The sequence below is a fragment of the Streptococcus sp. CCH5-D3 genome (genome assembly GCF_001556435.1).
Taxonomy (GTDB): domain Bacteria; phylum Bacillota; class Bacilli; order Lactobacillales; family Streptococcaceae; genus Streptococcus.
Genome location: NZ_LSIW01000113.1, coordinates 1 through 57,671 on the forward strand (window position 1 = coordinate 1; position 57,671 = coordinate 57,671).

58 protein-coding genes and 1 other annotated feature (1 of these 59 running past the window's edge) are annotated in these 57,671 nt (G+C 40.1%); of the genes, 49 read left to right on the forward strand and 9 right to left on the reverse strand.

Annotated features, from left to right (window positions below; translation table 11 throughout):
* Positions 1-140: 140 nt before the first annotated feature.
* Both AX662_RS07230 and AX662_RS07235 read left to right on the forward strand, forming a co-directional pair.
* Complete coding sequence (locus tag AX662_RS07230; RefSeq protein ID WP_060972046.1) at positions 141-1,073, forward strand: manganese-dependent inorganic pyrophosphatase; 933 nt, start codon at positions 141-143, stop codon at positions 1,071-1,073.
* 54 nt (positions 1,074-1,127) lie between these two features.
* The gene (locus AX662_RS07235) at positions 1,128-1,787 is read left to right on the forward strand and encodes a DUF1803 domain-containing protein (RefSeq protein WP_060972047.1); all 660 of its coding nucleotides are present in this window, start codon (positions 1,128-1,130) and stop codon (positions 1,785-1,787) included.
* Between the two features lie 29 nt (positions 1,788-1,816).
* Here AX662_RS07235 and ntdP read toward each other — a convergent pair whose 3' ends face one another.
* Positions 1,817-2,350 (reverse strand): nucleoside tri-diphosphate phosphatase, encoded by a 534-nt coding sequence (gene ntdP / locus AX662_RS07240; protein WP_002886644.1) that lies wholly within the window; start codon positions 2,348-2,350, stop codon positions 1,817-1,819.
* A 70-nt stretch (positions 2,351-2,420) separates the two neighbouring features.
* On the reverse strand, positions 2,421-3,197 hold the full coding sequence (recX, locus tag AX662_RS07245) for a recombination regulator RecX (protein ID WP_060972048.1): 777 nt from the start codon (positions 3,195-3,197) through the stop codon (positions 2,421-2,423).
* A 34-nt stretch (positions 3,198-3,231) separates the two neighbouring features.
* Between recX and rlmD the strand changes: the two genes are divergently transcribed.
* Positions 3,232-4,587, forward strand: coding sequence for a 23S rRNA (uracil(1939)-C(5))-methyltransferase RlmD (gene rlmD, locus AX662_RS07250; RefSeq protein ID WP_060972049.1), 1,356 nt, complete (start codon positions 3,232-3,234; stop codon positions 4,585-4,587).
* A 109-nt stretch (positions 4,588-4,696) separates the two neighbouring features.
* The gene (gene asnA / locus AX662_RS07255; protein ID WP_014633569.1) at positions 4,697-5,689 is read left to right on the forward strand and encodes an aspartate--ammonia ligase; all 993 of its coding nucleotides are present in this window, start codon (positions 4,697-4,699) and stop codon (positions 5,687-5,689) included.
* A 148-nt stretch (positions 5,690-5,837) separates the two neighbouring features.
* Here asnA and AX662_RS07260 read toward each other — a convergent pair whose 3' ends face one another.
* The gene (locus AX662_RS07260; RefSeq protein ID WP_002890033.1) at positions 5,838-7,196 is read right to left on the reverse strand and encodes an aspartate kinase; all 1,359 of its coding nucleotides are present in this window, start codon (positions 7,194-7,196) and stop codon (positions 5,838-5,840) included.
* Between the two features lie 129 nt (positions 7,197-7,325).
* Here AX662_RS07260 and AX662_RS07265 point away from each other — a divergent pair, with 129 nt between their 5' ends.
* From AX662_RS07265 to AX662_RS07330, 14 genes are all read left to right on the forward strand, one after another.
* Entirely contained in the window at positions 7,326-7,964 is a 639-nt protein-coding gene (locus AX662_RS07265; protein WP_002886650.1) for an HAD family hydrolase, read from the forward strand.
* Positions 7,965-8,179: 215 nt separating this feature from the next.
* A complete protein-coding gene (locus AX662_RS07270; protein ID WP_013990100.1) occupies positions 8,180-8,971 on the forward strand; it encodes an enoyl-CoA hydratase in 792 nt (263 codons plus the stop codon).
* 104 nt (positions 8,972-9,075) lie between these two features.
* Positions 9,076-9,510, forward strand: a complete 435-nt coding sequence (fabT, locus tag AX662_RS07275) for a fatty acid biosynthesis transcriptional regulator FabT (protein WP_002885562.1) — start codon at positions 9,076-9,078, stop codon at positions 9,508-9,510.
* Positions 9,510-10,472 (forward strand): beta-ketoacyl-ACP synthase III, encoded by a 963-nt coding sequence (locus AX662_RS07280; protein WP_060972050.1) that lies wholly within the window; start codon positions 9,510-9,512, stop codon positions 10,470-10,472. Before fabT ends, AX662_RS07280 begins: the two co-directional genes overlap by 1 nt.
* Before the next feature lie 63 nt (positions 10,473-10,535).
* Complete coding sequence (locus AX662_RS07285) at positions 10,536-10,760, forward strand: acyl carrier protein (protein ID WP_002885495.1); 225 nt, start codon at positions 10,536-10,538, stop codon at positions 10,758-10,760.
* A 105-nt stretch (positions 10,761-10,865) separates the two neighbouring features.
* The gene (gene fabK, locus AX662_RS07290) at positions 10,866-11,831 is read left to right on the forward strand and encodes an enoyl-[acyl-carrier-protein] reductase FabK (RefSeq protein WP_060972051.1); all 966 of its coding nucleotides are present in this window, start codon (positions 10,866-10,868) and stop codon (positions 11,829-11,831) included.
* Positions 11,832-11,853: 22 nt separating this feature from the next.
* On the forward strand, positions 11,854-12,774 hold the full coding sequence (gene fabD, locus AX662_RS07295; RefSeq protein ID WP_060972052.1) for an ACP S-malonyltransferase: 921 nt from the start codon (positions 11,854-11,856) through the stop codon (positions 12,772-12,774).
* Positions 12,775-12,786: 12 nt separating this feature from the next.
* Positions 12,787-13,521 carry a 3-oxoacyl-[acyl-carrier-protein] reductase gene (gene fabG, locus AX662_RS07300; RefSeq protein ID WP_002886656.1) on the forward strand — a complete coding sequence of 245 codons (735 nt, stop codon included), beginning with the start codon at positions 12,787-12,789 and terminating at the stop codon, positions 13,519-13,521.
* Positions 13,522-13,582: 61 nt separating this feature from the next.
* A complete protein-coding gene (fabF, locus tag AX662_RS07305) occupies positions 13,583-14,815 on the forward strand; it encodes a beta-ketoacyl-ACP synthase II (RefSeq protein WP_002885574.1) in 1,233 nt (410 codons plus the stop codon).
* Positions 14,816-14,818: 3 nt separating this feature from the next.
* Positions 14,819-15,307 carry an acetyl-CoA carboxylase biotin carboxyl carrier protein gene (gene accB / locus AX662_RS07310; protein WP_060972053.1) on the forward strand — a complete coding sequence of 163 codons (489 nt, stop codon included), beginning with the start codon at positions 14,819-14,821 and terminating at the stop codon, positions 15,305-15,307.
* Positions 15,304-15,729 carry a 3-hydroxyacyl-ACP dehydratase FabZ gene (gene fabZ, locus AX662_RS07315; RefSeq protein WP_002885470.1) on the forward strand — a complete coding sequence of 142 codons (426 nt, stop codon included), beginning with the start codon at positions 15,304-15,306 and terminating at the stop codon, positions 15,727-15,729. The genes accB and fabZ overlap by 4 nt, the downstream gene beginning before the upstream one ends.
* Before the next feature lie 118 nt (positions 15,730-15,847).
* On the forward strand, positions 15,848-17,218 hold the full coding sequence (locus tag AX662_RS07320; protein WP_060972093.1) for an acetyl-CoA carboxylase biotin carboxylase subunit: 1,371 nt from the start codon (positions 15,848-15,850) through the stop codon (positions 17,216-17,218).
* A 5-nt stretch (positions 17,219-17,223) separates the two neighbouring features.
* The gene (gene accD, locus AX662_RS07325) at positions 17,224-18,090 is read left to right on the forward strand and encodes an acetyl-CoA carboxylase, carboxyltransferase subunit beta (protein WP_060972054.1); all 867 of its coding nucleotides are present in this window, start codon (positions 17,224-17,226) and stop codon (positions 18,088-18,090) included.
* A complete protein-coding gene (locus AX662_RS07330) occupies positions 18,087-18,857 on the forward strand; it encodes an acetyl-CoA carboxylase carboxyl transferase subunit alpha (RefSeq protein WP_002886662.1) in 771 nt (256 codons plus the stop codon). The genes accD and AX662_RS07330 overlap by 4 nt, the downstream gene beginning before the upstream one ends.
* Before the next feature lie 28 nt (positions 18,858-18,885).
* Here the strand turns inward: AX662_RS07330 and AX662_RS07335 are convergent, their stop codons facing one another.
* Positions 18,886-19,368 carry an S-ribosylhomocysteine lyase gene (locus tag AX662_RS07335; protein ID WP_002885585.1) on the reverse strand — a complete coding sequence of 161 codons (483 nt, stop codon included), beginning with the start codon at positions 19,366-19,368 and terminating at the stop codon, positions 18,886-18,888.
* Between the two features lie 143 nt (positions 19,369-19,511).
* Between AX662_RS07335 and AX662_RS07340 the strand changes: the two genes are divergently transcribed.
* The 5 genes from AX662_RS07340 to gorA all read left to right on the forward strand — a co-directional run bounded on the left by AX662_RS07340 (position 19,512) and on the right by gorA (position 26,460).
* Complete coding sequence (locus tag AX662_RS07340) at positions 19,512-21,119, forward strand: ribonuclease Y (RefSeq protein WP_049553800.1); 1,608 nt, start codon at positions 19,512-19,514, stop codon at positions 21,117-21,119.
* A gap of 211 nt (positions 21,120-21,330) precedes the next feature.
* The gene (locus tag AX662_RS07345; RefSeq protein WP_060972055.1) at positions 21,331-22,077 is read left to right on the forward strand and encodes a DeoR/GlpR family DNA-binding transcription regulator; all 747 of its coding nucleotides are present in this window, start codon (positions 21,331-21,333) and stop codon (positions 22,075-22,077) included.
* Positions 22,074-22,985 (forward strand): 1-phosphofructokinase, encoded by a 912-nt coding sequence (gene pfkB, locus AX662_RS07350; protein WP_060972056.1) that lies wholly within the window; start codon positions 22,074-22,076, stop codon positions 22,983-22,985. The genes AX662_RS07345 and pfkB overlap by 4 nt, the downstream gene beginning before the upstream one ends.
* Positions 22,982-24,958 (forward strand): PTS fructose transporter subunit IIABC, encoded by a 1,977-nt coding sequence (locus tag AX662_RS07355; RefSeq protein ID WP_002886665.1) that lies wholly within the window; start codon positions 22,982-22,984, stop codon positions 24,956-24,958. The genes pfkB and AX662_RS07355 overlap by 4 nt, the downstream gene beginning before the upstream one ends.
* Before the next feature lie 149 nt (positions 24,959-25,107).
* Positions 25,108-26,460 (forward strand): glutathione-disulfide reductase, encoded by a 1,353-nt coding sequence (gene gorA, locus AX662_RS07360; protein ID WP_060972057.1) that lies wholly within the window; start codon positions 25,108-25,110, stop codon positions 26,458-26,460.
* Positions 26,461-26,563: 103 nt separating this feature from the next.
* On the opposite strand, the gene AX662_RS07365 is transcribed toward gorA, so the two are convergent.
* Both AX662_RS07365 and AX662_RS07370 read right to left on the reverse strand, forming a co-directional pair.
* Positions 26,564-27,820: a bifunctional folylpolyglutamate synthase/dihydrofolate synthase gene (locus tag AX662_RS07365; protein WP_060972058.1), complete on the reverse strand. Its 1,257-nt coding sequence runs from the start codon at positions 27,818-27,820 to the stop codon at positions 26,564-26,566.
* Between the two features lie 44 nt (positions 27,821-27,864).
* Complete coding sequence (locus tag AX662_RS07370) at positions 27,865-28,326, reverse strand: DUF6556 family protein (RefSeq protein WP_060972059.1); 462 nt, start codon at positions 28,324-28,326, stop codon at positions 27,865-27,867.
* 108 nt (positions 28,327-28,434) lie between these two features.
* Between AX662_RS07370 and AX662_RS07375 the strand changes: the two genes are divergently transcribed.
* The 13 genes from AX662_RS07375 to AX662_RS07435 all read left to right on the forward strand — a co-directional run bounded on the left by AX662_RS07375 (position 28,435) and on the right by AX662_RS07435 (position 41,351).
* Positions 28,435-29,580, forward strand: a complete 1,146-nt coding sequence (locus tag AX662_RS07375; protein ID WP_060972060.1) for a cysteine desulfurase family protein — start codon at positions 28,435-28,437, stop codon at positions 29,578-29,580.
* 48 nt (positions 29,581-29,628) lie between these two features.
* Entirely contained in the window at positions 29,629-30,852 is a 1,224-nt protein-coding gene (gene thiI / locus AX662_RS07380; protein ID WP_060972061.1) for a tRNA uracil 4-sulfurtransferase ThiI, read from the forward strand.
* 105 nt (positions 30,853-30,957) lie between these two features.
* The gene (gene gtfA / locus AX662_RS07385) at positions 30,958-32,469 is read left to right on the forward strand and encodes an accessory Sec system glycosyltransferase GtfA (protein WP_060972062.1); all 1,512 of its coding nucleotides are present in this window, start codon (positions 30,958-30,960) and stop codon (positions 32,467-32,469) included.
* Positions 32,462-33,781 carry an accessory Sec system glycosylation chaperone GtfB gene (gene gtfB / locus AX662_RS07390; RefSeq protein WP_060972063.1) on the forward strand — a complete coding sequence of 440 codons (1,320 nt, stop codon included), beginning with the start codon at positions 32,462-32,464 and terminating at the stop codon, positions 33,779-33,781. The genes gtfA and gtfB overlap by 8 nt, the downstream gene beginning before the upstream one ends.
* 4 nt (positions 33,782-33,785) lie before the next feature.
* Positions 33,786-34,322 (forward strand): GNAT family N-acetyltransferase, encoded by a 537-nt coding sequence (locus tag AX662_RS07395; RefSeq protein ID WP_060972064.1) that lies wholly within the window; start codon positions 33,786-33,788, stop codon positions 34,320-34,322.
* Positions 34,323-34,434: 112 nt separating this feature from the next.
* Positions 34,435-34,509: a sequence feature (ribosomal protein L21 leader region), on the forward strand.
* 40 nt (positions 34,510-34,549) lie between these two features.
* The gene (gene rplU, locus AX662_RS07400; protein ID WP_002885597.1) at positions 34,550-34,864 is read left to right on the forward strand and encodes a 50S ribosomal protein L21; all 315 of its coding nucleotides are present in this window, start codon (positions 34,550-34,552) and stop codon (positions 34,862-34,864) included.
* Positions 34,865-34,899: 35 nt separating this feature from the next.
* Positions 34,900-35,190 carry a 50S ribosomal protein L27 gene (rpmA, locus tag AX662_RS07405; protein ID WP_002885483.1) on the forward strand — a complete coding sequence of 97 codons (291 nt, stop codon included), beginning with the start codon at positions 34,900-34,902 and terminating at the stop codon, positions 35,188-35,190.
* A 56-nt stretch (positions 35,191-35,246) separates the two neighbouring features.
* Positions 35,247-35,942: a GNAT family N-acetyltransferase gene (locus AX662_RS07410; RefSeq protein ID WP_060972065.1), complete on the forward strand. Its 696-nt coding sequence runs from the start codon at positions 35,247-35,249 to the stop codon at positions 35,940-35,942.
* 198 nt (positions 35,943-36,140) lie between these two features.
* Positions 36,141-36,515, forward strand: coding sequence for a DUF1149 family protein (locus tag AX662_RS07415; RefSeq protein WP_002885550.1), 375 nt, complete (start codon positions 36,141-36,143; stop codon positions 36,513-36,515).
* 1 nt (position 36,516) lies between these two features.
* Complete coding sequence (locus AX662_RS07420) at positions 36,517-37,359, forward strand: DegV family protein (protein WP_060972066.1); 843 nt, start codon at positions 36,517-36,519, stop codon at positions 37,357-37,359.
* A 61-nt stretch (positions 37,360-37,420) separates the two neighbouring features.
* The gene (gene dapB, locus AX662_RS07425; RefSeq protein WP_060972067.1) at positions 37,421-38,188 is read left to right on the forward strand and encodes a 4-hydroxy-tetrahydrodipicolinate reductase; all 768 of its coding nucleotides are present in this window, start codon (positions 37,421-37,423) and stop codon (positions 38,186-38,188) included.
* Positions 38,185-39,387 carry a CCA tRNA nucleotidyltransferase gene (locus AX662_RS07430; protein WP_060972068.1) on the forward strand — a complete coding sequence of 401 codons (1,203 nt, stop codon included), beginning with the start codon at positions 38,185-38,187 and terminating at the stop codon, positions 39,385-39,387. The genes dapB and AX662_RS07430 overlap by 4 nt, the downstream gene beginning before the upstream one ends.
* 83 nt (positions 39,388-39,470) lie before the next feature.
* Complete coding sequence (locus AX662_RS07435) at positions 39,471-41,351, forward strand: ABC-F family ATP-binding cassette domain-containing protein (RefSeq protein ID WP_060972069.1); 1,881 nt, start codon at positions 39,471-39,473, stop codon at positions 41,349-41,351.
* 85 nt (positions 41,352-41,436) lie between these two features.
* Here AX662_RS07435 and AX662_RS07440 read toward each other — a convergent pair whose 3' ends face one another.
* The 3 genes from AX662_RS07440 to AX662_RS07450 form a co-directional block, all read right to left on the reverse strand.
* Entirely contained in the window at positions 41,437-41,940 is a 504-nt protein-coding gene (locus AX662_RS07440) for an HdeD family acid-resistance protein (protein WP_002886681.1), read from the reverse strand.
* Positions 41,941-42,008: 68 nt separating this feature from the next.
* Positions 42,009-42,770, reverse strand: a complete 762-nt coding sequence (locus AX662_RS07445; RefSeq protein WP_002890096.1) for an NUDIX domain-containing protein — start codon at positions 42,768-42,770, stop codon at positions 42,009-42,011.
* A gap of 58 nt (positions 42,771-42,828) precedes the next feature.
* Complete coding sequence (locus tag AX662_RS07450; protein ID WP_060972070.1) at positions 42,829-43,935, reverse strand: AAA family ATPase; 1,107 nt, start codon at positions 43,933-43,935, stop codon at positions 42,829-42,831.
* Positions 43,936-44,291: 356 nt separating this feature from the next.
* Between AX662_RS07450 and gdhA the strand changes: the two genes are divergently transcribed.
* The 13 genes from gdhA to cvfB form a co-directional block, all read left to right on the forward strand.
* Entirely contained in the window at positions 44,292-45,644 is a 1,353-nt protein-coding gene (gene gdhA, locus AX662_RS07455; protein ID WP_060972071.1) for an NADP-specific glutamate dehydrogenase, read from the forward strand.
* A gap of 284 nt (positions 45,645-45,928) precedes the next feature.
* Positions 45,929-47,470, forward strand: coding sequence for a YfhO family protein (locus AX662_RS07460; protein ID WP_231728422.1), 1,542 nt, complete (start codon positions 45,929-45,931; stop codon positions 47,468-47,470).
* 157 nt (positions 47,471-47,627) lie between these two features.
* A complete protein-coding gene (locus AX662_RS07465) occupies positions 47,628-48,038 on the forward strand; it encodes a peptide deformylase (protein WP_060972073.1) in 411 nt (136 codons plus the stop codon).
* Between the two features lie 184 nt (positions 48,039-48,222).
* A complete protein-coding gene (locus AX662_RS07470) occupies positions 48,223-48,666 on the forward strand; it encodes a MarR family winged helix-turn-helix transcriptional regulator (RefSeq protein ID WP_002885568.1) in 444 nt (147 codons plus the stop codon).
* 3 nt (positions 48,667-48,669) lie between these two features.
* The gene (locus AX662_RS07475) at positions 48,670-50,484 is read left to right on the forward strand and encodes an ABC transporter ATP-binding protein (RefSeq protein WP_038675388.1); all 1,815 of its coding nucleotides are present in this window, start codon (positions 48,670-48,672) and stop codon (positions 50,482-50,484) included.
* On the forward strand, positions 50,474-52,252 hold the full coding sequence (locus AX662_RS07480) for an ABC transporter ATP-binding protein (protein ID WP_060972074.1): 1,779 nt from the start codon (positions 50,474-50,476) through the stop codon (positions 52,250-52,252). Before AX662_RS07475 ends, AX662_RS07480 begins: the two co-directional genes overlap by 11 nt.
* A 107-nt stretch (positions 52,253-52,359) precedes the next feature.
* Positions 52,360-52,983: a GNAT family N-acetyltransferase gene (locus tag AX662_RS07485; RefSeq protein WP_049545662.1), complete on the forward strand. Its 624-nt coding sequence runs from the start codon at positions 52,360-52,362 to the stop codon at positions 52,981-52,983.
* 149 nt (positions 52,984-53,132) lie between these two features.
* Positions 53,133-53,756, forward strand: a complete 624-nt coding sequence (locus AX662_RS07490; protein WP_060972075.1) for a GTP pyrophosphokinase — start codon at positions 53,133-53,135, stop codon at positions 53,754-53,756.
* 1 nt (position 53,757) lies between these two features.
* Positions 53,758-54,435, forward strand: a complete 678-nt coding sequence (locus AX662_RS07495; protein WP_060972076.1) for a response regulator transcription factor — start codon at positions 53,758-53,760, stop codon at positions 54,433-54,435.
* Between the two features lie 13 nt (positions 54,436-54,448).
* Positions 54,449-55,672: a sensor histidine kinase gene (locus AX662_RS07500; RefSeq protein ID WP_060972077.1), complete on the forward strand. Its 1,224-nt coding sequence runs from the start codon at positions 54,449-54,451 to the stop codon at positions 55,670-55,672.
* Between the two features lie 236 nt (positions 55,673-55,908).
* Positions 55,909-56,646: a UMP kinase gene (gene pyrH / locus AX662_RS07505; RefSeq protein ID WP_002885551.1), complete on the forward strand. Its 738-nt coding sequence runs from the start codon at positions 55,909-55,911 to the stop codon at positions 56,644-56,646.
* A gap of 14 nt (positions 56,647-56,660) precedes the next feature.
* On the forward strand, positions 56,661-57,218 hold the full coding sequence (gene frr, locus AX662_RS07510) for a ribosome recycling factor (protein ID WP_002885567.1): 558 nt from the start codon (positions 56,661-56,663) through the stop codon (positions 57,216-57,218).
* A gap of 89 nt (positions 57,219-57,307) precedes the next feature.
* Positions 57,308-57,671, forward strand: the 5' portion of a protein-coding gene (gene cvfB / locus AX662_RS07515; protein ID WP_021144622.1) for an RNA-binding virulence regulatory protein CvfB. Its footprint extends 494 nt past the window's final position; 364 of the gene's 858 nt are visible here — the first part of the coding sequence; its start codon is at positions 57,308-57,310; its stop codon lies off the right edge, out of view.

Consider the following 57,671-nt stretch of genomic DNA (forward strand, 5'->3'; position numbering starts at 1 on the left):
GACACCGCCTTTTCACGGCGGTAACACGGGTTCGAATCCCGTACGGACTATATTTAGAGTAACTTAGGTTACTCTTTTTTATTTTGTTTCTTTTTTTTATATGTTATAATATCTTATAATACTATTTTTGAGGTGAATTTATGTCTAAAGTTTTTGTTTTTGGTCATCAAAACCCTGATTCTGATGCAATCGGGTCTTCTTATGGATATGCTTATTTGAAACGTCAACTTGGTGTTGATGCTGAAGCTGTTGCTTTAGGTAATCCTAACGAAGAAACAGCTTTCGTTCTTGATTATTTTAGTGTTGAGGCACCACGAGTTGTTGAATCAGCTTTGTCAGAGGGAGTTAATCAAGTAATTCTTACAGACCATAATGAGTTTCAACAATCTATTTCAGATATTAAGGATGTTGAGGTTATTGAGGTAGTAGACCATCATCGTGTGGCTAACTTTGAAACCGCTAATCCATTAATGATGCGATTGGAACCTGTTGGATCAGCTTCTTCAATTGTTTATCGTATGTTCAAAGAAAACAATGTTGAAGTTCCTAAGGAAGTGGCTGGTTTGCTTTTGTCAGGTTTGATTTCGGATACTCTTCTCCTTAAATCTCCAACTACACATGCTTCAGATCCTGCAGTTGCTGCTGAACTTGCAGAAATTGCTGGTGTTAATTTGGAAGAATATGGACTTGCTATGCTTAAAGCTGGTACTAATCTTTCATCAAAATCTGCTGAAGAACTTATTGATATTGATGCCAAAACTTTTGAATTGAATGGTAATCAAGTTCGTGTTGCACAAGTTAATACAGTTGATATTTCTGATGTTCTTTCTCGTCAAGAGGAAATCGAAGAAGCTATTAATAACTCAATTAAAAACAATGGATACTCTGACTTTGTCTTAATGATTACTGATATCCTTAATTCAAATTCAGAAATTCTTGCACTTGGTTCAAATGCTGATAAAGTTGAAAATGCTTTTGATTTTGTTTTAGAAAATAATCATGCTTTCCTTGAAGGTGCCGTTTCTCGTAAGAAACAAGTAGTACCACAGTTGACTGAAAGCTTTAATGCATAAAATTAGGCCGTCAGGCCTTTTTTTAGTGGTCTGATTAATGGTATAATACTTCTTATGATAATACAATTTAACCCAAACAAACTATGTAAGCAAGTTTTTTTTATGGAAATAGTGAATTATCTATATCTTAATCAGCCTGTGACCCTGAGAGCAATAAAAAGGGAGTTTCCTTTTCAAAAGAATATAGATAAATTAATTGAGGAGTTTGTAAAAGCAGGCTATATTGAACGATTTGAGAAGCGTTATCGTCTATTAATTAATCTAGTGTCTGATTCTTCTACAATTGACTTAGATCAGCATTTTTTTATTGAAGATGATTCTACTTGTTATTTAGAATTATTAAATCGTAGATTTGTTACTGAGATAACTAATTCTACTAATGAAGTTGTTATTATCGAACAAACGAGTATCACGAGAGACGAACTTACGATTTCAAATTATTTCTATAAATTAAGAGAAAATCTCCCATTATCGGAAGAGCAGAATAGATTATATGACATATTAGGGGATGTTAATTCTGAATATTTTTTGAAACATGTTACGACTTTTCTTTTAAAATACGTTAGGAAGGAATATGCACTTCAAAAAAGGAGGAATATTTTTGTTGATGCTTTAGAATTATTAGGGTATCTTATTCAAGTAGAAGAAGGTCGTTATCTTTTGAATATGGACTTAGATTCTGAAGCATTAGTTTTTAGTGCAAAAAAAGACTAGTATTATTACTAGTCTTTTTTATGACAACTTTAACGATTCCTTAGTTCAAGATAACGTTTGTACCAGATGTTAACATAAGATTGTGAAAATGGCCCCTTACCATTGTTAATCCAATCTACCAAGATTTTAACATGTTCCTTTAAGATATAGTCAATATCAGGAGAGTAATGCATTTCTTTTTTATGTGTTTCATACTCATCTACATCTAGCAATTTTTTTTCACCATCAGCGAAGACTTTGACATCTAGGTCGTAGTCAATATATTTTAGTGCTTCTTGGTCCAAAATATATGGACTAGCTAAATTGCAGTAGTAGGAAATGCCGTTATCCCTAATCATGGCTATAATATTAAACCAGTATTTTTTGTGGAAATAAACAATAGCAGGTTCACGTGTTACCCATCGTCTTCCGTCTGCTTCAGTAACGAGGGTGTGGTCGTTAACGCCAATAACAGCATTCTCAGTTGTCTTTAGTACCATAGTATCGCGCCAAGTACGGTGCAAACTACCATCATGCTTATAACTTTGAATTGTGATAAAGTCGCCTTCTTTTGGTAATTTCATGGCGTCCTCTTTCTACAATAAGGGTTATCTCCACTATTGTATCATAATTTTGTGAAAAGAGGGGGAATTCCTATAAATATTCTCTTAGAGTGGATGCTATGGCATCAAAGTCATAACCTTTTCTGGCTAAAGATTGTGTCAAGCGCTGCTTAAGTTCATAACCGTCGTATTTTTTACTAAATTTTTGATATTGCTTATCTATTTCTTTATAAAGGAGAGCTTGTTCAGTTTCTTCATCTGCTTCAAGTTCTAGATGATCGATTGCTAGTTTACTTTCTTGAAATGAAAAACCTTTATTGATAAGGCTTTGAGTTAATTTATCTTTTAGGGCTTTAGATGGTAGTTTTCCCTGATATTTTCGAAACAGTTTTGAAGCTACTCTAATGGCTATTTCTGAGAAATCGAATTGACTTAAAACATCGTCAATGATCTGTTTGTTACAACCTTTTTGAAGCCATTTTTGCTTCAGCACATAGGCTCCTTTATCGCCTGAATTCAGATTTTGTTGAGCTAAACTTTCTAGGAGTTTGTAATCATCAATCCAGTGATCTCTTTTTAGATTATCAATAATTTTTGGAATTATATGAGGGTTTATTTCATGTTTAAAAAGGTAATCTTTTACCTCTTTCTCAGTACGTTGTTTAAATGAAATAAAATAGAGGGCTAAGTTTTTACCATGTGAGAACTGGGCATAGGATTTAATGTCCTCTAGTTGATTTTTGTCCAGTATCATTTCTTTGGTCAACATGTATTTAACGATGGTATCTTCTGTAACGTAGAGACTCTCTTTTTTGTCTATCTCAAGGAGATAAAGTCTCTTTTTCTTCTCGATTTTTGTGATTTTCATAGTTATTATTATATCAAAATGTTAGAATGGTAGTATGAATTTACAAGTGAAACAGCGTATCCCGCTTAAGATAAAACGCATGGGAATCAATGGCGAAGGCATTGGTTTTTATAAGAAAACTCTAGTTTTTGTGCCAGGGGCTTTGAAGGGTGAAGAGGTGTTCTGTCAGGTTGTTTCTGTCAAGAGAAACTTTGTTCAGGCGAAATTATTAAAGATTAATAAGCCTTCTAAGTTTCGTGTTGAACCTGCATGTAGTATTTATGAAGACTGTGGCGGTTGCCAGTTAATGCATCTTCGTTATGATAAGCAATTAGAGTTTAAAACTGACTTACTAGGCCAAGCCTTGAAGAAGTTTAAACCGGCTAATTTTGAGTCATATGACATTCGTCCAACAATAGGGATGGAGCAACCACAACATTATCGAGCCAAACTACAATTTCAAACCCGTTCTTTTGGTGGTTCAGTCAAAGCTGGCTTATTTGCGGAAGGGAGTCATCGCCTCATTAATATTGATGATTGCCTAGTTCAGGATGAGCTAACTCAAGTCATCATGAATAAGGTGACAAATTTGTTAGATAAATACAGGTTGCCAATTTATAATGAGCGTAAAATTGCTGGAATTCGGACGGTTATGATACGACGTGCTTTGGGTTCAAATCAGGTTCAGTTGATTTTTGTAACCTCTAAATCAGTTTCTTTCACTAAATTAGTTAAGGAATTGACGGAAAGTTTTCCAGAAATTGTAACAATTGCTGTCAATTATAATTATTCGAAATCCAGTGAGATTTATGGTCAAGAGACGGAAATTCTTTGGGGGCAAGACACTATTCAAGAAGAGGTACTGGACTATAACTTTGCTCTCTCTCCTCGTGCATTTTACCAGTTGAATCCTCAACAAACAGAGGTACTCTATGGTCAGGCCGTTGAAGCTTTGGATGTAGGTAAGGCTGAACACCTTATTGATGCTTATTGTGGGGTTGGTACTATTGGACTTGCTTTTGCAAATAAGGTAAAGAGTATTCGAGGTATGGATATTATTCCAGAGGCTATTGAGGATGCTAGAAAGAATGCTAAATCACTTGGGTTGGAGAATGCTCACTATGAGGTGGGTAAGGCTGAGGATATTATTCCTCGTTGGTACAAGGAAGGCTATCGAGCAGATGCTCTTATTGTGGACCCACCTAGAACTGGTTTAGATGATAAGCTACTTAAAACGATACTGGCCTACACTCCTGAAAAAATGGTTTATGTTTCATGTAATGTATCTACTTTGGCTAGAGACCTAGTTTCTTTGGCTAAAGTTTATGATGTTAATTATATTCAGTCAGTAGACATGTTTCCTCATACCGCTCGAACAGAAGCAGTTGTGAAGCTGACTAAGAAAATGTGATAAAACCTAACATAAAAAACAAGAAATTTTCCAAATTGTTGGAAAATTTCTTTATTTTTCTGAAAAATAGGAGTATAATAGGCTTATCGATTTTTTAAAGGAGGAGCGTATGAAAAAGAGCTTCATTCATCAACAAGAGGAAATTTCTTTTGTGAAGAATACTTTTACACAGTATTTGATTGATAAACTTGACGTCGTTGAAGTACAAGGGCCTATTTTGAGTAAGGTCGGGGATGGTATGCAGGATAATTTGAGCGGTATTGAAAATCCTGTAACTGTTAATGTGCTTCAGATTCCTGACGCAACGTACGAAGTTGTTCACTCATTAGCAAAATGGAAACGCCATACTTTGGCTCGTTTTGGTTTCAATGAAGGTGAAGGGCTCGTGGTTAATATGAAGGCTCTTCGTCCAGATGAAGATTCATTGGATGCAACGCACTCTGTTTACGTTGACCAATGGGACTGGGAAAAAGTTATTCCTGACGGACATCGTAATATCGCTTACTTGAAAGAAACTGTTGAAACCATTTATAAGGTTATTCGTTTGACTGAGCTAGCAGTTGAAGCACGTTACGATATTGAAGCTATTTTACCTAAGAAAATTACCTTTATCCATTCAGAAGAACTTGTTGAGAAGTACCCTGATTTGACACCAAAAGAGCGTGAAGATGCTATTACTAAGGAATATGGTGCTGTATTCTTGATTGGTATCGGTGGTGTTCTTCCTGATGGAAAACCACATGATGGTCGTGCACCTGACTATGATGACTGGACAACTGAGTCTGAGAATGGTTACCATGGTTTGAATGGGGATATCTTGGTTTGGAATGAACAATTAGGACATGCTTTTGAATTGTCATCAATGGGTATTCGTGTTGATGAAGATGCCCTTAAACGTCAGGTTGAAATTACTGGCGACCAAGATCGTTTGAAATTGGATTGGCACCAAGCCTTGTTACATGGCCTTTTCCCACTAACAATTGGTGGAGGTATTGGTCAGTCACGTATGGCTATGTTCTTGCTTCGTAAGAAACATATTGGTGAGGTTCAAACTTCAGTTTGGCCAGATGCCGTTCGTGAAAGTTACGAAAATATCTTGTAAAAAAAGCACTAACGAAAGTTAGTGTTTTTTGATTAGCAATTGCTGTGTATAATTGCTCAACGAATTTTCTATTGGAGTAGATATCATGAGAGATGACTTATTTTTTCATAAAGAAAAAACCTATCCTTGAAGGAGATAGGTTTTTAGATTAATCACCACTACGGAAAAAAGCATCGTAAAGAGCTCTGACAGCTGCTTTTTCTTGCTCGGTTTCAATTACAAACATAACAGAAACCTCACTAGAACCTTGAGAAATCATTTCTAGGTTAATATGTTTTTCAGAGAGCGCTTTAGCCGCTGTCGCTGTAACACCGATGTGGTCTTTCATATTTTCACCAACAATCATGAGGATTGAAAGGCCATGTTCAATTTCAACTTCATCAACACCGAGTTCACGAGTCAAGTATGAAAGAATTTCTTGTTCTTTGATTGGGGTAAGTTCACGTTCTCGAATAATGATTGAAAGATCATCGATTCCAGAAGGCATGTGTTCCCAACGGATGTTTAAATCTTCCAAAATTTGGAGGACCTTACGTCCAAAACCAACTTCACGGTTCATGAGGTATTTGGTCATATTGATGCTGACGAATTTATCATCACTCGCGATACCAACGACAGGGACAGTTGCACCCTTGTGTTCAAGAATAATGCGTGTGCCTGGGTGGTCTGGGTTATTTGTATTTTTAATAACGAGTGGAATTTTACCACGGTAGGCAGGGAGAAGGGCTTCGTCATGAAGAACTGAGAAGCCAGCATACGCCAATTCACGCATTTCCTTGTAAGTCAACTCTGGAATTGAATGTGGTTCATGAACGACACCAGGATGGGCTGCGAAAATACCATCTACATCTGTGAAGTTTTCATATAAATCTGCCTTAACTCCAGCTGCAACGATAGAACCAGTGATATCAGAGCCTCCACGTGAGAAAGTACAAATTTGATTATCAGGGGTAACACCGAAGAAACCAGGGATTACAAGAACCTCATCTGATTCACGAAGCTCTTCCAACTTGTCATAAGCTCCTGGAAGGATACGAGCATTTCCAGGTTCGCTTGAGACAAAAATACCAGCTTGGCGAGGGTGAACGTAACGTGCTTCAATACCGTTATTACGGAAATATTCTGCGATTAATTTTGCGTTATTATCTTCCCCTGCAGCTAGGAAAGTATCATAAAGGAAATCATTGTCTTCAATAGGAAGAGTGGCAAGATCGTTGATAGATTTAGCAATCTTCGCCATTTCTGTTGATTTGAAGCCTAGCTCATCGACCATAGCTTGATAGCGGTTAATAATCCATTCTTGGTCAGCTTTGACATCAGCACCTTTTGTGTAGTGTTTATAGTATTTAATCAAGGCGTCTGTGACTTTGGTATCTTCATCGTTACGTTTACCAGGGGCTGATACTACGACAAAGCGACGTTCAGGGTCAGATTTTACAATGTTTAAGACTTTTTCTAATTGTGTGGCTGAAGCAAGTGAGCTTCCACCGAATTTGATGACTTTCATAGTTACTCCAAAAATTTTAAATTACTCTACAATTATAGCAAAATTCTGACAATTTGTCACATTGTTTTTAAAAGCAAGTAAGATTTAGTCTGATTATGGTACAATAAGGAAAGAAAAGGAGGATATCCCGTGGTAGAGGCAATTATTTTTGATATGGATGGTGTCCTTTTTGACACTGAAAAATATTATTATGATCGACGTGCAAATTTCTTAGCTCAAAAGGGAATTTCAATAGACCATTTACCCCCGTCTTTCTTTATAGGTGGAAATACCAAGCAAGTTTGGGAAAATATTCTCAGAGATGACTATGATAACTGGGATGTACCAACTTTACAAGAAGAGTACAATGCCTATAAACAAGACAACCCCTTACCCTATAAAGAATTAATCTTTCCTGATGTTTTCAAGGTCTTGAATGAAGTGAATTCTCGAGGGTTGAAAATAGGTTTAGCTTCTAGCTCAGTAAAGGCAGATATCCTTAGAGCTTTGGAGGAAAATCATTTGAATGGTTTCTTTGATGTGGTTCTCTCAGGAGAAGAATTTAAAGAGAGTAAACCCAACCCAGAGATTTATCTGACAGCATTACAGCATTTGAACGTGGAAGCAAATCAGGCGCTGATTATCGAAGATAGCGAAAAGGGGATTGCTGCTGGAGTCGCTGCAGGTGTTGAGGTTTGGGCCATTAAAGATAATCGGTTTGGCATGGATCAAGGTGCAGCCAAAGGCTTGTTGGATAACCTTATGGATGTTTTAGATTTATTAAAATAGAAGAGACACCGAGTTAGTTGTAGAACTCGGTGTTTTGATGTATCAAATTAAAAAACTCTAAGTTTCTGTTGACCTTTAGATGGACTATGGTATACTAGAAATTAACGATGAATGATTTGATAATCAAATTATCTATTCATCAAATAAAATTGTGATAAAAATATAAAGAACATACGGTTTTCATGTAGGAACTAGTTATCGGAGGAATGCAAAAAATGGCTTACGAAACAATTCTTTATAGTGTTGAAGATGGAGTAGCAACTTTAACGCTTAATCGTCCAGAAGTACAAAATGGATTTAATATTCCAGTTTGTGATGAGATTATGGCTGCAATTGAGGAAGCTAAACAAGATGCGTCAGTAAAATTCTTGGTAATCAATGCTAATGGAAAAGTCTTTTCTGTTGGTGGTGACCTTGATCAAATGCAAAAAGCGGTTGCTGTAGATGATGTACAGTCTTTGGTTCGTATTGCTGAGCAGGTAAATGAAATTTCTTTTGCTCTTAAAAAATTGCCTAAGCCAGTCATCATGGTAGTTGATGGACCATGTGCAGGTGCTGCAGCTAACTTAGCTGTTGCAGCAGACTTTACGATTGCATCTGATAAAGCTAAATTCATCCAAGCTTTTGTAGGTGTTGGTTTGGCACCTGACGCTGGAGGTCTCTACCTTTTGACACGTTCAATCGGTATTAACCGTGCGACTCAAATTACCATGACAGGAGAGCCAGTATCAGCTGAAAAAGCCTTGGACTGGGGAATTGCCTACAAAGTTGTTGAGTCAGAAAAACTTGAAAAAACTGTGAGTCAATTGATTAAAAAATTGAACCGCTCTTCAGTGAATTCCTTTAAAGCCATTAAAGAAATGGTTTGGGAATCTGAATTTGCAGGATGGGAAAATTACGCTAAGTTGGAACTTGACTTGCAAAAATCTCTTGCCTTCACTGAGGACTTCAAAGAAGGGGTACGTGCTTATAGTGAGCGTCGTCGACCTAAATTCCAAGGAAAATAGCCACATTTTCTAAAAGAAAAACTAAAGTTTTTTAATCGGGCTTGCGAAATTAGTTTGAGTCTGATATAATTTGAAAGTCAAAGTTTTATTGAAAGGAGTCTGGTGTGAATTACGACAAAATTGATGGCTATCTTGTTGATATTTTTAATAACGTAGTTATTATCGAAGAAGCGAGTTTAAAGAATTCAAAATTTAACGATGTTTCCCTCAAGGAAATGCATACCATTGATGTGATCGGTACACATCCAGATACGACACCAAGTGCAGTAGCTAAAGAACTCATGCTAACTCTTGGTACTGTAACAACTTCTCTCAATAAACTTGAAAAGAAAGGTTATATTGTCCGTACGCGTTCATCAGTTGACCGTCGTGTGGTCCATTTATCGCTTTCTAAAAAGGGTCGTTTGGTATATCGTCTTCACCGTCGTTTTCATAAATCAATGGTGATGCGGATTACTGAAGGCTTTAACGACGAGGAATTGAAGGTTATGAGCAAGGGATTGGAAAATCTCCACGCATTTCTTGAGGAGTTGAAATAATGGCATTTGCAAAAATTAGTCAGGTTGCCCATTATGCACCTGCTCAGGTCGTGACTAATGATGACCTATCAAAAATCATGGATACTAGCGATGAGTGGATTCGCTCACGTACAGGTATTCAGGAACGTCGCATCTCATTGAATGAGAATACGAGTGATTTAGCTACCAATGTTGCTCATCAGCTATTAGAAAAATCAGGATTAGCTCCTGAGAAGCTAGACTTTATTTTAGTTGCAACGATTTCTCCTGATAGTTCTATGCCGTCAGTAGCGGCTCGAGTTCAAGGAGCAATTGGTGCAGTCAACGCCTTTGCTTTTGATATTACTGCGGCATGTAGTGGGTTTGTCTTTGCTTTAGCAACCGCAGAAAAATTGATAAAGTCAGGCGCATACAAAAAAGGTTTAGTCATTGGTTCTGAAGTTCTTTCAAAAACTTTAGACTGGTCTGATCGCACAACAGCAGTCCTTTTCGGAGATGGTGCTGGCGGTGTTTTATTAGAGGAATCTGAAGAAGAACATTTCTTTGGTGAATCTTTAAATACCGATGGTAGCAAGGGTGGTCTTGAGTCAGGAGCCTCTGCAGTTATCTCGCCTTATTCAGATGAGTCTGATCAGCCTAATCCCTATATGCAAATGGATGGGAAAGCAATCTTTGATTTTGCCGTTAAGACGGTTTCAAAGAGTATTAAGGCCTTGGTTGAAGAAAAAGGTGAGCCTGATTACTTCCTTCTTCATCAAGCTAACATTCGTATTTTGGATATTATGGCTAAGAAAATTGATGTCAGTCGTGACAAATTCTTGGCAAACATGATGTCTTATGGTAATACCAGTGCGGCAAGTATCCCAATTCTGCTTTCTGAAAACGTGGCGAATGGGACCTTAAAATTAGACAGCGGTCAAACAATTCTCTTATCAGGTTTTGGTGGGGGTTTGACATGGGGCAGTCTTATTGTTAAAATCTAGTTATATAAATTATGCACCAGCATAGATTATAAGAAATATATTTATCTTAAAGGAGAAATTAAAATGGCAGTATTTGAAAAAGTACAAGAAATCATCGTTGAAGAACTTGGGAAAGATGCAGAAGAAGTAAAAGTAGAAACTACTTTTGACGAACTTGACGCTGACTCACTTGACGTGTTCCAAGTTATCTCAGAAATCGAAGATGAGTTCGATATCCAAATCGAAACTGAAGAAGGTCTTAACACTGTTGGTGACCTTGTTGCTTACGTAGAAGAAAAAACTAAATAAGCAGGGCATAGAGAATATTCTTATTTGGGATATTCTCCTTTGTTTATACAATTACTTTGATTATTAAACTATTTATTTGATTAGAAAATCGAAAAAAGGTGCAAAATGAAATCTCGTATTACAGAACTGTTAGGAATTAAATATCCAATCTTCCAAGGTGGTATGGCCTGGGTTGCTGATGGCGACTTGGCAGGAGCCGTTTCAAATGCTGGTGGACTCGGAATTATTGGTGGTGGTAATGCCCCTAAAGAAGTGGTAAAAGCTAACATTGATAGAGTAAAACAAATCACTGACAAACCATTCGGTGTTAATATCATGCTTTTGTCACCATTTGCAGATGACATCGTCGACCTCGTTATCGAAGAGGGCGTTAAGGTTGTTACAACAGGAGCCGGAAACCCAGGTAAATATATGGAGCGTTTCCACGAAGCTGGAATTACAGTAATCCCAGTTATTCCATCGGTAGCACTTGCTAAACGTATGGAAAAACTTGGAGCAGATGCTGTTGTCGCAGAAGGTATGGAAGCTGGTGGTCACATCGGTAAATTGACAACTATGGCACTTGTTCGCCAAGTTGCTGATGCGGTATCTATCCCAGTTATTGGAGCTGGTGGTGTTGCTGATGGACGTGGTATGGCTGCTGTTCTTATGCTTGGAGCAGAAGCCGTTCAGGTTGGTACGCGTTTCGCTGTTGCTAAAGAATCTAATGCACACCAAAACTTCAAAGATATGATTTTGAAGGCTAAAGATATTGATACTGTTATTTCAGCCTCAGTTGTTGGACACCCAGTTCGTGCGATTAAGAATAAATTGGCTACTGAATATAACCAAGCTGAAAAAGATTTCTTGGCTGGTAAGAAGACTCAAGAGGAAATTGAAGAGCTTGGTGCAGGTGCCCTTCGTAACGCGGTTGTTGATGGAGATGTGGAATATGGTTCAGTTATGGCTGGACAAATTGCAGGTCTTGTTCGTAAAGAAGAAACATGTGCAGAAATCTTGGAAGACCTATACACAGGTGCTGCCAAGGTGATTAAAGAAGAAGCTGCTCGTTGGGCAGATGTAAACGTCTAAAAACGTCGAAAGGATTAGGATAGTGACAAAACGTGCGTTCTTATTTGCTGGTCAAGGGGCTCAGAAATTGGGCATGGCGAGCGATTTGTATGCGACTTATCCCGTTGTCAAAGAGACATTTGATACGGCTAGTCGTATTCTAGGTTATGATTTGCGTGAATTGATTGATTCTAACGAAGAAAAACTTAATCAGACACGCTATACTCAACCAGCTATTTTGACAACGTCAGTAGCCATTTATCGCCTTTTGGCAGAAAATGGTATCACTCCTGATATTGTTGCCGGCCTCTCTTTGGGTGAATATTCTGCCCTAGTTGCGGCTGGAGCACTCTCATTTGAGGATGCGGTAGCCTTGGTTGCTAAACGTGGAGAATTCATGGAAACAGCGGCTCCTGCTGGAAGTGGGAAAATGGTTGCAGTCATGAATACAGATCCAAGTTTGATTGAAGAAATCTGTCAAAAAGCATCTGAAAAGGGTGTAGTAACGCCTGCTAACTATAATACTCCAGCACAAATTGTTATTGGTGGTGAAGTTGAGGCTGTTGATTATGCTGTGGAATTGCTTAAAGAAGCTGGTGCTAAACGTCTGATTCCTCTTAATGTTTCAGGACCGTTCCATACAGCTTTACTTGAATCAGCTAGTCAAAAATTGGCAGCAGAACTTGAGAAAGTGTCATTCACTGACTTTAAGCTTCCTTTGGTAGGTAATACTGAGGCTCAAATCATGAAGTCAGAAGACGTCAAAGCACTTTTGGCTCGTCAGGTGATGGAACCTGTACGTTTTTATGATTCGATTGCCACTATCCAAGAATTTGGTGTAGATGAAGTAATTGAGATTGGTCCAGGAAAAGTCTTGTCAGGCTTCTTGAAGAAAATTGATAAAACCTTACCAACTCATAATGTTGAAGATCAAGCTAGTCTTGATGCCCTTCTTAATGTTTAAAACGAGGTAAACATGGAACTTAAGAATAAAAATGTTTTTGTAACAGGTTCAACACGTGGAATTGGATTAGCTGTGGCACACAAATTTGCTAGTCTTGGTGCCAATGTTGTTCTAAATGGACGTTCTGAAATCTCTGAGGACTTGCTTGCACAGTTTGCAGATTATGGTGTAACTGTTGTAGGTATCTCAGGTGATATTTCTAACGGTGAAGATGCTAAACGTATGGTAGCTGAAGCTATTGAAAAGCTTGGTAGTGTTGATGTGCTAGTTAATAATGCTGGTATCACTAACGATAAGTTGATGTTGAAGATGAGTGAAGAAGATTTTGAACGTGTCTTGAAAATCAACTTGACTGGTGCTTTCAATATGACACAGGCTGTCTTAAAACCAATGTCTAAGGCTCGTCAAGGTGCCATCATCAATATGTCATCTGTTGTAGGTCTCATGGGGAATATTGGTCAAGCTAACTATGCGGCTTCAAAAGCTGGTTTGATTGGTTTTACAAAATCAGTTGCGCGTGAAGTTGCGGCTCGTGGTGTCCGTGTCAATGCTATTGCTCCTGGTTTCATTGAATCAGATATGACTGACGCTATTCCAGAGAAAATGAAAGATGCTATGATTGCTCAAGTGCCAATGAAACGTATTGGTCAAGCAGAAGAAGTGGCTGAAGTTGCAGCATTCTTGGCTAGTCAAGAATATCTCACAGGTCAAACCATCGCTATTGATGGTGGTATGACCATGCAATAATTGAATGTCAATATCAAAAAATCATTTACTAGAATATCCATCCGACAAAAGGAGAATATATATGTCTACAAATCGTGTTGTTGTTACAGGTTACGGCGTAACCTCACCAATCGGTAATACACCAGAAGAATTTTGGAACAGTCTTCATGACGGTAAAATTGGTATCAAACCAATTACGAAGTTCGATGCTTCTGAAATTCCAGTCTTTAACGCTGGTGAGATCCAAGATTTCCCGTTCGATAAGTACTTTGTGAAAAAAGATACTAACCGTATGGACACTTACTCACTTTATGCGATTTATGCTGCTATGGAAGCTCTTGAAAATTCAGGACTTAACATGGAAGAAGAAGATCGTGATCGTGTTGGTGTCATCGTATCATCTGGTATCGGTGGTCTTCAAGAACTTGAAGATCAAATCATTCGTATGCACGAACGTGGGATGAAACGTATCAAACCAATGTTTATCCCTAAAGCACTTTCAAACATGGGTGCTGGTAACATTGCTCTTAAAATTGGTGCTCAAGGGGTATGTAAATCAGTGACGACTGCTTGTGCCTCTGCCAATGATGCAATCGGTGAAGCCTTCCGTGAAATTAAATTCGGTTTGCATGATGTTGTCTTGGCTGGTGGTGCTGAAGCTTCAATCACTAAGATTGGTATTGGTGGTTTCAATGCTCTTACAGCACTTTCAACAACAGAGGATCCAGAACGTTCATCAATTCCATTTGATAAAGACCGTAATGGTTTTGTTATGGGTGAAGGTGCAGGGGTTCTCGTTATCGAAAGCTTGGAACATGCCCAAAAACGTGGTGCTAACATCTTGGCTGAGATTGTTGGTTACGGATCAAACTGTGATGCCTACCACATGACAACACCAACTCCAGACGGTTCAGGTGCTGCTAAAGCAATTAAATTGGCTATCAATGAAGCTGGTATCAAACCTGAAGATGTTGATTATGTCAATGCTCACGGGACATCAACACCTGCTAATGAAAAGGGTGAAAGTGGTGCCATTGTTTCTGTCCTTGGTAAAGATGTTCCAGTTTCATCTACTAAATCATTTACAGGTCACTTGCTAGGTGCTGCTGGTGCAGTTGAGGCTATTGCAACCATTGAAGCTATTCGTCATAGCTATGTACCGAAAACTGCTGGTACAAAAGAATTGTCTGACTACATCGAAGCTAATGTTGTTTATGGTGAAGGTCAAGAAGCTGATATTGAGTATGCAATTTCAAATACCTTCGGTTTTGGTGGACACAATGCTGTTCTTGCCTTTAAACGTTGGGAGGCTTAATCCATGAATATTTCTGAAATCAAAGATTTATTGGCTCAATTTGATGCTTCAACTTTACGTGAATTTTCATACAAAAATAATGGTGAAGAATTGAACTTGAGCAAAAATCAAACAAGTTCAGTAACAGCTGCCCCAGTAGCTCCTACAGTTGAAGTAGTTGCGCCAGCTCCTCAAGCTCCAGTTGCTCCAGTTTCAGCACCTGCCGCTGTTGAAACTCCAGCAACACCAGTTGAAGAAGCTCCTGCTCAAGCTGCTGAAGGTGAAGTGGTTGAAAGTCCACTTGTTGGTGTGGCTTACTTGTCTCCATCACCTGAAAAACCAGCCTTTGTTTCTGTTGGTGATACTGTTAAGAAAGGTCAAACGCTTCTTATCGTTGAAGCAATGAAGGTGATGAATGAAGTGCCAGCACCTAAAGATGGTGTTATTACTGAAATCTTGGTAGCGAATGAAGAAGTTGTTGACTACGGAAAAGGATTGGTACGCATCAAATGACAATTGATATTAATGCTATTCGTGAAGCTTTACCACACCGTTATCCAATGCTTTTGGTTGACCGTGTGCTAGAAGTTTCAGAAGACGAAATCACAGCTATTAAAAATGTAACGATCAATGAACCTTTCTTTAATGGACATTTTCCTCAATACCCAGTTATGCCTGGTGTTCTTATCATGGAAGCTCTTGCGCAAACAGCTGGTGTTCTTGAATTGTCTAAACCTGAAAACAAGGGCAAATTAGTCTTTTATGCAGGTATGGATAAGGTTAAATTTAAAAAACAAGTGGTTCCTGGTGACCAACTTGTTATGACAGCTAAGTTTGTTAAACGTCGTGGAACAATTGCTGTTGTTGAAGCTAAGGCTGAAGTCGATGGTAAACTTGCTGCATCAGGTACTTTGACTTTTGCTATTGGAAGCTAATGTTTTGTGAAAATCCTTCTGGCGACAGTCGGAAAGGATTTTTCTTTAGATATTGGTCTATCACATAGAAAGGAAATCAACACAGACTATCAAAAAATGTCTGATGTTATCTTGTTTTATGTTTAAAAAATTATTGATTGCCAATCGTGGTGAAATTGCAGTGCGTATTATCCGTGCAGCGCGTGAATTGGGTATCCAAACGGTTGCTATTTATTCTGAAGCGGATAAGGATTCTCTCCATACTATGCTTGCTGATGAAGCTATTTGTATCGGGCCTGCAAAATCAACGGATTCTTATTTGAATATGAATCGTGTCCTATCAGCTGCTATTGTGACTGAGGCTCAAGCTATTCATCCAGGGTTTGGTTTCTTGAGTGAAAACTCTAAATTTGCCACTCTCTGTGAAGAAATGAACATCAAGTTTATTGGTCCTTCAGGCGAAGTCATGGACAAGATGGGTGATAAAATCAATGCCCGTGCTGAAATGATTAAGGCTAATGTCCCTGTAATTCCTGGTTCAGATGGTGAAGTCTTTACAGTTGAGGAGGCTTTAGAGGTTGCCAACCGTCTTGGTTACCCAGTAATGCTTAAGGCTTCTGCTGGTGGTGGCGGTAAGGGGATTCGTAAGGTTAACACTGAAGAAGAGTTAGCTCCTGCCTTCGAATCTGCGTCACAAGAAGCTAAAGCAGCCTTTGGTAATGGGGCGATGTATATTGAAAAAGTTATTTACCCAGCTCGTCATATCGAGGTTCAAATTTTGGGAGATAGCTATGGTAATATTGTTCACCTAGGTGAGCGTGATTGCTCTCTTCAACGTAATAACCAAAAGGTTTTGGAAGAATCACCGTCAGTTGCTATTGGTAAGACACTTCGTCACGAAATTGGTTCAGCGGCTGTCCGTGCCGCTAAGGCTGTTAATTATGAAAATGCGGGTACTATCGAGTTCCTTCTTGATGAGAAAACAGGTCAGTTCTACTTTATGGAAATGAACACCCGTGTTCAAGTTGAGCACCCAGTTACAGAATTTGTAAGTGGTGTGGATATTGTTAAAGAACAAATCCGTATTGCCGCAGGTGAAAAACTCTCTGTGACCCAAGATGATATTGAAATCAAGGGACATGCTATTGAGTGTCGTATCAATGCAGAAAATCCTAAGTTCAACTTTGCACCTAGTCCAGGGAAAATTAGCAATCTCTACCTACCTAGTGGTGGTGTTGGTCTTCGTGTAGACAGTGCAGTTTATCCTGGCTATACTATTCCACCTTACTATGATTCAATGATTGCCAAAATCATTGTTCATGGAGAGAATCGATTTGAGGCACTCATGAAGATGCAACGTGCCCTTTACGAGCTCGAAATCGATGGTGTTGTGACTAATGCTGACTTCCAGTTGGATTTGATTTCAGATCGTAGCGTTATCGCTGGGGATTATGATACTTCCTTCTTGATGGAGACCTTCCTACCAGATTATCAGAATCGTGAGGAATAAAGTTTATGGGATTATTTGATCGAAAAGAAAAGTATATCCGTATCAATCCTAACCGTTCTGTACGTAATGGGGTTGATCACCAAGTACCAGAAGTTCCAGATGAACTTTTTGCCAAATGTCCTGGTTGTAAGCAAGCTATTTATCAAAAGGACTTGGGACAAGCTAAAATCTGTCCAAATTGTTCTTATACCTTCCGTATTTCCGCTAAAGAACGTCTCGATTTAACGGTTGATGAGGGTTCATTCCAAGAACTTTTTACTGGTATTAAAACTGAAAATCCATTGAATTTCCCAGGTTATATGGAGAAATTAGCAGCGACTAAGGAAAAAACAGGTCTTGATGAAGCTGTTGTAACCGGTGTTGCAACAATCAAGGGGCAAAAAGCAGCCTTGGCCATTATGGATTCTAACTTTATCATGGCTTCAATGGGAACTGTTGTTGGTGAGAAAATCACCAAACTCTTTGAACATGCGATTGAGGAAAAACTTCCAGTTGTTATTTTTACAGCATCTGGTGGTGCTCGTATGCAAGAAGGAATCATGAGTTTGATGCAGATGGCTAAGATTTCAGCCGCTGTAAAACGTCATTCGAATGCTGGCTTGTTGTATTTGACTGTATTGACAGATCCAACAACTGGTGGAGTTACAGCAAGTTTCGCCATGGAAGGCGATATCATCTTAGCTGAGCCACAAACCTTGATTGGTTTTGCAGGTCGTCGTGTCATTGAGAACACAGTTCGCGAAACTTTGCCAGATGATTTTCAAAAGGCTGAGTTCCTTCAAGAACATGGTTTTGTTGATGCCATTGTTAAACGTACAGAGTTGGCTGATACCATTGCCACACTCTTATCATTCCATGGAGGTGTTCAATGAGCGACGTAGCACGTATTTTAAAAGAAGCGCGTGACCAAGGCCGTTTAACTGCTTTGGACTTTGCCCAAGGAATCTTCGATGACTTTATCGAACTTCATGGCGATCGTAATTTCCGTGACGATGGTGCCATTATTGGTGGTATTGGTCGTTTAAATGGCCAAGCGGTTACTGTAGTGGGTATCCAAAAAGGTAGAAACCTACAAGATAATCTCAATCGTAACTTTGGGCAACCTCATCCAGAGGGTTATCGGAAGGCTCTTCGCCTCATGAAACAGGCTGAAAAGTTTGGTCGTCCAGTCGTTACCTTTATCAATACTGCAGGTGCTTATCCTGGTGTTGGGGCAGAGGAACGTGGACAAGGTGAAGCTATTGCTCGTAACCTTATGGAAATGAGCGACCTTAAGGTGCCAATTATTGCCATTATCATTGGTGAAGGTGGTTCGGGAGGAGCTCTTGCCTTGGCAGTAGCCGATAAGGTTTGGATGCTTGAAAATACCATCTATTCTATCTTGAGTCCTGAAGGATTTGCAACTATCCTCTGGAAAGACGGCTCACGTTCAGAAGAGGCGGCAGAGTTGATGAAGATTACATCAGGCGAGTTGCTTAACATGGGAATCGTTGATAAGGTTATCCCAGAACGTGGTTACTTTACAAGTGAAATTATTGAAGCAATTAAGACAGCAATTGTAGATGAGTTGGCTGAATTAAGCCAATTATCAACAGAAGACTTACTTGAAGCGCGTTATCAACGTTTTAGAAAATATTAAAAAACATTGGGATATACCCCAATGTTTTTTATACGGTATGGCGTTCGAAGGCTTGGTCTGAGATACCTTGTTCAAGGATAAGTTTAGCCCATTCCTTAGCTGAATGAAGACTGTGATCCTTGTAGTTACCACAAGATTCAATGGTAGTCCCTGGAACATCTTCCCATGTAATCTCGTTAGCAATAGCTTCAAGACTAGATTTGATAACTTTGGCAATTTCTGTAGGATCTTGTTTACCCCACATAATCATATGGAAACCTGTACGGCAACCAAATGGTGAGCAATCAATAAGGCCATCGATACGTTGACGGATCAGTTTAGCGAGTAGGTGTTCGATAGTATGAAGACCACCTGTATCAATACTGTTTTCATTAGGTTGAATCAAACGGATATCAAAGTTTGTGATGATATCTCCTTTAGGTCCAACTTCCTCTGAAATAAGACGGACATAAGGTGCTTTTACAATAGTGTGATCAAGTTCAAAACTTTCAACAGTAACGTCTTTTGGCATGGTAATACCTCCCTATTCTAATAGAGTTATGATACCACAAAATCAGTTTAAAGTTCTAGTATTTATTTGAGAAAAAGCTATAAATATGATACACTAAAAGACGGTTTTCTTTAGGGAAACCTTAGAAAAGTTGAGGTAAAGACATGATAAACATGATAATTTTAGTTGTCTTTGCACTCATTGGTTTAGTCGTTGGATATTTAGCAATTTCTATTAAACTTAGCAAAGCTAAGGAACAAGCAGAAACTACCTTGCTAAAGGCAGAACAAGACGCTGTGAACCTTCGCAGTCAGGCGGAACATGATGCAGATCATCTGCGTGTGACTGCTGAACGCGAAAGTAAGGCTCAACGTAAAGAGTTCTTGTTAGAAGCAAAAGAGGAAGCTAGAAAATATCGAGAAGATATTGAAAAAGAATTCAAATCTGAACGTCAAGAGCTTAAACAAATGGAAAATCGTTTAACAGAACGTGCAACCAGCCTTGATCGTAAGGATGAAAATCTATCAAGTAAAGAACTTACCCTCGAGAAGAAAGAGCAGAGTCTTGCTGACAAATCTAAACATCTTAATGAGCGTGAAGAGAATGTGACTCAGTTGGAGGCTGAGAAACAAGCTGAACTTGAACGTGTTGGTCAGATGACCATTGCAGAGGCGCGTGAGGTAATCTTAACGGAGACTGAGAATAATCTGACTCATGAGATTGCAACACGTATCAAAGATGCAGAAGCACAGGTTAAAGATACTGTTGATAAGAAGGCCAAAAATTTGTTGGCGCAAGCTATGCAACGCTTGGCTGGAGATTATGTTACTGAACAAACAGTAACCACTGTTCACCTTCCAGATGACAATATGAAAGGTCGTATCATTGGACGTGAGGGGCGTAACATCCGTACGCTTGAAAGTCTAACTGGTATTGACGTTATTATTGACGACACTCCAGAAGTGGTTGTCCTTTCTGGTTTTGATCCAGTTCGTCGTGAAATTGCACGTATGACTCTCGAGGCCTTGATTAAGGATGGTCGTATCCATCCGGCTCGTATTGAAGAGTTGGTTGAGAAGAGCCGTCAGGAAATGGATAACCGTATCCGTGAATATGGTGAAGAGGCAGCCTACGAAATTGGCGCTATGAATCTTCATCCTGATTTGATTAAGATTATGGGACGCTTGCAGTTCCGTACGTCGTATGGTCAAAACGTCCTTCGTCACTCAGTTGAAGTTGGTAAACTAGCAGGTATCATGGCTGGTGAATTGGGTGAAAATGTTGCCCTTGCTCGTCGTGCTGGATTCCTTCACGATATGGGGAAAGCCATTGACAAAGAAGTCGAAGGTAGCCACGTAGAGATTGGTGCAGAGTTTGCACGTAAGTACAAAGAACATCCAGTTGTGGTCAATGCCATTGCCAGCCACCATGGCGATGTAGAACCTGAGAGCGTTATTGCAGTTATTGTGGCTGCAGCAGATGCTTTGAGTTCGGCTCGTCCAGGGGCTCGTAATGAATCTGTTGAGAATTATGTCAAACGCCTTCGTGATTTGGAAGAAATTGCATCAAGCTTTGACGGTGTTCAAACAAGCTTCGCCCTTCAAGCTGGTCGTGAGATTCGTATTATGGTTCATCCAAATAAAATCTCAGATGATGAAGTTACAATCTTGTCTCACAAGGTACGTGAACAAATTGAGAAGAATTTGGATTACCCAGGAAATATTAAGGTTACAGTCATTCGTGAATTCCGTGCGGTTGACTATGCCAAATAAGATAAGAGAGCCGAAAGGCTTTTTTATTTTGCCCTTCATACTGAAAGGGGTATTCTTTTTGAAAATGTAAGAACTTTCTTATCAAATTGCGTCATTTTGATAGATAAGTGTTTTATAATGAAATATTTTGATTTTTTTTGACTGTTTCTAGTTGACAGTTATTAAAAATTTAGTATAATAGATTTTGTAAACGATTACAGAAGGAGAGATTATGCTAAAGTCTGAACGTAAGCAGATTATCTTGTCTCAGTTGAAACAAGATGGTTTTGTCACTTTGGAAAACCTAACTGTTTTGTTAAGTGATACTTCCGAGTCGACGATTCGTCGCGACTTGGACGAGTTAGCGGCAGATGGCCAACTTAAACGTGTTCATGGCGGTGCTGAAAGCATTTATGGTCTAAAGGAAGAAATTGCCAATAGTCAAAAAGCTATTAGAAACGTTCAAGAAAAGGCTCAGTTAGCTGGTTATGCTGCCGATTTGATTAAGGAAGGTGATGTCGTCTTTCTTGAGGCTAGTACAACAAATGAACTTTTGATTCCACATTTGGCTAATCGTCAGGTAACTGTTGTGACTAATTCTATCCACCATGCGGTTAAGCTAGTAGATCTTGGTGTTAGCACTAGGATTGTTGGAGGAAAGGTTAAACATTCAACGGATGCTTCTATTGGAAGTACTGCTCAAGAGCAAATCAGACAACTGAATTTTGATTGTGCGTTCATTGGTGCTAATGGCGTTGATGCTAATTATTTCACCACACCAGACATGGAAGAAGCAGTTATTAAACGGACGGTTATAGCTAATGCGCAAAAGGCCTATGTTCTAGCGGATGCCTCTAAACTTGGTCAGATTACCTATGCTAAGGTAGCCGAGGTCGAGAAAGTAACCATAATTACAAATGCTTCGGAAGAAGAGCTCCTAAAAGAATTAAAAGAGAAAACGAGGGTTATTGAAGTATGATTTATACTGTAACGCTGAATCCATCAATCGACTTCATTGTTCGTATCGACAAAGTAGAGATTGGTGAAGTTAACCGCATGGAGAGTGATGATAAGTTCGCTGGCGGTAAGGGGATTAATGTTAGTCGTATTTTGCAACGTTTAGGTGTTGATAATACTGCAACGGGCTTCATCGGTGGTTTTACAGGACGTTTTGTGACAGATGGTTTGGATGCAGAAGGTATTAAAACCAAGTTTGTAGCTGTGGATCAAGACACACGTATTAATGTTAAAATCAAGGCTGACCAAGAAACTGAAATTAACGGGGCAGGACCTGTCATTAATGAGTATCAATTGGCTGAATTGGAAGCAGTTCTTTCAAGTGTAAGTGCTGATGATGTGGTTGTTTTTGCTGGATCAGCACCAAGCAATCTTGGAAACAAGGTCTATAACAAACTGATTCCACTAGTGCGTGAAACTGGTGCACAGGTTGTCTGTGACTTTGAAGGTCAAACCTTGCTTGATTCCTTGGCTTACCAACCACTCTTGGTAAAACCAAATAACCATGAGTTAGAAGCTATTTTCAATGTCAAACTTAATGGTTTGGCTGATGTTGAAAAATATGCGCGTGAAATCCTGGCTAAGGGGGCGCAAAACGTTATCATCTCAATGGCAGGTGATGGGGCTCTGCTTGTCACACCAGAGGCTGCTTACTTTGCCAAACCAATTAAGGGGAGAGTTAAAAACTCTGTTGGTGCGGGTGACTCAATGGTTGCTGGTTTCACTGGTGAGTTTGTTAAATCAAGTGATCCAATTGAGGCTCTCAAATGGGGAGTAGCATGTGGAACATCTACAGCTTTCTCAGATGACTTAGCGACAATTGAATTTATTAAAGAAACATACAATAAAGTAGAGGTAGAAAAACTATGAAAATTCAGGACTTACTGAACAAAAAAGTCATGTTGCTTGACCTTCAAGCAACTACAAAAGAAGCTGCTATCGATGAAATGATTAACAGCTTGGTTGACAATGGTGTTGTGACCGACTTTGATGTTTTCAAAGCAGGCATTATGGCTCGTGAAGCACAAACATCAACTGGTTTGGGTGATGGAATCGCTATGCCACACAGTAAAAATGCTGCAGTAAAAGAAGCAACAGTACTTTTTGCTAAATCTAATAAAGGTGTAGATTACGAATCACTTGATGGTCAACCTACAGACCTCTTCTTTATGATTGCTGCTCCAGAGGGAGCAAATGACACTCACTTGGCAGCTCTTGCTGAGTTGTCAAAATATCTTATGCAAGATGGTTTTGCAGATCGTTTGCGTAAGGTAACTTCTCCAGATGAAGTGATTGCTGCTTTTAATACTGGCGAAGAAGAAGCACAAGCTGAGGAAGCTAAGAAAGCACAAGCTGTTAAAGAAGCAGCTTCAAGCGATAAACCACTTATTGTAGCTGTAACAGCTTGTACAACTGGTATTGCTCACACTTACATGGCTGAAGAATCACTGATTAAAACAGGTGAAGAAATGGGAGTCAATGTTCGTGTTGAAACTAACGGTGCTTCAGGTGTCGGAACACCATTGACTGCTGAAGAAATCAGTAAGGCTGTAGGTGTTATCGTAGCGGCAGACAAGGCAGTTGAAACAGCACGTTTTGATGGTAAAAAATTGCTTTCTAAACCAGTCGCTGCAGGTATTCGTCAACCTCAAGAATTAATCCAAAATATCTTGGATGGTAAGGCTGAAGTCTTCCATGCCGAAAATGCTGGAGCTGCTCAAGAATCAAGTGAGAAATTGAGCCTCGGTGGTGCCTTCTATAAACACTTGATGAGTGGGGTATCACAAATGCTCCCATTCGTTATCGGTGGTGGTATCATGATTGCGCTTGCCTTCTTGCTTGACCAAATCATGGGTGTTCCTAAAGATCAATTGTCACAACTTGGTTCTTACCACGAAATTGCTGCTCAATTCAAAGCAATTGGTGGTGCGGCCTTTGGCTTCATGCTTCCAGTACTTGCAGGTTACATTGCTTATTCTATCGCTGAAAAACCAGGTTTGGTTTCAGGTTTCGTAGCTGGTGCTATTGCTTCAAGTGGTGCAGCCTTTGGCGGAGTTCCATTTGGTTCAGGTGGTAAAGCAACCCTTGCCCTTGCTGGTGTATCTTCAGGTTTCCTTGGAGCTCTTGTTGGTGGTTTCCTTGCAGGTGGTGTTATCCTCGTTCTTCGTAAACTCTTGGCAGGTATCCCACGTGCTCTTGAAGGAATCCGTTCTATCTTGCTCTTGCCACTTCTAGGTGTATTTGCTACAGGTTTCTTGATGTTGGCAGTGAATATCCCAATGGCAGCAATCAATACTGGTCTTAATAACTTCTTGTCAAGCTTGTCAGGAAGCTCAGCCGTATTACTTGGTCTCCTTGTTGGTGGTATGATGGCAGTGGATATGGGTGGACCAGTCAACAAAGCAGCTTATGTCTTTGGTACAGGTACTCTCGCAGCAACAGTGACTTCAGGTGGTTCAGTTGTTATGGCAGCAGTTATGGCAGCTGGTATGGTTCCTCCATTGGCAGTCTTTGTAGCGACACTCTTATTTAAAGATAAATTCACCGAAGAAGAACGCAACTCTGGTTTGACAAACATCGTTATGGGACTCTCATTCATCACTGAAGGTGCGATCCCATTTGGTGCAGCTGACCCAGCACGCGCTATCCCAAGCTTTATCGTCGGTTCAGCTCTTACAGGTGCTCTCGTAGGTATGGCAGGAATCAAATTGATGGCACCACACGGAGGTATCTTCGTTATCGCCCTCACATCAAATGCCCTTCTCTACCTTCTCTTCATCTTGATTGGTGCTGTGGTATCAGGTATCCTTTTCGGATTCCTCCGCAAACCACTTGATAAATAAGATATGATTAAACAATCTCGTTGAGTTCGGGGTTGTTTTTTTGTGTCGTAGCAGATTTTTGTCAGGGTACCTATTTTATGATAAAGTATAGGCAGAAATGGCTTATCTAGTAGCCAGTACGCTGTATAAAGAAATATAAGAGGTAAAATATGGTAAAAGAATACGATTATATTGTCATTGGTGGTGGTTCTGGTGGGATTGCTAGTGCCAATCGTGCTGCCATGCATGGTGCTAAGGTTATTCTCTTTGAAGGAAAAGAGGTCGGCGGTACCTGTGTCAATGTGGGCTGTGTACCTAAAAAGGTCATGTGGTATGGTGCTCAGGTTGCTGAGACCCTTCACCGTTATGCAGGCGAGTATGGTTTTGATGTGACGGTTAATAAGTTTGATTTTGCAAGGCTTAAGGCCAATCGTCAGGCTTATATCGACCGTATCCAGGGCTCTTATGAGCGTGGTTTTGATAGCAATGGCGTTGAACGTGTATACGAGTATGCAAGATTTGTTGATCCTCATACGGTTGAAGTGGCGGGGGAGCTTTATACAGCACCCCATATCCTTATTGCAACAGGTGGTCATGCTCTTTATCCAAATATTCCAGGTAGTGAATATGGGATTACTTCAGATGGTTTCTTTGAGTTAGATGAGGTACCAAAACGTACAGCTGTTATCGGTGCTGGCTATATCGCCGTTGAGGTTGCTGGTGTTCTCAATGCTCTTGGTAGTGACACGCATCTCTTTGTTCGTAAGGATCGCCCATTACGTACCTTTGACAAGGATATTATCGATGTCTTAGTCGATGAGATGGCTAAATCAGGTCCGACCCTTCACACGCATGCTAATGCTACAGAAGTAGTGAAAAATGCTGACGATTCTTTGACCATTAGCTTTGACAATGGAGAAACGATCACTGTTGATTGCCTCATTTGGGCTATTGGTCGTGCAGCCAATACCTCTGGCTTTGGTCTTGAAAAGACGGGCGTTGAGTTGACTGAACGAGGTAACATTTATTCAGACGCCTTTGAAAATACATCAGTTCCTGGTATCTACGCCCTTGGTGATGTGACTGGTAAACTAGATTTGACGCCAGTTGCAATCAAGGCGGGACGTCAATTGTCAGAGCGACTCTTCAACAATAAAGCCGATGCTAAGCTTGATTACACTGATGTAGCCACTGTAGTCTTTAGCCACCCAGTCATTGGTTCTGTTGGTTTGACTGAGGAAAAAGCAATTGCTAAATATGGTGCGGAGAATATCAAGGTCTATAAATCTAGTTTCACTCCAATGTATACAGCTCTTGCAAACAATCGTCAGCCGTCAACTATGAAATTAGTAACACTTGGTGAGAATGAAAAAATCATCGGTCTTCATGGCATTGGCTACGGTGTCGACGAGATGATTCAAGGCTTCTCTGTGGCTATTAAGATGGGAGCAACTAAGGCTGATTTTGATAATACGGTTGCCATTCATCCAACCGGTTCAGAAGAATTTGTAACGATGAGGTAAAAAGGTGAAGTCTGTCTAGCAAACATAGATAGACTTTTCTTTATGTTCAAATAACAGCCTATATTTTGTGTGTAACTGTATATTGTCTCAATAAAAAAGACCTTTAGGCCTTTCTTTCGTTTAATAAGTAGTTTCTTACTTCTGAGATAAAGTAAAGGGATCCTGTGACAACAAATAGGTCATCAGAATCTGCTGATTCAGCTTGTGCTAGCCATTCTCTATAGTCGGCCGCACATTTGAAGTTTTGAGGATAGTCATCCAAGGGCAGTGCTTCAAAAAAGTCAAAGTTGGTTACCGTAATATCATAATCTTTCAGTTCTTCTAGTAAGTTTGCTAAAGGTTTTCGTCTCAGTCCAGCGAAGAGAATGTGGATTCGACGGTTGGCAAAGTTATCTTTTAATACCTGTTTTAGGCTGGCAATTCCCTGAGGATTATGGGCACCATCTAGGTAAATGTTATTTCCAATCCACTCACTACGACCAGGCCAGTGTGTGTCACAAATACCATCTTGAATGCTCTTATTAGTAATCTTAGGAAATGTTGGAGTCAAGAGATGGGCAGCAGTGACAGCTAACCCAGCATTGTTTTCTTGATGTCGTCCTAGCATTGGTAGCTTAAGATCTGGACTTTCCCAATGGTCATAAGAAACTTGGATCGTTTGGTTGTCTTTCGGAAGCAGCTGAATTTCCCTATCAATGACGGCTAAAGGAGCTTGTAGGTCATGTGATTTTTGGTTGAAAAATTGTTCAACTTCTGCAGAGACACGACCAAGTAAGATAGGTGTGTTTTCTCGCATGACGCCTGCTTTATGATTGGAGATGTCCAAAAGGCTATTGCCCAAGGTTTCAGTGTGATCAAAGCCAATTGAAGTACAGATGACAAGCTCTGGCGAAAGGACATTGGTCGAATCAAGGCGTCCACCAATACCTGCTTCAATGATAGCCATATCAACCTGTTTAAGGTCGAAGTAGAGGAACATGAGTAAGGTGACCAACTCGAATTCCGTTGGTCGGTCAAAAGCAGTGTGCTCTTCTAAATCATCAAGAAGAACCTGAGCTTTCTCGACAAGGCTAATCAAATCCTTATCAGGGATTTCTGTACCGTTTATACTAATACGTTCGTTGAAACGAGTAATATAAGGGGAAGTAAAGGTCCCGACCTGATAGCCTGACTTTGTTAGGATATTTTGTAGGTAGCTTGTTGTTGATCCCTTACCGTTGGTCCCGACAATATGCACCGTTGGAAAGTGAGTCTGAGGGTTTCCGGCTTGTTTCAAAAGCCAACGCATACGTTCGAGTTGAGGGCGACGGCCATTGCCCTTGAAAGAATGGATAAAATTTAGAGTTTCTGTATAGTTCATAGGATTATAGAAAAAAGGCAGGGTTTCCTAGCCTTTTACATGTCTTAGTTAGAAGCGGCGTCACCAGTTGTTGCGTCACCAGTAGTCGCATTGCCAGATGTTGTGTCTGCAGTAGCTGCTGATGAAGAGGTAGTCGTATTGCCACCCGTTGTTGTGTCTGCAGATGACGAATAGGTGTTGGTTCCTGCTTGGCTACTTGTTTGTGTTTCTGAATCAGTCGCATTGCCATAACTAGATGAAGCGGCGCTTGATTCTTGAGTCTTATTATTGCCTTCTTTGATGACTACAGTTGATTGATTGGCTGATGAATCAGAAGTGTCCTTATTTTTAGAGGCTGTGAAATTCATGATGGTGATTGAAGCCACGATGATTGACAAAATTGTCCCGACGGCAGTAAGGACTTTTTGGAAGGCAGTGAAGCCTTTTGTAACGTGTTCAGTCACCTTTGGGGCAGATTTTTTTTCTTCTTTTGATGAATGATTACGGCGTGAGTAATTTTCAGACATGATGCTCTCCTTAAAAATATTTCGTACTTTCTATTATATGATTTTCTCGCAAAAATTGCTAAAAAAATTATGCTATAATAAATAGTAAATAAAAATCGAGGAAAAATCATGATTTATTTTGATAATTCAGCCACTACGGTGCCTTATCCAGAGGCACTTAGAACCTATCAAGAAGTGGCTACTAAAATTTTTGGGAACCCATCCAGCCTGCACCAATTAGGAACATCTGCGACACGTATTTTGGAGGCTTCTCGTAAGCAAGTTGCGGACCTCATTGGAAAATCAGCCGATGAGATTTTCTTTACGTCTGGAGGAACCGAAGGCGACAACTGGGTCATTAAAGGAGTGGCTTTTGAAAAAGAACCTTATGGCAAACACATCATTGTTTCTGATATTGAGCACCCTGCGGTAAAAGAGTCTGCCAAATGGCTTTCAGAGCATGGTTTTGAAGTGTCCTATGCACCAGTTAATGAGCAAGGATTTGTGGATGTTGAAGCTCTTGCTGGATTATTACGCCCCGACACGATCTTGGTTTCGGTTATGGCCGTTAATAACGAAATCGGATCAATCCAACCTATTCAAGCTATCTCGGATATATTGGCTGATGAGCCGACGATATCTTTCCATGTGGATGCTGTTCAGGCCATTGGGAAGATTCCTGTATCAGCTTATTTAACAGACCGTGTTGACTTTGCAACTTTTTCTGGTCACAAATTCCATGCTGTTCGAGGTGTCGGTTTTGTCTACAAAAAGGCAGGGAAAAAGATTACGCCGCTCTTAACAGGTGGTGGTCAAGAAAAAGACTTTCGTTCAACGACTGAGAATGTTGCTGGCATTGCGAGTATGGCTAAGGCCTTGCGCTTAGTTACTGACAAAGAGGCGTTTTCTCTTCCGAAAATTGCCAAGATGAAAAAAATTATCTTTGACGAATTGACTAAGTATGAGGACATTACTATTTTCTCAGGTGAGGGTGAGGACTTTGCGCCCAATATTTTGACCTTTGGAATCAAGGGTGTTCGTGGTGAAGTTATTGTCCATGCTTTTGAAGAGCATCAAATCTATATTTCAACGACATCTGCATGTTCATCTAAGGCGGGAAAACCAGCAGGGACTCTCATTTCTATGGGTGTTCCGACTAAATTAGCTCAAACGGCTGTACGTATCAGTCTTGATGATGACAATGATATGGGACAGGTAGAACAGTTTCTCACGATTTTCAAGCAGGTCTACGCCAAGACACAAAAAGTGAGATAGCAAGATTTAAGCAATTAAACAATAAGACTAAATTTAAAAGGAAAAGGAATGACACTAACATATTCAGAAATTATGGTTCGCTATGGTGAATTGTCTACCAAGGGCAAAAACCGTATGCGCTTTATCAATAAACTTAGAAATAACATCAAGGATGTTCTATCCATCTATCCAGATGTTAAAGTGACTTTTGACCGAGACCGTGGTCACATCTACCTCAACGGTACAGACTATGAGCCAGTAGCAGAGTCTTTGAAGCAAATTTTTGGTATTCAAGCCTTTAGTCCTGTTTACAAGTTTGAAAAAGATGTCGAGGTCTTGAAAAAGGCTGTTCAAGACATTATGACTGGGCTCTATCGTGACGGTCTTACCTTTAAAGTGACTGCTAAACGTAGTGACCATGATTTTGTTCTCGATAGTCGTGAGCTCAATCTTACTTTAGGAAATGCAGTTTTTGATGTATTGCCTGACATTAAGGCTCAGATGAAGGGTCCAGATGTCAACCTTAAGGTAGAAATTCGTGCCGAGGCAGCTTATATTTCTCATGAGGAGATTAAAGGAGCTGGTGGCTTGCCTGTAGGGACTGCGGGTAAAGGAATGCTCATGCTTTCAGGTGGGATTGACTCACCAGTGGCAGGCTATCTTGCCCTTAAACGTGGTGTAGATATCGAAGCTGTCCACTTTGCAAGCCCTCCTTATACCAGTCCTGGTGCACTGAAAAAGGCTCAAGATTTGACCCGTAAGTTGACCAAGTTTGGTGGTAATATCCAGTTCATCGAAGTACCATTTACTGAAATCCAAGAGGAAATCAAAGAAAAAGCGCCTGAGGCTTATTTGATGACCTTGACGCGTCGTTTTATGATGCGTATTACTGACCGCATTCGAGAAGAACGTCGAGGTCTTGTGATTATCAATGGTGAGAGTCTTGGTCAGGTTGCTAGTCAGACTATGGAGTCTATGCAGGCGATTAATGCTGTGACATGTACGCCAGTGATTCGCCCAGTTGTCACAATGGACAAGTTGGAAATCATTGATTTGGCACAAAAAATTGATACCTTTGACATTTCCATCCAACCTTTTGAGGATTGCTGTACTATCTTTGCACCTGACCGTCCAAAGACTAATCCAAAAATCAAAAACGTTAAACAATATGAACGTCGTATGGATGTTGAAGCCTTGGTTGAACGTGCGGTTGCGGGAATCATGGTGACTGAAATCACACCTATTGAAGAAGCGCAAGACGAAGTGGATACACTTATTGAAGACTTGCTCTAGTCTAGGAGGATATAGTACTAACATAGTAGTATTTAGGTGCTACTAGAGTTAGGTATGTCCAAAAAGAAATGTCGATGTTGAGCTTTTACCCAGAAAGGAAAATACATGACTGTTTATAACATCAATTTAGGAATCGGTTGGGCATCAAGTGGTGTTGAGTACGCTCAGGCCTATCGTTCTACAATTTTCAAAAACACAGGTATTAAGGCCAAATTTGTCTTTATGGATATGTTCCTGCAGGACAATCTTTCAGATTTGACCCGTAACATGGGGTTTGAAGATGAAGACGTCATCTGGCTGTACAGCTATTTTACAGACCTGAAAATTGCTCCAACGACCTATACTGTCAAGGATTTGGAAAAGGAAATCCCTTATGACATCACGCGTCGTGAGATTAATGGCAAGGTGGTTAAGCTCTTTTGTGCCAAGGAAGATATTTTCTACGCCGCTTATTTGCGTAAAGAGGGTGAAGATATTGTCCATCGTGTGGAAAAAGTATCGCGTGGTTGCTTAATTCGTAAAGATTTTTACTCTTACACTAAGATGTTCACGGAGTACTACACCCCTGTAGATAACAAGGCACACCTCTATCAACGTCGTTTCTTCAATGAAGATGGCAGTATTGCTTATGATGAAATTGTTGATGGCAAGGATAGTGTCTTCCGTTTCCCAGATAAGATTTTGTCATCTAAACATGAATTTATCGCCTACTTTATGTCACAACTTGGTCTAACTGACCAGGATATCGTTATCTTGGACCGTGCAACTGGCACAGGGCAGGCTGTTTTCCGTAATACTAAACCTGCTAAGCTTGGGGTTGTGGTCCATGCAGAGCACTTTAGTGAAAATGCTGTGACAGACAAGACTATTCTTTGGAATAACTTCTACGAGTACCAATTCAGCAATGCAGATAAGGTTGATTTCTTCATCACAGCGACAGAACGTCAACGTAGCATTATGCTAGATCAGTTCAACAAATACACACCATTTTCACCTAATATCGTAACGATTCCTGTGGGAAGTTTGGATAAACTGAGAGAGCCTGAGGGAGATCGTAAACCATTCTCAATCATCACAGCTTCACGTTTGGCCAATGAAAAGCACGTGGATTGGTTGGCTAAGGCTGTTGTTAAGGCTAAAGAAAGTCTGCCACAAGTGAACTTTGATATCTTTGGTACAGGTGCTGAAGAAGCTAAGCTTAAGGCAATTATCGAGGAAAATCACGCTCAGGATTACATTCATCTTAAGGGTCACCAAGATTTAACAGAAGTCTACAAGGATTATGAACTTTACCTATCAGGTTCTAAGAGTGAAGGTTTTGGCTTGACACTTCTAGAAGCTGTTGGATCGGGCCTTGGTATGATTGGTTTTGATGTCCGTTATGGGAACCAAACTTTTATCAAGGATAATGAAAATGGTTACCTCATCCCTCGATTTGAAAAAGATGACGAGCTTGCTATTGTGGCTGCCTTGGCAGAGAAAATTGTAGCTTTCTTCAATCGTTCAGATTTAGATTATGTTCATCAAGTCTCTTATGATATCGCCAAAGGCTTTTTGACAGAGGAAATCGAGCAGAAGTGGCTTAACTTAGTAAAGGAGATGACTAATCATGATTAATTTATTTGAGAACTATAGTCAAGGTAGTTGGGATCTCCATTACTCGCTGATTGTCGCTGGCTATGTGAATACAACAGTTTGTCTTTCAGATGATGGATTTCTGCCTAGTGATGTGACCTCACCTTACCTTTATTTCACTGGTTTTGACAAGGTTCAAGGTTCTGCACTTTACTTTAATCAGGTTCCTGTGCCTAACTACTGGGAAATTTTAGGAACAAATAGCAACGCGGAGATCTTCCGTTTTGATAAGAAACGTGGTCATATTCACTATGCGCATCCTGCTCATCAGCGTCTAGTTAAAGCTGTGGATTGGTATGATGAGTCAGGTCGCCTGCGTGTGACTGATCGCTACAATAATAAGGGATACCGTTTCTCACAAACAACTTACAATGTTAAGCAAGAAGCGACCATTACTAGTTATTTCACTCCAGATAACAAGGAAGTTATCGTCATTAACCATTTGACCAAAGACGTTATCTTGAATTGGAAAGACAAGGTCTACATTTTCAAAAACAAATCGGAGTTTGTAGTCTTTTATCTTAAAGAAGCTGGTTATGATTTGCGACGTATCCTTTATAACTCCTTGTCAACACCTTTCTTGACAGCTATGAATCTTCCGAATTCTGGTCAAGATGTCCTCTTCTGGCAAGAGCCTATCACTGATTCAGTCCCTGGGAATATGCGCCTCCTTCTTGATAGCAATCACCGTCAAACTAAGATTGTAGTGCAAGAATACACAGCATATACGAATCTTCTAAAGTTGGTTAGTCCAGAGCAGGCTTCTCGCGTGGCCTTTCTCGGATTCATGTATCCATTTGCCCGTCAGAATAATTTCCAAAATCAAGCGCTTATCTTGACCAACTCAGATCAGATTGAACACTTGGAAAGCATAGTTAGTGAAGTGCCTACCATGCACTACCATATTGGGGCAATCACTGAAATGTCAAGTCGTTTGATGGATTTAGCTAAATATAGTAATGTTAGCCTTTATCCGAATATTACAACAGAACAGGTTAAGCGTCTCTATCAAGAGGCTGATTTCTATTTAGATATTAACCACCAAAATGAAATCCTGTCAGCGACACGTGCTGCCTTTGAAAATAACCTGCTTATCCTGGCTTTCACGAACACAAGCCATGGTCCAGATTATACTGCACCAAGCAATATTTTCTCACCTATGAATGCTGGGCAATTTAAGCAAACCCTTAAAGAAGCCTTGGGCAACCGTGACTTCCTTAGTCACTTGCTTGATCGTCAACGTGAGCACGCTCATGTAGCAACACCAGAAGATTATAAGAAGGTTATTGGTTAGGAAAATGACACTAGAGGTTCGTAACATTTATCCTCTGACACCAACATTCAAGAAGGTCGCTTCACTTTATGAAGCGGCTTTTCCTGTGGAGGAGAGGCTCCCACTCTGGCAATTGTCTTGGAACAGTTTGAAAAATGGACAATCTTTCTTGGCTTATTTTGATCAGGGAGTTTTTATTGGTTTTACCTATGCAATCTGTACTGATAACCTGGTCTACCTACTCTTTCTCGCGGTTAAAGAAAGTAAACAGTCTCAGGGATATGGCAGTCAGATTTTGGCACAAGTTAGGGAAGAAGCAGGAGAACGACCGTGTGTGCTTACGATTGAGCCTATGGATGAGGAGCAAGTCTCTAATAGGGTTCAACGTCTAAAACGTTTAGCATTTTATGAACGAAATGGCTATCAGGCATTGAATCACTTCTATTTCGAAGGAAGTGAACGCTATCAAATTTTGACAACGGATAAGAGCCTTTCCTTAGTTGATCTGGAGCGGGCTCTAGCTAAGACTTTCCTAGGAAAATATGGAATAAGAGTTGATTAGGGTAATCGTTACTTTGATAAATTTCAATGAGCAGAATAAGAATAATCAAAATAACTTTTTCTCTTGTCATTAGAGGGAAAAAATGATAGAATTGTAACGTTGACTAAATGCACGTCCTGTGCAACCGCACGACTACTGTTTACAAGTGGGTTCGCCCCCGCAGTACTAGGCGAGTCTTCACAGAGGGAAACCTCAGACAAATTAAAAATTTTAATAGGAGGTGCATCATGAGCACATACGCAATCATCAAAACTGGTGGAAAACAAGTTAAAGTTGAAGTAGGTCAAGCGATCTACGTTGAAAAAATCAACGCTGAAGCTGGATCAGAAGTAACTTTTAACGAAGTTGTTCTTGTCGGTGGTGATAAAACTGTAGTAGGTACTCCAGTTGTTGAGGGAGCTACTGTTGTCGGAACTATCGAAAAACAAGGTAAACAAAAGAAAGTTGTTACTTTCAAATACAAACCTAAAAAAGGTAGCCACCGTAAACAAGGTCACCGTCAACCTTATACAAAAGTTGTTATCAACGCTATCAACGCGTAAGTTAGCGACTAATCACTAAGAAAGGACACAATCTTATGTTGAAAACTCTTGAAAACTTGCAACTTTTCGCCCACAAAAAAGGTGGGGGTTCTACTTCCAATGGTCGTGATTCACAGGCTAAACGTCTTGGTGCTAAAGCAGCTGATGGACAAACTGTATCAGGTGGATCAATCCTTTACCGTCAACGCGGTACACACATCTACCCAGGTGTAAACGTAGGCCGTGGTGGTGACGATACACTCTTCGCTAAAGTTGAAGGTGTTGTACGTTTCGAACGTAAAGGTCGCGACAAAAAACAAGTATCTGTATACCCAGTTGCTAAATAATTAAGCTAAAGTCTGCACTTTTGTGTAGGCTTTTCTTTATGAAAAAGGAGAATCCTATGCCTTTAAATCACTACCAACAAGAAGTAGGGCCAAGTCTAGCAGATGCCAGTCCAGGTAAAATGCCAGATGTTGCTCTATTAGAAGGTCGTTATTGTAGCGTTGAACATTTGACAGTGGCAGAGCATTATGAGGACATTTTAGACTTTTACTTTACTAATCAGATTCTTTCGGATTGGACCTATATGTATGCGGACCCTTTTGAATCTGAAGAAGCTGTACGTCAGTGTTTGGAGGATTATGAGCAATCCCAGAATCCTTATTTCTTTGCCATCAGGGATAAGGCTTCAGGTAAAGTTCTAGGAACCTTTTCACTCATGGCTATTACACCCCAAAATCGCAGTGTTGAGATGGGGCGAGTGATTTTGGCACCTGCCTTACAAAAGACTCGAGCAGCCACAGAAGCTCAATACCTGCTTATGAAATATGTCTTTGAAAATCTTAACTATCGTCGTTATGAGTGGAAATGTGATAGTCTCAACCGCCCTTCTGCCAATGCAGCCATGCGTTTAGGGTTCACCTATGAAGGGCGTTTTCGTAACCATGCTATCTATAAGGGACGTAGCCGTGATACGGACTGGTTCTCGATTATTGACAGTGAGTGGCCGGTACTTAAGAAACGATTTGAGAATTGGTTGTCTCCTGAGAATTTTGATGAACAGGGACAGCAGAAACATTCTTTGAGGGACTGTTAGCTATCAATGTAAGGTTCTTTTCTGATGAAGGAGCCTTATTTTAGTAGTCTTAGTCCTAAATCAAAGCTCCTACTTTTCTAGTGATTATTGTTGCTGTCAAAATCAGTCTAAATACTCATTTTTCTGTCAATAATATTCCCATAATAAAGCATATTTATGCTATAATAAAGAGTAATTGTATCAAGGAGAATATGACTAATGGATTTAATTCGCGAAAAAGTATTTGTTAACCGTTACCACTATGATGTTCGTAACCATGAGTGGGAAAAAGAGAATGGTGTGCCTAAAACAAATGTTGAAGTAACTTTCCAGTTGCACAATAAAGATGAAGAAGCTAACAATACGTCTGTTGTAGCTGTTTTGCAATTTATGATTGTCCGTGATGAGTTTGTTATCTCAGGGATTGTTTCTCAAATGGACCATATTCAAAACCGTATCGTCAATGAACCAAAAGACTTCTCACAAGAAGAAGCAGAAGCTTTGGCTGCACCGCTCTTGGATACGCTTCAACGTTTGACTTATGAAGTAACTGAAATTGCCTTGGATCGCCCAGGTATCAACTTGGAGTTCTAAGATGTCTCTTGCAGTTATTACGGATTCATCGGTTAATCTCCCTGCTGAGATTCAGGGCCATGCTGATGTTTATGTTTTAGATATTCCAGTCATCATTGAGGGGCAGCCTTTTGTTGAAGGAAAAAACTTGGATGTCAATCAGTTTTATGAACAAATGGCAAACTCTGAGGAACTGCTCAAGACGTCACAACCAAATCTAGCTGACTTGGATAACTTGCTTATGGAGTTGGAGGCGGAAGGTTATACCCATGTCATTGGGCTTTTCCTTTCTTCAGGAATCTCTGGTTTTTGGGCCAATAGTCAGTTTTTGATTGAGGACCATGCCAAGTTGAAGATTGCTTTTCCTGATACAAAAATCACAGCAGCTCCTATGGGAGCTATGGTGAGAAACGTTTTGCATTGGTCAGCCCAAGGAATGTCTTTTGAGAACATTTTGAAGAAGCTTGAGGAGCAAGTTGACCAAACGACGGCCTATATTCTTGTGGATGATCTTAATCATCTGGTTAAGGGTGGTCGTTTGTCGAATGGTTCGGCGATTTTAGGAAATCTTTTGTCTATCAAACCTATTTTGAATTTTAATGACGAAGGGAAAATCGTTGTTTTTGAAAAGGTGCGTACAGAGAAGAAAGCTGTGAAACGTTTGGTTGCCCTAGCTGAGGAAAATCGTGAAATGGAGCTTAGTATCCTTCACACTAATGCTCCTGAAAAAGCTGAGGAATTTAAAAGACAGATAGAAGAACAGGGAATTAGCGTTTCAACAGTGGTATCCTTATGTGCCGTAATTGCGACACACTTGGGTGAAGGAGCACTAGTGTTAGGTCTAACACCTAAATTTACCAAATAAGTACTATCCATGTGGGATGGGGGCTTGTCTATGATTAAGATCAAAAGAGAGGAAAAATGACATGTCTATTAGAGTTATTGTTGCTGGATTTAAAGGAAGAATGGGTTCAACTGCGGTTGAGATGGTCAAGGGAGATGACGAATTGACTTTGGCTGCCTTGCTTGACCCATTTGCGACAGAAAAAGAAGTGGACGGTATTCCTGTCTTCACAGATAAAGCGGATTTGGTTGGCTTTGATGCAGACGTCTGGGTGGATTTCACTATGCCTGCTGTTGCCTATGAAAATACTCGTTTTGCTTTGGAGAATGGTTTTGCGCCAGTTGTGGGTACCACAGGATTTACTGAGGTACAAATTCAGGAATTAACAGACCTTTCTAAAGACAAGTCTATTGGTGGTTTGATTGCACCTAACTTTGCTATTGGTGCTATCCTTCTTATGAAGTTTGCGGCAGAAGCTAGCAAATATTTCCCAGATCTTGAAATTATTGAGCTTCACCATGACAAGAAAAAGGATGCGCCTTCAGGTACAGCGGTGAAAACAGCTGAACTTATTCGTGAGGTTCGCGAAACGAAACGTCAGGGTGCTGAGGATGAGGTGGAAACACTTGCTGGGGCACGTGGTGCGGAGTTTGATGGTTTCCGTATTCACAGTGTGCGTTTGCCAGGTCTTGTGGCTCACCAAGAGGTTATCTTTGGTGCCCAAGGAGAAGGATTGACCTTGCGTCACGACTCTTACGACCGTATTTCCTTTATGGGTGGTGTCAACCTTGGGATTAAAGAAGTTGTTAAACGTAATCAGCTTGTTTATGGTTTGGAACATTTACTATGAGATTAAGTTATTTGCCTTCTGAATTTCAGAAGGCTTTACCAATATTAGAGAAAATTAAGGCTGCAGGGTTTGAGGCTTACTTTGTTGGTGGATCGGTCCGCGATGCCCTTCTCAACCGTCCTATTCACGATGTTGATATTGCTTCGTCTTCTTATCCTGAGGAGACTAAACAGATTTTTGAGCGTACGGTAGACATTGGTATTGAGCATGGGACCGTTTTGGTCTTGGAAAATGGCGGTGAGTATGAAGTGACGACCTTCCGAACAGAGGACGTCTATGTGGATTACCGTCGTCCGTCTAGCGTGTCCTTTGTGCGTTCATTGGAAGAGGATCTTAAGCGTCGTGATTTTACAGTCAATGCTTTTGCTCTTAATGAAAATGCTGAGATTATTGATAAGTTCAATGGTCTTGCTGATTTGGACAACCGTGTCTTAAGGGCTGTTGGTAAGGCTGAGGAACGCTTTAACGAGGATGCTCTTCGCATCATGCGGGGCCTACGTTTTGCAGCGAGCTTAGATTTCGATATTGAAGAAAAGACTTTTGAGGCTATGACCAGCCATGCTCCTCTTTTGGAAAAGATTTCGATTGAGCGAAGTTTCATCGAGTTCGATAAGTTGCTTTTGGCACCACATTGGAAAAAAGGAATCAATGCACTTCTAGCAACTAAAGCTTATCAGTACCTTCCGGATTTTCAAGAAACTGCTGAAGAATGGCTGTCTTTTGTGTCAGATTATGCTGATGACTTTAGATTTACAAGTTCTGAGCAGGCTTGGGCGGCAACTCTTTTGGCTCTCAAGCACGATAATCCACGCTCTTTTCTTAAAAAATGGAAGACATCTGTTAATTTCCAAAAGACAGTTCAGTCCCTGGTTGACATTTTCAATTTCCGTTTGGAGAGAGATGTGACTAAGCAAGATGTTTATCAGTATGGTAAGGAACTCTTAGAGGAGGCTGAAACCTTGAGACGGGCTCAGGGCTTGGACGTCGATTATGAGCGTATTGCCGAGTTGGATGGCCAGTTGCTCATCCATGATAAGCACGAAATCGTTGTGAATGGTGGCACACTGATGAAGGAGCTAGGATTCAAACCTGGTCCGGACCTTGGTCGTGCACTTAAGGCTATCGAAAATGCCATCGTTGATGGTCAACTAGCTAATGCCGAGGAAGCCATCATGGCCTTTGTTCAAGCTATGAAATAAGTCTAGAGACGTGATAAAAATGACACACCGCTACAGAGCATGCGTAGGATCCGTAGCGGTGTTATTTGTAAGAAGGAAGTAAGATGTCAGATTTTATTGTTGAAAAATTAACCAAGTCCGTTGGAGATAAGACGGTTTTTAAAGAGATTTCATTCATTATCCATGATTTGGATCGTATTGGGATTATTGGTGTCAATGGGACAGGTAAGACAACCTTGCTAGATGTTGTATCTGAGCGTATTGGTTTTGATGGTGATGTGTCACCTTTCACCAAGGCTAATGGCTATAAGATTTCTTATTTGACTCAAGAGCCAGAATTTGATGATAGCAAGACGGTTCTTGAAACTGTCTTGTCATCAGACCTTCGTGAGATGGCTTTGATTCGAGAATATGAAACCCTTATGGCAGAATATTCTGAGGAGAATCAGGCTCGCTTGGAGAAGGTTATGGCTGAGATGGATAGTCTAGATGCTTGGTCCATTGAGAGCGAGGTTAAGACAGTCTTGTCTAAGTTGGGATTGTCAGACCTCTCGCAAAAGGTCGGGGACCTCTCAGGTGGTCTTCGTCGCCGTGTGCAGTTGGCTCAGGTTCTCTTGAATGATGCAGATCTCTTGCTCTTGGATGAGCCAACTAACCATTTGGATATTGATACTATTGCTTGGTTGACTAATTTTCTTAAGTCTTCTAAAAAAACGGTCCTCTTTATTACCCACGACCGTTATTTCTTGGACAATGTGGCCACACGTATCTTTGAGCTAGACCAGGCTAATCTGATTGAATACCAGGGAAATTATCAAGACTATGTGCGTCTAAAGGCTGAACAAGATGAACGAGATGCAGCGGCTCTTCACAAGAAAAAGCAACTCTATAAGCAGGAGTTGGCATGGATGCGAACGCAACCACAGGCACGTGCGACCAAGCAACAAGCTCGTATCAATCGTTTTAAGGAGCTTAAGGGTGAGGTTCACCAAACGGTTAATAATGACGATCTTGAAATTAACTTTGAGACTAGCCGTATTGGTAAGAAAGTAGTGAACTTCGAGCATGTTGATTTTGCTTATGAAGATGGCAAGCAAATTCTCAGTGATTTCAATCTTATCATGCAAAATCGTGATCGTATCGGTATTGTTGGGGATAATGGTGTCGGGAAATCGACCTTGCTCAATCTGATTAATGGTGACCTTGTGCCTACAGCTGGTGTTCTGGATATTGGTGAGACGGTACGTATTGGTTATTTCTCACAGCAAATTAAAGATATGGATGAGAGTAAGCGTGTCATTAACTACTTGCAAGAAGTTGCAGATGAAGTTAAGACAACGGTTGGAACAACTAGTATCACAGAGCTCTTAGAGCAATTCCTTTTCCCTCGTTCTACCCATGGGACACAGATTACCAAGCTCTCTGGTGGGGAAAAGAAACGTCTTTATCTACTTAAGATTCTGATTGAAAAGCCCAACATTCTGCTCTTGGATGAGCCGACAAATGATTTAGACATTGCGACTTTGACAGTTTTGGAAAACTTCCTCAATGGTTTTGGAGGCCCTGTTGTTACCGTAAGTCACGACCGCTATTTCTTGGACAAGGTGGCTAACAAGATTCTAGCCTTTGAAGAGGGTGGTGTGCGAGAGTTCTTTGGTAACTACTCTGACTACCTTGATGAAAAAGCCTTCTTCCAAGAGCAAGCAGCCCTCTTAGAGAAGGAAAAAGAGCAAGCTAGCGTTAAAGTTGAGAAAGTCAAAGAAGACAAAAAACGCATGAGCTACTTTGAAAAACAAGAGTGGGCGACCATCGAGGATGAGATTGCTGACCTTGAAGCCAAAATCGAAGAGATTGAAGCAGCCATGCTTGAAAATGCTAGCGATTATGGACAGTTAGCCACCCTCCAACGAGACTTGGATGCTGCTAACGAAACCTTGCTTGAAAAGTATGAACGCTATGAGTATTTGAGTGAGCTAGAAGGATAAGCTCTTTAGTAATCAAAGTATGACAAAAGCCCTGCAAATGTGAATTGCAAGGCTTTTTTATGTTTATGTAGTGACTATTTTCTTCCTACCACAAGCGGAACGAAAAGGAGAGGACAGAGACCCCCGCGAAGATAATTAAGGAAGCTACCAAGCGCCCAATAAGAAAGGCTGAGAAAAACGGAGCACTAAAGAGCAGGAGTCCAAAGACTAGACAAATCAAGGCGATTGATAGGGCAGGTTGACCTGAGAAGCCGAATTGACGTTGGCGATAAGCTTGAAAGCCTTGCGTAAATGCTGAGACAAGAAGCCACCAAGCGATAATGGTTACAGCTACGCCCGAGAGCACCCATGCTGATGTTGATAGCAGAATAATACCAAAAACGATGGAAATGATACTCTGAAGCAGTTGGAAGAAGGAGCGGTTTTCGTTATCTCGTTTAAAATAAACCATGAGACTTGAAACACCAGATACTAGCATCACTAGGGCAAATAGCCAACCAACGATGGCAAGAAGATTTGTAGGATTAGCGAAGAAAAAGACACCCAAGAGTGTAATGAGAATTCCACTAATCAATGTAAAACTTTTCATAGGATACCTCTTATTAATTTTCTTAATACTACTATGTAAGTATCAAATTGTCAAACAAAGACCTTACTTTAGAGTGGCTTGATATGATATGTGTAGGTGGCAGCCTTTCTGGTTCTAGTAGCTACCTGACGACCTGTTTTTTGGAAGAGGTGTTTAAAGCGACGCAAGAAATTTGTGGAATCCATCTTGAGGTAGTCTTCATTGAAGGTACCAAAAAGTTGGCGGTAGGTGGTCAAGGTGTTTTCCTCGGGCATAATGGAAAGGATAGTTGGATAGTATTCGAGTCGTCCCTTGATACGTTCCATAGCTGTTAAGAGAATTTCCCAATGGTCAAAGGCAAGGTCATCATGTGACAGCGTCTTGTCACCATCAACAAGTTGCAGTTGACCGTCTACCATGGCAATGTCTAACCAATGCGTAGACGCAGCATCGTCGGCAGCCTTTTCCACTTGAATGTCATTGAAGGTCATGAAGCAGAGGTAAGCCACTGTAATGGTCCACATTCGAGGATCCCGATAAGGTGTTCCCACAGTAATGAGTTGCTCAATATGATCAGGGTTGAGTGTAATGGATGTTTCCTCCTGTACTTCGCGACAGACAGCTAGATTGAGATCTTCTTGCTCCTGAACGAAGCCACCACTGAAGGCGTATTTCCCCATGAAGGGATGGTTTTTTCGCTTGATAAGTAAGGTTTGGACTCTTCCTTCATAATAGCGGAAGATGACCGAGTCAACGGTCACTGAGGGCTTAACGTACTTATCCATTTCCTCTCGCTGATAGATGTCCAAAAATTCCTTTTCGCTACCAGAGTTTTCGAAGGTTCTAGTCATATGTTTCCTCCATGTTTGTATTGTAAGTTTTAAGTGATGATTACGTTGGATTGGTCTTTTAAATCTCTATGTGTAGACGTTCTTTGATTGCTTTTTTGGCATTGTGGTAGTTGTCCGCAAAGAAGCTGTCACTATTACTATTTTCCCCTAAAATAACGATTTTATCCTTGAATGGTGATAGGAGGTCTAAGAGATGCTTGGTAAACCAGTCACGTGTTTGGCTATCAGCCATAGTCATGTCACGGAAGCCATCATCCACATAGTTTGATTTTGGCAGAATTACAAAAATCAAATCCCATTTTTCACGGGCTTGAGTTACCTGATAGAGCCGATCCAGCATATCAAATTCTTCTTTAGAAATATTTTCTTTCAAATAGTAGTCGATATAAACTTTTGTGACTGTTGAGTTGGTATCGGCAAAGATAAGTCCTGAGTGCTGCCCTTTATCAATGATATCAGAGGTCTGGGCATATTGATCTGTTAGGAGGTGAATATAATCGTTAGTATCTAACTCGTCATCTCGTACATTATACTTTTCTTGATACTCCCTAGCATATTCAAGAGAGCAGGGAGCGTTGTAAGATCGAGCCAAATCTTTAACAAGAGTAGTTTTTCCACCGCTAGCAGAGCCCACGACAAGGACCTTACGAGTAAAGTGACGACGGAAAGGCTTGGTGATAAAACGCCAATTTTCCATAGGATTGTCGCGAATCTCGGTAGCAGAGATGTTGATAATAGAGCGTTCGATGAGTTCTACCTGAGCTTGAGGATAATAGCGATTGAGCTCGGTCACGTACTCTGGCTCTCCAACATAAAAGGTAATCTTTTCAGGATTATCCGTATTTTTAGAGATAAGCTCTTTGACACGATTAACCCAAGGTACCCATCCCTCGGGATAGGCTGGCATCCCAGCCTCATCCAGTTTATCCACAACGACTAATTCATCATCATAGAAAACTTCTCGAACATAACGGAAACGGCGGTTGAGTGATAGGCTTGCACGTGTCCCCCGATCTTCTTGTGTGTTGCTGCCACTTACGATGACGAGCACATTGTCATTAGCGCGTTTTGCCTTGGTAATAAGGTCAACGTGCCCAACATGCATTGGAGCGAAAGTTCCAAAAACAATGCCGATGTGCTTTCCTGATAATTGCTTTCTTTTCATAAAAAATGATCCTTTTTAAGATTTAGTAAAATTACTAAATTCATAATAACATAGTTGGAGATCTTTGTAAATATAAAATAGTAAATTTACTAAATTGTTTTTAGGTTATTTTAGCTTTAAAGTTGAAAAAAAGTTTAAAAAATTTTGGAGAAAAACTAGAAAAATAGAATCCGCTTACATTATTGAATTGATAACTTTTTAGGAGTAACTTTAAAAAGATAGATTACTTGTTATGTCATAAAACCTAACATAAAAATCAAAAAAATAGCAGAAAATACTTGACAAGAAGATTCTGAAAATTTATACTATTCATGTAATTAAATTACTAAGGTAATTATTTGAAAGGAAACATTGATATGACAACAGGTAAAGAGTACGTTGCTAGCGTTTTTGAAAAAGTGAAAGCTCAAAATGGCCATGAGGCTGAGTTCCTTCAAGCAGTTGAAGAAGTTTTCGATTCACTTGTTCCTGTCTTCGACAAATATCCTAAATATATTGAAGAAAACCTTTTGGAACGTTTGGTTGAACCAGAACGTATCGTTTCATTCCGTGTGCCATGGGTTGACGATAAAGGACGAGTACAAGTAAACCGTGGTTTCCGTGTACAATTCTCATCAGCTATTGGTCCTTACAAAGGTGGTCTTCGTTTCCACCCATCAGTAAACCAATCAATCATTAAATTCCTTGGTTTCGAACAAATCTTTAAAAACTCATTGACTGGTCAACCAATCGGTGGTGGTAAAGGTGGATCAAACTTCGATCCTAAAGGTAAATCAGATAACGAAATCATGCGTTTCTGCCAAAGCTTCATGACTGAATTGAGCAAACACATTGGTGCAGATACAGACGTACCTGCAGGTGATATCGGTGTTGGTGGACGTGAAATTGGTTACCTCTATGGCCAATACAAACGTCTTCGTAATGAGTACACAGGTGTTCTTACTGGTAAAGGTTTGAACTGGGGTGGATCACTTGCTCGTACAGAAGCAACTGGTTACGGTGCTGTTTACTTTGCAGAACAAATGCTTAATGCACGTGGTGAAAACTTTAACGGTAAAACAGCAGTTGTTTCAGGTGCTGGTAACGTTGCCATCTACGCTATTGAAAAATTGCAAAGCCTAGGTGCTAAAGCTGTAACATGTTCTGACTCATCTGGTTTTGTTTATGATCCAGACGGAATCGACGTTGACTTGTTGAAAGAAATCAAAGAAGTTAAACGTGAACGTATCGTTAAATATGCAGAAGCTCGTCCAAATGCAACCTTCACACCTGCTGGTGGTGAAAAGACAGTTTGGTCTATCAAAGCTGACTTGGCATTCCCATGTGCAACTCAAAATGAATTGGATGAAACAGATGCAGAAACACTTGTAGCAAATGGTGTATTGGCTGTTTCAGAAGGTGCTAACATGCCTTCAACTTTGGGAGCTATTGATGTCTTCCTTAAAGCTGGTGTATCATTCGGTCCTGCCAAAGCTGCTAACGCTGGTGGTGTTGCTGTATCAGCTCTTGAAATGGCACAAAACAGCGGACGTACACAATGGACATTCGAAGAAGTTGATGCTAAACTTTACGATATCATGAAAGGTATCTACGAAAATGCTGCAGCAGCTGCTAAAGAATTTGGTCATGAAGGTAACCTTGTTGTGGGTGCCAACATCGCTGGATTCCTTAAAGTTGCAGACGCTATGTCAGCTCAAGGTATTGTTTAATTAACAGCCTTGACCTGATCAATAAGCCTCTCGATAAAATAAAAAAAGAAGCCTGCGGGTTTCTTTTTTTGTTTAGACAGACTTAGGAGGAAGAGGAATTTTGTGCTTTTTTGGTATAATACCTTGTAAGAAATCTCTTTCTAGAGTAGATTTTTATGAATTAGAATACGAGAGGAATAATTTTGAGTGTTGGAAAGGGTCCCTGTGGGCTAAAAAAGAAGAAGTATACTAATCAGACAATCATTCTAATAAGTTTCTTAATCAGTATGGTGTCAATACTGCCTATGTTCTTTTTTAGGGACAAGCTTTATGGTGATGATATTGTCTTTCACATTAACCGACTGTTATCTTTGGATACTGTCTGGAGGAGTCCTATCAATTTTACGACTAACGGAGGGACCGGACAATTAATCAATACCTTCTATCCCTGGTTAACTTATTATCCTATTTTCATAATCTATAAGCTGACTCAGTCGGTCTTTGTAGCCTGGATGAGTTTTCAGTTTCTTGTTCGCTTTGTAACTTGTTTGCTTAGTTTTTACGGATTACGTTTATTGAAATATTCTGATAAACAGGTGATGATATTTTCTACCTTTTATCTCTTTTCGGGGTATTTCTTGCACAATTCTTATTACCGGGCGGCCGTTGGCGAAACGCTAGCGATGATTTTTCTACCTCTAGTTTTCGTTGGCGTTCGTTTGATAACTTTTGGAGATTACAAGAAATGGTGGATTTTGACTCTTGGGATGCTTGGTTTAGTTTATTCCCATGTCTTATCGGTCCTTTTGGCTTCTGTTGGGATTTTCTTTGCGGTGGTAACTAGTTTTTGGATTTGGGATAATAAAAAAGAACGTGTCCTAGGATTTCTTAAGGCCACCCTTGTCACTCTTAGTATGTCTCTAGCTTTCTTTGTTCCTATGATAGAGCAATTCAAGTATGTCACTCTACGAACGACTTTTAAACCGCTCCTATCAAAGACAGCTTTAAGTCTGGCAGACAACTGGGAGTTGATTCTAAAAAGTGATTTAAGGACTCCATCAGTAAATCTTCTCTATCTCCTGGGCTTATTGCTAAGCCTGATTTTTGCTAAGCGTTTTGTGAAGGATAAGGAAGCTAGAATTTACCTTTTTATTTCTTTTGTTTTGGCCTTTTTGACTTTGAATAGTTTTCCTTGGCAGTTCTTACAGGCAAGTCCAGTGTCCAACCTTCAATTTCCTTGGAGATTATGGAGTTTTGCTCTGCTTTTCTTCAGTTTAGCTTTGGCGAATATCTTAGAAAATATTTCTATAAAGGCATCGACAATACTTGTCTTGTTAGGTCTTTGTCTAAATATGTTTCAGATTGTTACTGTTCAAGATAAGATGACTAAAGCAAAGAATATATTGCCAAGTCATACAAAAGTCACGAGAGAAATGCTGGCCAAGGGAACTTATAAAAATATAAATGGGGATTATACCAATAAAGAAGTGCCTTTTGGCTTTGTCTTTGACAAACACCTCTTCTTGGATAATCAGGAAATTAAGTCAACCATCAGACGTTCTCCAAAGGAGCTAGCACTTACAGTAGATAACGAGTCAAAAGAAGCTAAGGTCTTGTCGCTACCAGTTTTCTACTATAAAGGACAAAAAGCGAGGATTGATGGAAAGCGAGTAACTACTTACTTAGCTAAAGAAAAGAATCCAACTAATCTAGTCCTACCACCAGGTAAGCATGGTGTCGTTTTGACCTATAGCTATACTACAGTTGCTAAAGTGGCAATGAGTGTTTCAACTATTAGTCTTTTGGCGTTTATTGGTTATTTGTATAGAGTGAAGAAAGATGACTAAAAAGAAGCCTGCGGGTTTCTTTTTTTGACTGTTTTACTAGAGGGTAGGCCTTTTGATATAATAGGTCAAGGTGATTAATATGAAATTGAAAACCTTCGTCTCTGATAAAAAAAGGAGATATGATTTCATATTTTAGATAAGAAAAGGGAGTAAATAGATGATAAAAACTATCGTAAAGGATGTCTTTTTCCTTGGACAAAAATCGACAGAAGCGACTAAAGAAGACCTCTACTTGGCTAAAGATTTACGTGATACACTGGAGTTTCATAAGGATGCCTGTGTGGGGATGGCTGCCAATATGATTGGCGTTAAAAAGCGTGTTATTATCGTCAATATCGGTTTTGTTAATCTAGTCATGTTTAATCCTGTTTTAGTCAGCAAGTCCTCACCTTTTCAAACAGAGGAGTCTTGTTTGTCTTTAGAAGGAAGTCGTCCAACCAAACGTTATGAGTCGATTGAGGTTGCTTATTTAGATGAACAATGGATGCCTAAACAGTTAAATTTTTCTGGCATGCCAGCCCAAATTATTCAACATGAATTGGATCATTTGGAGGGGATTATTATTTAGATAGCCTAGCCCAAGTGGGCTAGTTTTTGAGTTCAAAGCCTTAATAATCATAGTTATGGGAGTGAGAGTGGAAAGCAATTTTTTTCTCACTCTTTTTTAGTTCTCATAAGAACTTTTTTCTTGACATTAGTTCTCATAAGAACTAAAATAGTTTCCATGAGAATTATTCAAGGAGGGACTTGCGATGCATGGAAAAGATACTTTTAGTGAATTCAGAGAATTCATCAATACTATGGAATCTCGCGTGCAAGAGTTAGGAAAGGTCCATGGGGTTGAGCATTTAGCTGGCCCACAAGGGTTTGCCGTCAAGTATTTGTCTGACAATCAAGATAAAGAAATCTTTATCAAAGACATTGAAAAAAGACTATGTATTTCTAAATCAGTGGCTAGTAATTTGGTCAAACGAATGGAAAAAAATGGTTTTGTTGAGTTGGTGACATCGGACAAGGATAAACGCTACAAGTATGTTCATCTGACAGACTTAGGTAAAAAGAAAGCTCGAGATGTCAAACATTTTCGAGAGGCCATCCATGAACAGCTGTTAGAAGGTATTTCCAAAGAAGATGCTGAAACAGCCTTTCGTGTCTTTCACCAAATTCGTATGAATTTAGAAAAAAATAAGGAGTAACTTATGTTTAAAATTTTTAAACGTTTGACGACAAAAGAGTTAATCATGATTGTCTTAGCGGTGATTTTTGTTTGCTTGAACGTCTACCTAAACTTGAAAATTCCAGACTATATGTCTGATATTACGACACTCTTATCAACTAAGGGAACTAAAGCGTCGGATATTTTTGCCTGGAATACAGATGCCCCAGGGATGCGAATGCTTTTAATGTCGTTTGCTGGCTTTATGGCCTCTGTAGTTGTTGGTTTCTTAGCTGCCAGAACAGCGGCAAGTTTTACCACCCGCCTTCGTGATGATATCTTTCATCAGGTTCTAGATTTTTCGGATGCAGAGATCAAGAAATTCTCAATTCCTAGTCTTTTGACCCGTACGACAAATGATATTACCCAATTGCAGATGGTACTTACCATGGGGTTACAGGTCATTACACAGGGGCCTATCATGGCCATTTGGGCGATTACAAAGATTGCCGATAAAAATGGTAACTGGCTCCTTGCCTTGCTTGTCGCTGTGGCAGTGATTGCCATTCTCATGCTCTTCCTCTTGATTATGGTTATGCCTAAGCAACGCTTGATTCAAACTCTGACAGATAAACTGAATAGCGTAACACGTGAATCTCTTACAGGAATTCGTGTGGTGCGTGCCTATAACGCTGAAAGTTATCAAGAGGATAAGTTTGAGAAGGCCAATACTGATTTGACCCAAAACAACCTCTTTATCGGTCGTTCTTTTGCCTTACTGACACCGGTGATGACTGCTGTATCAAGTGGTTTGACACTGGCTATTTATTGGATTGGTGCGCATTTGATTGAAGATGTTAAGATTCCAACAGATCCAACTAAGATTGCTGGTGCCATGGAAAATAAGGTCCATCTCTTCTCAGACATGGTGGTTTATTCATCTTATGCCATGCAGGTTGTTATGGGATTCATGATGATGATTGTTGTTTTCTTCCTTCTTCCACGTGCAGTTGTAGCAGCTAGTCGTATCAATGAAGTTCTAGATACCCAATCTTCAGTCTCTTACCCTGAAAATAGTTCTGAAAAGCCTAAAGAAGTGGGTACTGTCGAATTTGATGATGTTTCCTTCCGTTATTCTGAAACTTCAGAGCCTGTTTTGGAGCATGTTAGCTTCAAAGCTAAAAAAGGTGACACGGTGGCCTTTATTGGTTCGACTGGATCTGGTAAATCAACACTTGTCAACCTTATTCCACGTTTTTATGATGCCACGCAAGGAACAATCAAGGTTGACGGTGTCGATGTACGCCATTATGACCACGAAACCTTGCACAATATAGTCGGTTATATTCCACAGAAGGCAGTGCTTTTCTCAGGTGATATCACGTCAAATATGACGATGGGAACGAGCAATAACAGTCCTCTTGATGATGCTAAGATTTGGGAAGCTCTCGAATTGGCTCAAGGAAAAGACTTTGTTGAAAATAAAGAAGGTCAACTTAAGGCAGAAGTTGCCCAAGCTGGGTCTAACTTCTCAGGTGGACAGAAACAACGTTTGGCTATTGCGCGTGCCTTGGCACGTAAGCCTGAAATCTTGATTTTCGATGATTCCTTCTCAGCCTTGGACTATAAGACCGATCGTAAGTTACGTCAAGAATTGGCTGAAAAAACACAAGATATGACCAAGTTGATTGTTGCTCAACGTATTTCTACTATTATGGATGCGGACCAAATCTTGGTACTTGACCAAGGTAAGGTCGTTGGTCAAGGAACTCACAAGGAACTCTTGGCAAATAATGAGGTTTACCAAGAAATTGCCTATTCACAATTGTCTAAGGAGGAGTTAGAAAATGGAAAATAAGCCAAAAACATCATCCTATAAACGCTTAAAACCCTATATTAAAGGTTTCCAAATTCCGTTTGTCCTTGCGATTTTTGGAGCAATTATTTCAGCGGTCATTACAGTTATTGGACCAGATAAGCTTAAAGAAATTACCAATACTATTACTGAAGGTATCACACCTACAAAAATGGGGACGATTCCAGGCATTGATTTGGACAAGGTAGCAAGTATTGCTATGACCTTGGCTGTTCTCTATGCCATTTCAGCGATTGTTGGGTACTTACAAAGTTTTACGGTTGCGACAGTTACACAACGCTTTTCACAACGTTTCCGTACAGCTATCCAAAAGAAAATCAACAGTGTTCCCCTTAATTATTTTGACGGTCACTCTCAAGGGGATACCCTCTCTCGTGTGACTAATGACGTTGACCTTTTGGGACAATCTCTTAGTCAAGGTCTGGGTACCCTAATTACTTCAAGTGTTCTCTTGGTCGCAGCCATTATTATGATGTTTTACTCAAATGTCACTATGGCTTTCACTGCGATTGGTTCTGTCTTGATAGGATTTGTTCTAGTAGCCTTCATCATGGGTTTCTCACAACCCCTTTTCAAACGTCAACAAGAAAATTTGGCTAATATTAATGGATATATTGAAGAAATCTACACAGGTCAAGCAGTTGTAACGAGTTACAATGCATCTGAAGAAAGTAGTCAAGCTTTCAAGGGACTTAATGATAAGCTCTATAAATCGATGTGGCAATCTCAGTTTATCTCAGGTATTATGATGCCACTTATGATTTTCATTGGGAACTTTGGTTACGTCATGGTCTGTCTTGTGGGAGCTATTAAGGTTATTGATGGTAGCTTGACTATTGGTGATGTGGTAGCCTTCATGACTTATGTTCGTATTTTCTCACAACCTCTTTCTCAAATTGCACAAGGGATTACGCAACTCCAGTCAGCCACTGCAGCTATTGGTCGTATCTTTGAATTTTTGGAAGAAAAAGATATGGATGACGAATCAAGTAAGACAGCTGAATTGACAGATACTAAAGGTCAAGTTGTCTTTGATCATGTTTCCTTTGGTTATACTCCTGAAAAGACTATTATTCATGATTTTTCAGCTCTTGCTAAGCCAGGTCAAAAGATTGCGATTGTTGGTCCAACAGGTGCTGGTAAGACGACTATTGTTAACTTACTTATGAAGTTCTATAACATCGATCAAGGCCATATCACCATTGACGGTGTGGATACTGGCGACATGAAACGTGAAACTGTCCATGATCAATTCTCTATGGTGCTTCAGGACACATGGCTCTTTGAAGGTACTATTCGTGATAATTTAATTTACAACCAAGAAAATATCTCTGAGGAGCAAGTTATTGCTGCAGCCAAGGCTGTCGGTGTTCACCACTTTATCACCACACTTCCAAAAGGTTATGACACTTATTTGGATGATTCTGTGACATTATCAGTTGGTCAGAAACAGCTCTTGACCATTGCACGTGCGCTTCTGAAGGATGCCCCTCTTCTTATCTTGGATGAAGCGACATCATCTGTTGACACCAGAACAGAAGAATTGATTCAAAAAGCCATGGACAAGCTTATGGAAGGTCGGACTTCCTTTGTCATTGCTCACCGCTTATCAACTATTAGAAATGCTGATCTTATCCTTGTGATGAAAGATGGGAATATTATTGAACAAGGAAATCATGATGAGCTCATGGCAGCAGATGGTTTCTATGCTGATCTTTATAATAGTCAATTTACAGAAGAAGTTGCCTAAACTTTTCTTATAAAATTATAAGATTTTACAAAAAGCCATAGAACGTATGACTGTCAGTCATGCGTTTTGTGTTATACTGAAAAAAACAGACAGATTAGGAGATTAAGATGCAATATCGCAAAGCAAGACTAGACGAAGTTCAGGAAGTGGCACAAGTATGTGCAGATGCCTTTGAAGATTATCCCTATCTTTCAATGATTGCCACTAATTTAAAGAAGCCTGAACAGTATGAGGAATTTGTCTTAGCCTTGCAGGAAATGTTGGTGCGTTTAGCTATAAAGATGGATTCGTGTTTGGTGGCTGAAAAGGATGGTCGCATTGTTGCGGCAGCTATTTTACAGCATCAGACGATTTCTATGCTTAATTATCTCCAGAACGGAGCGACCAAGCTTTTCCGTTTCATAAGCATCACTAAGTTGTTTAAGTACTTTAATTTTGTTGAAGAGTCTGAAAGACATCTGGAGGATTCTGCAGAATACGATTGGTATCTGATGATGTTAGCAGTAACTCCAGATTATCAAAGAAAAGGTATAGGAAGTCGTTTCTTGCTTGAAGGGGTTGAACCTTTTGTACGTAGTACAGGAGGTCGTAGTCTTGGCTTGATTACCAATCGCGATTACAATGTGCCTTTCTATGAGAAAAATGGCTACAAGCAATGTGGTTATAAGGTCTTGACCTATGAAACACACAAACTAGGCAACTGGCCTTTTGTCAAACCACTTGATGCATAGCCTTGTGTTAATTAAACTTAGATAAGCAAATTGAATCTGGCTTCGGCTGGATTTTTTCTTATTCTTTAAGAGACTCTCATAGCTGGCTTATTCCTTATTTTTAAGCCTATCTATGCTATAATTAGGGAATGGTATTAGAGGAGGTTTATATGTTAACTCCAAGTATTTATGGGGAATATGCTCAGTATCTCCCCAAGATTTTACAAGAAATAACAGACCCAATTATTGCGGCTAATATTACTAGCAAAAAAGAAACAGGCTTCAAACTCTATGAACATTTTATTTCACGAATCAAGGAGAGCGATTCTATGCGTGAAAAGTGTCGTCGGAAAAATTTGCCTGAAACCAGTCAGTCTGCCCTCAAGGAAATCCGTGACAGTATAGGGCTTCGAATTGTTTGTGGCTTTGTCGATGATATTTACAAGACTATCGATGTCATTAAGACTATCCCTGGCGTCTCTATCTATAACGAGAAAGATTACATTTTAAATGCTAAGCCTAATGGTTATCGTTCATACCATCTCATTTTGGAAGTAGAAACCGAGTTTCCAGATGTCTTAGGAAATGAGAAAGGAACCTATTTTGTTGAGGTTCAGCTTAGAACCATCGCTCAGGATTCGTGGGCCAGTTTGGAGCATCAGATGAAGTACAAGCATGATATCAAGAATCCAGAAATGATTACCCGTGAGCTTAAGCGCTGTGCGGATGAATTAGCTTCATGCGATTTGACCATGCAGACCATCCGTAACTTAATTCAAGAAGGAGGGGACTAGAATGGCTTTGAAAATTCTACTAGCTGAGGATGAGGAGGCCTTATCTCGAGTCTACAAGGCCGCTCTTGAGCATCAAGGCTATGAGGTGGATCAGGCCTTTAACGGTCAAGAGGCAGTTGACCTAGCTGCACAGAATGCCTATCAGGTAATGATTATGGATATTATGATGCCTATCAAAACAGGCATTGAGGCCCTGAAAGAGATTCGCTCCTCTGGGAATACGACGCATGTCATTATGTTGACGGCCATGGCTGAAGTTGATGATCGTGTGACAGGACTTGACGCTGGGGCAGACGATTACTTGACCAAGCCGATTTCTCTTAAGGAACTTTTGGCTCGTTTGCGCTCGCTAGAGCGTCGTGTTAGTGAGACCTTTACTGCCAAAATTTTGACACTTGGTTCTGTACGTTTGGACCAGGAGGAGCAGGAGCTAGTAGCTGGGAATGCCATTCGACTTTCAAGTAGAGAGACCAAGTTAATGGCTCACTTCATGCTCAATCCTGCTAAGAAATTAACGACTGAGCACCTTTTTAAGACCATCTGGGATGATGAGGAAGATGTGGACGAGTCGATTGTCTGGGTCTATATTTCCTATTTGCGTCAGAAATTGCAAGCCATCCAGGCTGATATCAGTATTCTTGGTGAAAAGGGTGGTGACTTTTGCCTTCTTGCCAATTAGAGAGGAGTAGTGCATGCTTAGACGTTTACGACTTCAGTTTATTACGATTGCTTCCTTGGCTATTCTCTTTATCTTGGTTTTTACAGTGGGAATCATCAATACTGTGAGGTCCTTTCAGACAGAACAGGAAATTAGTAAGGTTCTCAACACGCTTACAGAAAATAATGGTAGTTTCGGAAAAACTAAAAAAATTGAGACCAATCAAGGGCATGAAATTCCATTGGATAGTTTTCGTTTTTTCAGTGTGACCTTATCTGGTGATAAAGTGGTCAGTCAGGATACCAGCCATACTTCTTTAATAGATGATGAAGAAGCTGTTAGCTATGCACTTGCAGCTAGCCGTATGACGAATACTCTTGGAACAATTAGAGAAAAAAATATCAATCTGAGTTATCAGGTTAGCAAAGTCAGCAAAAATAAGATTCTTGTGGTCTTCCTGGACACGACCTCTTATTACAATTCTTCCCAAGCCTTGCTCAGTCTTTCTATCCTTCTATCAATGTTTGGGTTTATCTTTTTTGTCGTCATTGTCAGTGCCTTATCAGGAATCGTCATTCGTCCCTTCATTCGAAACTACGAAAAGCAGCGACGTTTTATTACCAATGCTAGTCATGAATTAAAGACACCATTGGCCATTATTTCTGCCAATACGGAGCTACAGGAACTCATGACTGGAGAGAACGAATGGACCAAGTCAACGAATGACCAGGTGGCACGTTTGACCACTCTAATCAATTCTCTAGTAGCCCTATCTCGTCTGGAGGAGCAGCCGGATATTGTTCTTCAAGATGTCGATTTTTCCTATATTACTGAGGATGCAGCAGAGGACTTTAAGGGACCTGTCGTTCGAGACGGTAAATCTTTTGTCATGGACATCACACCGGATATTCATGTAAAGGCAGAGGAGAAGTCTCTCTTTGAACTTGTGACTCTCCTTGTGGATAATGCTAACAAGTATTGTGATCCAGAAGGGACAGTTACGGTAAGACTTCGTCAGATTGGAAGAACGCGAAAACGGGCTCGTTTAGAAGTGTCAAACACCTATAAAGAAGGTAAGGCTGTTGACTATAGCAAGTTTTTTGAGCGTTTTTATCGTATTGAAGAATCCCATAATAACAAAGAACACAAAGGTTTTGGCATTGGCCTGTCCATGGCTCAAAGTATGGTCAAATTATTTAAGGGGCGTATCTTTGCCTCTTATAAAAATGACACCATCACCTTTACAGTTATCTTGTAAGGATATTTTTTAAATATTTGACTAGGTGAAAACCCTAATTTATGATAAAATAGTAAGGATGAAGATTTAGTGTTTTCTTTGCAAAAAAAGAAAACATTTTCCTATCCTAATCATAAAAAGGAGTTGCTCGAATAAGCCCCTTAACCACCCTAAAAGGATGGTAATTGACGACTTAGGAAAGATGAATCTCAGCTAAGAATTAAATCATAAAACAAAATAGTTAATAGGGAGAAATCATGGCAGAACCAAAATACAAACGTGTCCTCATTAAGCTTTCAGGTGAAGCTCTAGCTGGTGAACGAGGTGTTGGGATTGATCTTCCAACTGTCCAAGCTATGGCTAAAGAAATTGCTGAGGTAGCGGATTCAGGTATTCAAATTGCTCTAGTTATCGGTGGTGGTAACCTTTGGCGTGGGGAACCTGCAGCTGAAGCAGGAATGGATCGTGTTCAAGCAGACTATACTGGTATGCTTGGAACAACTATGAATGCCCTTGTTATGGCAGATAGTTTGAAACAACTCGGTGTTGATACACGTGTTCAGACAGCGATTGATATGAAATCTGTGGCAGAGCCTTATATTCGTGGTCGTGCCCTTCGTCACCTTGAAAAAGGTCGTATTGTTATCTTTGCAGCAGGTATTGGTTCACCGTACTTCTCAACAGATACAACAGCGGCTCTTCGTGCAGCTGAAATTGAAGCTGATGCTATTCTTATGGCTAAAAACGGCGTTGATGGTGTCTACAATGACGACCCTCGTAAAAACGCTGATGCTGTCAAATTTGATGAATTGACCCACGTGGAAGTTATCAAACGTGGTTTGAAAATTATGGATGCCACAGCTTCTACCCTTTCAATGGATAATGACATTGACCTTGTTGTCTTCAATATGAACGAACCAGGAAACATCAAACGTGTTATCTTTGGTGAGCAAATTGGGACAACTGTATCTAACAAAGCAGAATCACACAAGTAAGAAAGAGAGAATTTATGACAAACGCAATTATTGAAAAAGCAAAAGAACGTTTCGCCCACTCACACGAGTCATTGGCCCGTGAATTTGGCTCTATCCGTGCAGGTCGTGCCAATGCCTCACTTCTTGACCGCATCACTGTAGAATACTATGGTGCTCCAACACCACTTAACCAATTGGCTTCAATCACGGTTCCTGAAGCACGTGTCCTTTTGATTTCACCATTTGATAAAGGTTCAATTGCTGATATCGAACGTGCGATTAATGAATCTGACCTTGGAATCAACCCAGCTAATGATGGTTCTGTTGTACGCTTGGTTATCCCAGCACTTACAGAAGAAACACGTAAAGAGTTGGCTAAAGAAGTGAAAAAAGTCGGCGAAAATGCTAAAATCGCTATCCGTAACATCCGTCGTGATGCTATGGATGAAGCTAAGAAGCAAGAAAAAGACAAAGAAATCACAGAAGATCAATTGAAAGCTTTGGAAAAAGATATCCAAAAAGCAACTGATGACGCTGTTAAGAAGATTGACAGCATGACAGCAGAAAAGGAAAAAGAACTCCTTACTGTTTAATCAATAGAAAAATAAGGAGAGTGGGACAGAAGCAAAAGAGCATGGACTATGTTAGCTTCCTTGTCCGACTCTCTTTTTAGAGGAAAAAGATGAATACATTACTTGGAACGATCATTACTGCCCTAGTAACTGATGAAAATGATAAATTTTACTTTGTACAAAAGGACGGTGTGACTTTTGCTTTATCTAAAGAAGAAGGAGAACACGCTATTGGTGACATGGTTACAGGCTTCGCCTATACAGATAGCAAGCAAAAATCACGTCTGACTCAAAAGGAAATCAAGGCAACTCGCGATTCTTATGATTGGGGAGAGGTCACTGAAGTTCGTAAGGATTTGGGTGTCTTTGTAGACGTAGGAATTCCAGATAAGGAGATTGTTGTCTCTCTCGATGTTTTGCCAGAACTCAAAGAGCTTTGGCCTAAGAAGGGGGATAAACTCTACATCAAACTCG

Coding starts and splice junctions, on each gene's coding strand:
- AX662_RS07230 (WP_060972046.1), top strand. CDS start 141: ATGTCTAAAGTTTTTGTTTTTGGTCATCAAAACCCTGATTCTGATGCA.
- AX662_RS07235 (WP_060972047.1), top strand. CDS start 1,128: ATGATAATACAATTTAACCCAAACAAACTATGTAAGCAAGTTTTTTTT.
- ntdP (WP_002886644.1), bottom strand. CDS start 2,350: ATGAAATTACCAAAAGAAGGCGACTTTATCACAATTCAAAGTTATAAG.
- recX (WP_060972048.1), bottom strand. CDS start 3,197: ATGAAAATCACAAAAATCGAGAAGAAAAAGAGACTTTATCTCCTTGAG.
- rlmD (WP_060972049.1), top strand. CDS start 3,232: ATGAATTTACAAGTGAAACAGCGTATCCCGCTTAAGATAAAACGCATG.
- asnA (WP_014633569.1), top strand. CDS start 4,697: ATGAAAAAGAGCTTCATTCATCAACAAGAGGAAATTTCTTTTGTGAAG.
- AX662_RS07260 (WP_002890033.1), bottom strand. CDS start 7,196: ATGAAAGTCATCAAATTCGGTGGAAGCTCACTTGCTTCAGCCACACAA.
- AX662_RS07270 (WP_013990100.1), top strand. CDS start 8,180: ATGGCTTACGAAACAATTCTTTATAGTGTTGAAGATGGAGTAGCAACT.
- AX662_RS07280 (WP_060972050.1), top strand. CDS start 9,510: ATGGCATTTGCAAAAATTAGTCAGGTTGCCCATTATGCACCTGCTCAG.
- AX662_RS07285 (WP_002885495.1), top strand. CDS start 10,536: ATGGCAGTATTTGAAAAAGTACAAGAAATCATCGTTGAAGAACTTGGG.
- fabK (WP_060972051.1), top strand. CDS start 10,866: ATGAAATCTCGTATTACAGAACTGTTAGGAATTAAATATCCAATCTTC.
- fabG (WP_002886656.1), top strand. CDS start 12,787: ATGGAACTTAAGAATAAAAATGTTTTTGTAACAGGTTCAACACGTGGA.
- fabF (WP_002885574.1), top strand. CDS start 13,583: ATGTCTACAAATCGTGTTGTTGTTACAGGTTACGGCGTAACCTCACCA.
- accB (WP_060972053.1), top strand. CDS start 14,819: ATGAATATTTCTGAAATCAAAGATTTATTGGCTCAATTTGATGCTTCA.
- fabZ (WP_002885470.1), top strand. CDS start 15,304: ATGACAATTGATATTAATGCTATTCGTGAAGCTTTACCACACCGTTAT.
- AX662_RS07320 (WP_060972093.1), top strand. CDS start 15,848: ATGTTTAAAAAATTATTGATTGCCAATCGTGGTGAAATTGCAGTGCGT.
- accD (WP_060972054.1), top strand. CDS start 17,224: ATGGGATTATTTGATCGAAAAGAAAAGTATATCCGTATCAATCCTAAC.
- AX662_RS07330 (WP_002886662.1), top strand. CDS start 18,087: ATGAGCGACGTAGCACGTATTTTAAAAGAAGCGCGTGACCAAGGCCGT.
- AX662_RS07335 (WP_002885585.1), bottom strand. CDS start 19,368: ATGCCAAAAGACGTTACTGTTGAAAGTTTTGAACTTGATCACACTATT.
- AX662_RS07340 (WP_049553800.1), top strand. CDS start 19,512: ATGATAAACATGATAATTTTAGTTGTCTTTGCACTCATTGGTTTAGTC.
- AX662_RS07345 (WP_060972055.1), top strand. CDS start 21,331: ATGCTAAAGTCTGAACGTAAGCAGATTATCTTGTCTCAGTTGAAACAA.
- pfkB (WP_060972056.1), top strand. CDS start 22,074: ATGATTTATACTGTAACGCTGAATCCATCAATCGACTTCATTGTTCGT.
- AX662_RS07355 (WP_002886665.1), top strand. CDS start 22,982: ATGAAAATTCAGGACTTACTGAACAAAAAAGTCATGTTGCTTGACCTT.
- gorA (WP_060972057.1), top strand. CDS start 25,108: ATGGTAAAAGAATACGATTATATTGTCATTGGTGGTGGTTCTGGTGGG.
- AX662_RS07365 (WP_060972058.1), bottom strand. CDS start 27,820: ATGAACTATACAGAAACTCTAAATTTTATCCATTCTTTCAAGGGCAAT.
- AX662_RS07370 (WP_060972059.1), bottom strand. CDS start 28,326: ATGTCTGAAAATTACTCACGCCGTAATCATTCATCAAAAGAAGAAAAA.
- AX662_RS07375 (WP_060972060.1), top strand. CDS start 28,435: ATGATTTATTTTGATAATTCAGCCACTACGGTGCCTTATCCAGAGGCA.
- thiI (WP_060972061.1), top strand. CDS start 29,629: ATGACACTAACATATTCAGAAATTATGGTTCGCTATGGTGAATTGTCT.
- gtfA (WP_060972062.1), top strand. CDS start 30,958: ATGACTGTTTATAACATCAATTTAGGAATCGGTTGGGCATCAAGTGGT.
- gtfB (WP_060972063.1), top strand. CDS start 32,462: ATGATTAATTTATTTGAGAACTATAGTCAAGGTAGTTGGGATCTCCAT.
- AX662_RS07395 (WP_060972064.1), top strand. CDS start 33,786: ATGACACTAGAGGTTCGTAACATTTATCCTCTGACACCAACATTCAAG.
- rplU (WP_002885597.1), top strand. CDS start 34,550: ATGAGCACATACGCAATCATCAAAACTGGTGGAAAACAAGTTAAAGTT.
- rpmA (WP_002885483.1), top strand. CDS start 34,900: ATGTTGAAAACTCTTGAAAACTTGCAACTTTTCGCCCACAAAAAAGGT.
- AX662_RS07410 (WP_060972065.1), top strand. CDS start 35,247: ATGCCTTTAAATCACTACCAACAAGAAGTAGGGCCAAGTCTAGCAGAT.
- AX662_RS07415 (WP_002885550.1), top strand. CDS start 36,141: ATGGATTTAATTCGCGAAAAAGTATTTGTTAACCGTTACCACTATGAT.
- AX662_RS07420 (WP_060972066.1), top strand. CDS start 36,517: ATGTCTCTTGCAGTTATTACGGATTCATCGGTTAATCTCCCTGCTGAG.
- dapB (WP_060972067.1), top strand. CDS start 37,421: ATGTCTATTAGAGTTATTGTTGCTGGATTTAAAGGAAGAATGGGTTCA.
- AX662_RS07430 (WP_060972068.1), top strand. CDS start 38,185: ATGAGATTAAGTTATTTGCCTTCTGAATTTCAGAAGGCTTTACCAATA.
- AX662_RS07435 (WP_060972069.1), top strand. CDS start 39,471: ATGTCAGATTTTATTGTTGAAAAATTAACCAAGTCCGTTGGAGATAAG.
- AX662_RS07440 (WP_002886681.1), bottom strand. CDS start 41,940: ATGAAAAGTTTTACATTGATTAGTGGAATTCTCATTACACTCTTGGGT.
- AX662_RS07445 (WP_002890096.1), bottom strand. CDS start 42,770: ATGACTAGAACCTTCGAAAACTCTGGTAGCGAAAAGGAATTTTTGGAC.
- AX662_RS07450 (WP_060972070.1), bottom strand. CDS start 43,935: ATGAAAAGAAAGCAATTATCAGGAAAGCACATCGGCATTGTTTTTGGA.
- gdhA (WP_060972071.1), top strand. CDS start 44,292: ATGACAACAGGTAAAGAGTACGTTGCTAGCGTTTTTGAAAAAGTGAAA.
- AX662_RS07460 (WP_231728422.1), top strand. CDS start 45,929: ATGTTCTTTTTTAGGGACAAGCTTTATGGTGATGATATTGTCTTTCAC.
- AX662_RS07465 (WP_060972073.1), top strand. CDS start 47,628: ATGATAAAAACTATCGTAAAGGATGTCTTTTTCCTTGGACAAAAATCG.
- AX662_RS07470 (WP_002885568.1), top strand. CDS start 48,223: ATGCATGGAAAAGATACTTTTAGTGAATTCAGAGAATTCATCAATACT.
- AX662_RS07475 (WP_038675388.1), top strand. CDS start 48,670: ATGTTTAAAATTTTTAAACGTTTGACGACAAAAGAGTTAATCATGATT.
- AX662_RS07480 (WP_060972074.1), top strand. CDS start 50,474: ATGGAAAATAAGCCAAAAACATCATCCTATAAACGCTTAAAACCCTAT.
- AX662_RS07485 (WP_049545662.1), top strand. CDS start 52,360: ATGCAATATCGCAAAGCAAGACTAGACGAAGTTCAGGAAGTGGCACAA.
- AX662_RS07490 (WP_060972075.1), top strand. CDS start 53,133: ATGTTAACTCCAAGTATTTATGGGGAATATGCTCAGTATCTCCCCAAG.
- AX662_RS07495 (WP_060972076.1), top strand. CDS start 53,758: ATGGCTTTGAAAATTCTACTAGCTGAGGATGAGGAGGCCTTATCTCGA.
- AX662_RS07500 (WP_060972077.1), top strand. CDS start 54,449: ATGCTTAGACGTTTACGACTTCAGTTTATTACGATTGCTTCCTTGGCT.
- pyrH (WP_002885551.1), top strand. CDS start 55,909: ATGGCAGAACCAAAATACAAACGTGTCCTCATTAAGCTTTCAGGTGAA.
- frr (WP_002885567.1), top strand. CDS start 56,661: ATGACAAACGCAATTATTGAAAAAGCAAAAGAACGTTTCGCCCACTCA.